We start from the raw sequence: 56,589 nt of genomic DNA on the forward strand, positions 1-56,589 counted from the left end.
CCTTCACCAGCGATCCCGTGCGCTACGCGCGCAACGCCGCAATCTTCGAGGAAGATCCGACGCTTGGCCTCGGCTCACCGACGGTAGCCTGGGCCGATACCGCGTTCCGGGCGATGAATACGTTTCGCGGCATGAACTACCCATCGGAAATCCGCCAGCCGATCCTGATGCTGGCCGCCAGCAACGACAGCATCGTGTCGACCGCCGCGATCGAGGAGTTCGCCTATCACCTGCGCGCCGGCTCGCACCTCGTCATCGCCGGCTCCAAGCATGAAATCCTGCAGGAGCAGGACCGCTACCGCAGCCAATTCTGGGCGGCGTTCGACGCCTTCGTGCCGGGCACGCCGCTGTTCAAGTGATGTTCTGGCATCCGTGTGCGTTCCCCGGATGCTGCGCAGCGCCATAAGCGCGTTCACGCGCGTCTTCGACGCGCTATGGTTGGCGGCGTGGTGCGCTGCTGATCCGGGGTCTATCCGCTGAGGCGTGGGTCCCGGCTCTGCGGAGCAGCGTTTCACACTGCACCGCGTCCCGGGACATGAGAGCTTATGTTTTAGGAGCCGCAGGCTTCGGCAACCTTGCCGTGATGCGCTCGGGCAGCCGCCGCTCGATGAACAGCATTCTGACTTCGGCGACGCTGAGATAGCGTGCCTCGCCTTCGCCCTTGCCGAGGATTTTCAGCAGCACCGGCCACTCGCCCTTCATCAGGATCGGGAAGTACCAGCGCGCCGCGTCGCCGTCGCGCTTGATATTGGCCGCCATGAAGGCCTCGATTTCCTTTGCTGTCAGGCCGGTCTCGATGCCGCCTGCAGGATCCTTGCAGTCCTTGCCGAAGCTGGCGAGCCGCTCGATCTGGTCTTCGTGAACCTTGGCCTCGGCGTCGAGAATGCGCGAGCCGCCACCATGCTTGTCGAGCGGGCCGTTGCGCAGTTCGTCGAGCAGGGCACCCGAGGTCGCGCTCTTGAACACGCTCACCGGGCCGAGGCCGTTGGCGATGCCGGCAACCATCCGCGTTTCGATGTGCACCTTGGTCAGGGCGGAGCCGGTCTCGCCGCTGGCACATCCGACCATCTCGGCAAGCTGCGACAGCGGCACGACGTGGCCGCCGACATAACCGCCCGCGACCAGCGCACGCAGGAACGGGCAAGGATTGTTAGTTGAGACCGGAAATTGCCCGGCGAGCGCGGTGCCAATCGCATGATCCGACATGGTTCAAAATCCTCAAAGGCGCCGAATATGAAAATGGCCCGTCCGCGGCGCGGAGCGAGTGACGGTTCTGAAAAAGGAAATTCGGCGAGGCGCTACTTCAGGGTGTAGGCAAGTCTTGGCGGAATTCGCCGCCGTGTCAACCGACCGCCTCACACGTGCTCAGGAATCCGCGGCAAGCTTCGGTGAGGACTCGACGAGCGCAAGCCTGCTGAAGGGGACGCCCGCCTTCACCAGGCCATCGCGATAATGTGCGACGTCGGCCGCCGACTTCCAGCGGAAGTTCCGCAGGTGCCGGTCGACGGTCAGGGTCGGATAGTTGCTCAAGAGCACCTCGGCCGCGCTCACCGCTTCGGCGGTGCGTCCCAATTGCGCGAACGCCGCCGCGCGTATCGCGAGCGCCTGAAGATGGTTGGGATTCATATAAAGCTGTTCACGTGCCCAGGACAGCGAGGCGTCATACTGTCCGAGCAGGTAATGCGCGAATGCATTGACGGCCGCCCATTGATAGCGGGGATCGTTGCTGCCGCTCTGTGCCGCCATCGTGAACAGCTCGATGGCGTTGCGGTGTTCACCGGAAACCAGATGACACACGCCGAGCACGCCGCGCGCGCCCATGTCGTAGGGATTGAGTGACACCGCCCGCTTTCCTGCGTCCATCGCCGCCTCGAAATTTCCTTCTGCGGCATGCACGTAGGCGAGAATCTGGAACGCAAAGGACGAACGGGGATCGAGCCGGACGCTGCTCTCCGCTAGGCTCATCGCGGCATCCCATACTTCGCGCGTACCTTTGATCCATCCAAGCTGCATGCCCTGGACAAGGACGGTGGCGAGATAGGCGCGCGCGATCGAGAGCGTCGGATCGAGCGCGATCGCTTCCTTGAACAGCCCGATCGAGGTTTCGACGTCGGCCTGGGTCTGCAGATAGTAGTAGGACAGCCCCTTGAGGAACCGATCCCAGGCGGTGATGTCGTTGGACGAGGAGCGCGGCGGTGCGGAGGCCTCCGCCCGATAGATCTCGGCTGCGATCGCCGCCGACAGGCTGGTGGTGAGCTCGTCCTGCATCGCAAAGAGGTCGCCGATATCGCGGTCGAACCGGCCGGTCCATAATTGCTCGCCGTTCTCGGGCGCGATCAACTCGGCGGTGACGCGGATCTTGTTGGGCGAGCGGCGCACGGACCCCTGAATCAGGTAGGTGGCGTCGATCTCGCGCGCGATCAGGCGCGTGCTCACGTTCTTGCCCTTGAACGAGAAGGTCGAGGGCCGGCTCAGCACCCGGTAGAACGATTGCAGCGAAAGCGCGTGGATCAGGTCCTCGGTCAGCCCATCGGCAAAATACTCGTCGGCGCTTTCGCTCAGATTGGCGAATGGGAGTACGCCCACGATCGCGGTGCGATACTGGGCGGGCAGGTTGGTGGCCGATGTCTCCTTGGGCGCTGGGGCGCCGGCATCGGCGCCGTCGGGCTGCCAGGTCCAGACATGGATCGGCTCCTCGATATTCTTGAACCGGTGGGGACCGGCATCGACGAAGGTGACGCTGAGACGCTTGCCGGCCTCGTGACAGGCCTTGCTGGAAACCGCCACGCCGCCGGGGGCGGCGACCGATTCGAGGCGGACGGCGATATTGACGTCGTCGCCGAACACCTCGTCCTCGTCGGCCATCACGTCGCCCATGTGGATGCCCATGCGGAACTGCATGATGCGATCGGACGGCAGATGCTCGTTCCGTTCCGCCATCACCATCTGCATGGCCACCGCAGCCTCGATCGCCCCGACGATGGAGGGAAATTCCAGAAGAAAGCCGTCGCCGGTGTTCTTCACCAGGCGGCCGCCGTGATTGAGGATGATCGGATAGATCGCGGTGCGATGGGCCTTGAACGTGGCGTGCGTTCCCGCCTCGTCGGCCCCCATCATGCGGGAATAGCCGGCGACGTCAGCGCAGACGATGGCTGCCAGGCGTCTTTCCATGTCCCCTTTATATCCCCAACTGCGCCGGAATGCGCAGCATAACCACTACGCGCTCAGTCGACCAATTCCAATGTTTATAAAATATGCGCATTCTGGTGGAAGGCCGATTTGCCATGATAGTACTGCAATCCTTCCAGATTGGCATGCGCGCCATTGGTCTCACACGAAAGGGAACCCGTTAACGATGGCGGAAGCGCTCGGCATTCACGAACTATGGCTGTTTGTCATCTCGGGGCTGCTGCTCAACATCACCCCGGGGCCGGATACGGCCTACATTATCGGCCGCAGCATCCAGTTCGGCTGGCGTGGCGGGGTGGCGGCGGCGACCGGGATCTGCGCCGGCTGTCTCGTGCACGTGTTTGGCGCGGCCATCGGCCTGTCGGCGCTGCTGATGGCCTCGTCCGCCGCCTTTACTGTCCTGAAATGGGTCGGCGCCGCCTACCTGTTGTTCACCGGCGTGCAGATGTTGCTGTCGCGATCGCGGCCGCTGGCGGAGGCTGCCTCAGCCGGCGGCGAAGCGTCGCTTGCCTGTGTGTTCTGGCAGGGCGCGCTGACCAACGTGCTCAATCCGAAGGTGGCGCTGTTCTTTCTGGCATTCCTGCCGCAGTTCGTGGCGGCGGAGTCTGCCCACAAGACGCTGGCCTTCCTGGCGCTCGGCCTGATCTTCATCACCAGCGGCACGTTGTGGTGCTTTTGCATCGCCGCCTTCGCGGCCCGCGCCGCCGGCCGCATCCGGGAGTCGGCCGGTGCGGTGGCCTGGGTCAACCGCGCGCTCGGCGGGCTGTTCGTCTATCTCGGCATCCGCGTGGCGATGCTGGAGGCGCGCTAGACACCGACCAACTTCGCGAGTGCATTGCCGGCAAGGTAGAGCCCCAGGGCAATCATGCCGATCTGAAACCAGCGCCGGAAAGTTTCCGGCTGCAATCGCGCGCGTGCCGCCTGCCCAATGAACATGCCGATGAACGAGCACGCCAGCGCGACTGCACCCGGCAGTGCGCTTGCCGCCGTCAGCAGGCCTTCACTGGTGAGGTTGAAGCCAAGCGCCAGCGTCGCAACGGTGAAGAACACGCCGAGCGCCTGGATCAGCTCGTCCTTCTCCATGCCGATCGCCTGCAGGAACGGCACCGAGGGAATCACCTGCACGCCGGTTGCCGCGGAAACCATGCCGGTGATGACGCCGACAACGCCGCCCACCCATTTTTCGTTGTGGCGCTCGATGCTGATATGCAGCTTGCAGAGACCGATGACGGCATTGAGCACCAGCAACAAGCCGAGTGCGATCGTGGTGTAGCGTGCGTAGGGACCGGTCAGCGATCCGGCGTTCAGCCAGATGCCCACGACGGTTCCGATCAGCAGCGGCCATAGCCGACGGAGGATGTCGCGAAGATAGGGGCCGCCGAATGTCTGCCAGATATTGGTGACGATCGCGGGAACAATCACGATGGCGATCGCCTGGCCCGGCGGCATCGATATCGCGAGCAGGCCCATTGCCACCGTGGGCAGGCCGAGCCCGAGAGCTCCCTTGACGAAGCCGGCCAGCAGCAGGGCGGCGGCGATGAAAGGCAGTGCGGAATCGAACATGCCGGCGACATTGACCGATCGCGATTATCGGCACAATCTGGAGATTACGGAGACAGCCTTCGGTAAAGTCGAAGTCAGGTGATGACGTCTTCGTCATTGCGAGGAGCGGAAGCGACGAGGCAATCCATTTATCCGTTGTGCCGCGCTGTGGATTGCTTCGCTTTCGCTCGCAATGACGGTCTTGATAGGGATTCCCGATGCGCTTCGATCTGGTCGACCTCCAGCTCTTCGTTGCGGTCGCCGAGATGCGCAGCATCACCAACGGCGCCACGAAGGTACATCTGGCGCTGGCCTCGGCGAGCGAGCGAATCAAGGGCCTGGAGGAGGCGCTCGGCGTGTCGCTGTTGACGCGGGGCCGCCGCGGCGTCGAGCTGACGCCGGCCGGCGAAACCCTGCTCGATCATGCCCGGGTCATACTGCACAATGTCGAGACGATGCGCGGCGATCTCATCGCCTTTGCCCGCGGCGCCAAGGCCACCGTCCGCTTCCTCGCCAACACATCGGGCCTTTCGGAATATCTGCCGAAGGCGCTTGCGGCGTTCCTTGCCGCCCATCCTCACATTTCGATCGATGTCGAGGAGCGCGAAAGCGCCGAAATCGCCCGCGCCATTCTGTCCGGTTCTGCCGATCTCGGGCTCGCGGCCGAACACGCGCTTGCGGACAATATCGAGCGAGTGCCGTTCAGCGAGGATCGCCTGGTGCTGGTCGCCGGGCGGGACGACGAGCTGGCGAACCGGCGGCAGGTCGATTTCAGCGAAGTGGTGCAGCGTGATTTCGTCGGCCTGATCAGTTCGATCGCGCTGCATACCCATATCAGCGGGCACGCGGCGCGCCTTGGCGCGCGCCTGCGTTTTCGCGCGCGGCTGAACAGTTTCGATGCGATTGGCCGGATGGTCGCCTCCGGCATCGGGATCGGCGTGATGCCCGAGGTTGCCGCAAAACGCTGCGCGCGCTCGATGAAGGTCAATGTGATCAGGATCAGGGATTCCTGGGCCAACCGGCGGCTGGTGATCTGCGCCCGCAGCTTCCGGTCATTGCCAAAACCGGCGCAGCAACTGGCGGAGCATCTGCGCAAGCATGCGCCGCGCTGATGTCTGGAGGCCGGGCGCGCTACTTGCCTGAGGCGAGACCGGCGGCGTTGATGACACGCGCCCACTTCTGCGTCTCGCCTGCGATATAGCTGCGGAAATGCGCCGCCGTGTTGCCGGCGACGGTCAGGCCCTGTTCTGCGAGCTTCTGCTTCACCTGCGGATCGTTCATCGCTTCGTTGGCAAGGCGGTTCAGGGCGGTGACGATCGGCTCGGGCGTACCGCCCGGCGCGAGCATGCCGTACCAGTTCTCGATCAAGAGGTCAGGCATGCCGACTTCGGCTGTTGTCGGCACGTCGGGTGAGGTCGGCGCGCGCTGCGGCGCGCCAAGCGCAATCGGGCGCAGCGTGCCCGCCTTGATGTGCGGCAGCAGCACCGGCAGATCGAGGAACGCCATCTGCACCTGCTGCCCCAGCAGGTCGTTGATGGCGGGCGCCGCGCCGCGATAGGGCACGTGGACGATGTCGATGCTAGCGGTCTGTTTGAGCAGTTCGCCGGCCAGATGCGGCATACCGCCGACGCCGGCAGATGCGAAATTGAGTTTGCCCGGCTGCGTCTTGGCGAGCGCGATCAGCTCCTTCATGTTGCCGGCGGGAACGTTGCCGGCGACGACGAGCATTTCCGGCACCGTCGTCACCAGCGTGACGGGCGCAAAGTCTTTCGCGACGTCATACGGCACCTTTTCCATCGTCGGGTTGATGACGAGCGCGCTCGCGCTGACGATGCCGATCGTGTAACCGTCCGGCGCGGCCTTGGCGATTGCGTCGGTGCCGAGCACGCCGGCCTGGCCGCCGCGATTGTCGATCACGACCGGCTGTTTGGCGATTTCCGACATGCGCTGGCCGACGAGGCGCGCAATGATGTCGTTGGGACCGCCGGGCGGGAACGGCACGATCAGCTTGATCGGCTTGCTCGAAAAATCCTGTGCGGTCGCTGCTGCGGGCAGCAGCGTGGACAATCCGATGAGAAGCACGCGAAGAGCCTTCATCAAAGCCTCCGGCCACTTGTCGTGCCGGAGCGGCGTGAAGCGCATTCGTCGCGCCAGACGTCCCGGCTATTTCACTTCTTCAGCGCAGCAACAAGCAAGGAGCGAACCGTCATGCTTACTTCGTCGTCGCGACCCCCGCGTCCTTGATCACTTTCGTCCACTTCTTGATTTCGCTGTCGATGAAGCCGCGGAAATGTTCCGGCGTATCGCCGACCAACGTGGCGCCCTGGGCGGCGAGCTTTTCCTTCACTGTCGGATCGGCCATCGCCTCGGTCGTGATCCTGTGCAGGCTGGCCAGGATCACCGGCGGGGTCGCAGCGGGCGCCACCATGCCGTACCAGTTCTCGATGATCATGCCGGGCATCCCGGCCTCGGCCGTGGTCGGCACCTCCATCGCGGTCGGCGCCCGCTCGGCCGCGCCGACAGCGATCGGCCGCAAGGCACCGGCCTTGATCTGCGGCAACAGCACAGGCAGGTCGAGGAACGTCATCTGCACCTGTTGCCCCAAGAGGTCGTTCACCGCCGGCGCCGCGCCGCGGTAGGGGACGTGCACGATGTCGATGCCGGCGGTCAGCTTGAACAGTTCACCGGCCAGATGCGGCAGGCTGCCGGGGCCGGACGAGGCGAAGTTCAGCTTCCCCGGCTGCGCCTTGGCGAGCGCGATCAGTTCTTTCATGTCCTTGGCGGGGACATTGGTTGCGACCACCAGCATCTCGGGCACGGTCGCGACCAGCGTCACCGGCGCAAGATCCCTGGGCGTGTCGTAGGCGACCTTCTCCATGCTGGGGCTGATGGCGAGCGCGCCGGCGCTTGAGATCGCGATGGTGTAGCCGTCAGGCGCGGCCTTCGCGACCGCGTCGGTGCCGAGCACGCCGCCCTGGCCGCCGCGGTTGTCGATCAAAACCGGCTGCTTTGATATTTCGGACATGCGCTGGCCAATCACCCGCGCGATGATGTCGTTGGGTCCGCCGGCCGGGAACGGCACGATGAGCTTGATCGGTTTGGCGGGGAAGTCCTGCGCCGAGGAGAGAGCCGGCAACAACAGTAGGGTCAGTCCAGCGAGAATCTTGCCCGGCAATCTCATCAAATGCTCCCCGATCCCGCATCTGTCGTGCGGTGTTGACGGGCATCGTACGCGATGAGCCGATCGACGCAAGGTCCTGCCGGTTGTGGCCGGAGCCGAACCGCCTCAAACCAGGAGTTCGTCCGTCCGCGCCAGCGTGACGGATCGTGGCGTGATCAGGTTACGCCAGACCCAATGATGGTGACGAATGACGCTCGCCGCGTCGAGGTGAGGGCGGTCGTTCAAGGTATGGGCGTCCGTTACCACGACGACATCGTAACGGTTTGAAACGGCGGACCGCACCGTGGCATCGACGCAGAAATCGGTCGCCCATCCGGCAATCAGGAGCCGGCTAGGATCGAGCGCCTGCAAGCGCGCGGACAGGTCGGTTTCCACGAACGGATCGTTCAAGGTCTTCCGGATCACGATATCGGCGGGCTCGCGGTGCAGTTCGGGAAGCAGCGCCCAGCCTGGCGTTTCCGGCTCGAAATCGTCGCTCTTGCCGCCGCAATGCTGAATGAAGATGACCGCTCCGGAGCGTGTGCGGACATTTGCGGCGAGGCGGTTGATGCGTGCGATGACGCCGCGCAAATCGTGCTTCGGCTCCCCGTTGAGGAGTCCGACCTGCATATCGACGACAATCAAAGCATCCATTGGGCGTTCGAGTCGAAAAACCGGTGCGCAGCGGTAATTGAAACGATTGTGAGCGGCTTAACAAGCCAACGTTCTGTTTCGCGTTATACAACCGAAGCGCTATTTTGCGCGACATGCACCCGCGAGGAAACACGCGCTGCTGCGGATCAGCTTGCTCGATCCGGCAGTCGCTGCGGCCATACTTTTTATGCTCATATTTCGGAGGAGATAATGTTGAAGCGATTACCGCTCGTTATTGCTGCCGTTCTCTGCCTGTCCTGGTGCGCCGTTCCGGCCAATGTGGCGTTCGCGGATCAGAGCCGTGAGGACAATATCGATCGGCCGGGTGGCGACTTCCGCAACTTCCCGGTCAATCCCCCGGGGCCCGGATCCTTCGGCACGGTCGCCGACATTTGCCGGATCAATTGCGAACAGAGCGGTAGTTGCAAGGCATGGACGCTGGTGAGGGCCGGCCTGCAGGGACCGCAAGCACGGTGCTGGCTCAAGAGCGTCGTTCCCGCAGCAAACTTCAACGGGTGCTGCACCAGCGGCGTGCCCATGAGGGTGATCGAGCCGCAGATCGACAGGCCGGGCGGCGACTTCAAGAACTTTGATCTGGCTGCGGCAGATCCTAACCTCTGCAAGTCCGCATGCGAACGGGAAGGAATGCTGTGCCACGCCTGGACCTTCGTCCGACCGGGCGTTCAGGGGCCGCGCGCAAGGTGCTGGCTCAAGTTCACCGTTCCGCCGGCCGTTACCAGCAACTGTTGTACTTCCGGTGTCCGCTTCGATCAGCCGAGGTGAACGCAAGCGATAACGCGTTCGCGCCAGGCGTTGTGTCGCTAGCTGTTCAAGAGCTTCATCGCCGCTTCGTGCACCCGCGGGTCGCCGGCGGCGATGATGCGGCCGCCGCTCTGGGCGGGCTTGCCTTCCCAATTGGTGACGACGCCGCCGGCGCCGGTGACGATCGGGATCAAGGCTGCGATGTCATAGGGCTTGAGCTCGGTCTCGACCACGAGGTCGAGATGGCCGGCCGCCAGCATGCAGTAGGAGTAGCAGTCGCCGCCATAGCGCGACAGCTTCACCGCACTCTCGACCCGGCCGAAGATCTCGCGGTCGGCGGCGTTCATCAAGAGCGGGCTCGTGGTGTAGGAAGTGGCGTCCTTCAGCGCGGCGCAGCGGCGGGCTGTCAGCCGTCGCTCGCCCGATGGACCCGAATAATGCGCCGAGCCGGAATCGCCGGAAAAACGCTCGCCGATATAGGGCTGGTGCATCATCCCGAACACCGGCACGCCCTTGTGCAGCAGCGCGATCAGCGTGCCCCAGATCGGAAAGCCCGCAATGAAGGATTTGGTGCCGTCGATCGGATCGAGCACCCAGACATATTCGGCGTCTTCGCGCTCGTTGCCGAATTCCTCGCCGACGATGCCGTGCTGGGGAAAGTTGGCCTTGATCAGGCGGCGCATCACCGCTTCGGCGGCGCGGTCGGCCTCGGTGACGGGATCGAAATCGCTGGCGCTCTTGTTGTCGATGGACAGGGAGGTCCGGAAGAACGGCAGGATGGTCTCGCCCGAAGCCGTCGCCAGCCGTCCGATAAACGCAGTGAAATCGATGACCGTCACGGCTGTCCCTTACCGCAATAAAAACGCCGCCACATGCCTAGCCCAAACCGGTGCGCTGCGCACCGCCGACGGCACGTTATTCCCATCCGCTTTGCGAGCCAGCTTTCGAATCGGGTTTCGGAATGGCTTCGTTTAGGCATGGATTTTTGGTTAGCGAAGCCATCACGATGTTGCGATTTTTGGCATACCAGCACTGCAGCGAGACGGGGGCTGCGGGTGTCATTGTTGTAAGTCGTTGATATTTTTGAGTTAAATAGCCATTCGCGGTGGTGTTGCCGATCCGCCAGCCTGTTCCACATTGGACCGGAACTAGCTCAAAAACCCTTGCGTTTTGTGCAGCGCGGTCGCATATTGTTGCGGTGCGGTAGGGCCTCGCCCTATCGCTGCCCTCCTTGGGCGTTTCCTCCCTAGACTTGGGCCGCTTGTTCATTCAGGCGGCCCTTTTTTCTTTTGTGCGTTTCTTCTGTGCGCTGTCATTCCGGGGCGCGAAGCGAACTATGGTGCGCAATTGCGCCCTGAGAATCTCGAGATTCCCCGATGCGCGATTGCGCATCTGAGATCACCGCTGCGCGGTGTCCGGAATGACGGAGCGAGAAATTCTATTCCGCCGCTGCCTGGAACGGGCCGAGATCGCCGAGCGGCACCTGCGACAGCGCTTCTGCCAGCCTGGTGAAGTCGGCCGCCACCTGCGCAAAGCGCGGACTGCGCTCGCGCCGCCGCTCGTCCATATAGATCGCGCGGTTGAGCTCGAGCTGCACGGTATGCAGCCCGCTGGCCGGGTTGCCATAATGCTCGGTGATGAAGCCGCCGGCATAGGGCTTGTTGCGCCCGATCGAATAGCCGAGCTTGCCCATGACCCCCTCGACGATTTCGGGCAACAGGTTCGCGCAGCTGGTGCCGTAACGGTCGCCAATCACGATATCGGGCCGCCGCGGCTCGTCCCTGGAGACGCCGACCGACGGCATCGAGTGGCAGTCGACCAGGATTACGGTGCCGAACGCCTGATGGGCCTTGTTGATCAGCCGCCGCAGCGCACGGTGATAGGGCTTGTAGAGCGCCTCGATGCGCCCCAGCGCCTCGTCGACCGAGAGCCGCTCGCGATAGATTTCCTGCCCGTCGCCGACCACGCGGGGGATCGTGCCGAGGCCACCGGCCACCCGCATCGAGCGGGTATTGGCAAAGCTGGGCAGGCGTCCGGTGAACATGCGCGGGTCGAGCTCATAGGGCTCGCGGTTCACGTCGACATAGGAGCGCGGAAAATTGACCCGGACCGTCGGAAAGCCCTGCGCGCTGAGATCGCCGATCAGCTCGTCCATGAACGAATCCTCGGAGCGGCGCAGCGCGGCGAGGTCGATCCGCGAGGCATTGAGGAATTCGGGCGGGTAGACCGAGCCGGAATGGGGCGAGTTGAAGATGATCGGCGCCCGCCAGTGCTCCGGCTCCACGATCTCGAACGGAGGCGACAGCTCGCCATCAAACTGGGTCATCGTCGGGCGCCGTCCCTTGAATGTCCGCATTCCCCTGTGCCGCGATTGACCCGGTGACCGGTTCTGCCGGCGAAGGGCAGGGTTTTGTAACGATGCATTGTCCGTAATCGTAATCAATCTGCCAAGCGAAAAAAGCCGCCGTTCGCCTGGAAGCTGTCGTAAACGCCCGAAAAGCGCCGCCTTGTTTACTCCAGATACGGGGCGCTACTAAAAATAGCGCTGACCGTTTCGCCAAGACGCAATTACCTTTCACCCGAAATTTACCCTCTATCGGGCTTAGTGGGTGGAATGATCCTCCAAGCCGGGCTTGACCGCTGACCGCCATGCATAAAATTCTACTCGCCGAAGACGACAACGACATGCGCCGCTTCCTCGTCAAGGCGCTGGAAAACGCCGGGTTTCAGGTCTCGCCCCACGACAACGGCTTGTCGGCCTATCAGCGGCTGCGCGAGGAGCCGTTCGAGATGCTGCTGACCGACATCGTGATGCCGGAAATGGACGGCATCGAGCTGGCGCGGCGCGCCTCGGAACTCGATCCCGACATCAAGATCATGTTCATCACCGGCTTTGCCGCCGTCGCCCTGAACTCCGATTCGGAGGCGCCCAAGAACGCCAAGGTGCTGGCCAAGCCGGTTCACCTGCGCGAACTGGTCAGCGAAGTGAACAAGATGCTGGCGGCCTGATTCGGCCTCCATTTCCGTCAAAATCGCTTCAGAAATTACGCCCAAGCATCCTTGCGGGGGCGCGTTGGAGCCGATATACGGACCCCACCCGAGTTGGACTGATAGGGCACGTAGCTCAGCGGGAGAGCACTACCTTGACATGGTAGGGGTCACAGGTTCGATCCCTGTCGTGCCCACCAGCCTTCGCTTGCTTCGCAAGCTACGGCTCGGCAAGCCACACTCTGCACTATCGTAGCGAAGCAAGCGAAGGCTGCCGCGCCGAAGCCGCCAGGCGAAGGCGGGCTTTGTGCCGCAAGCTACGGCGAGCCCCTCGGCGAATGCGGGCGTTGGCCGCGAACTGGAACTGGCAGGTTACATCCGTTCCACCGCAGCTTGAACCTCACACCGGCAAACCCGCCTTGAGCAACCCCGCCTCGTGACGCTCGCGGTCAACCGTCTGCTTGTAGTGCTGGGTCGCAAGATAGGTGGCCACCGAGAAGGTCGGTTCGAGCTTCATCACCTCGGCGGCATGGGCGGCGGCCGCAACGCTGTCGCCGATTTGCGCGAAGATGGCGGCAAGGAAGGCGTGATGGGTGTGGTCGGGCCGCGTGATCCGCGCAAAGGCTTCGGCGGCTTCCGCAAATCGCTCGGCGCAGTAGAGGGCGCGGCCGAGATGATTCCAGAAGCGCTCGGGGTGGTAGGGGTTGAGGCGCATTGCCTTCCTGATCCAGTCGATACCCTCTTCCGGCCGTCCCAGCCAAGTCAAAAACTCGCCCTGTTGCACCACGACCAGATCATAGTTCGGATTGAGCGCGATCGCCCGTTCCTGATGATAAGCCGCCTTGTCATGATCGTCGCGCGTCAGGTTCACCGCCGCCAGGATACGATGAACGTCGCTGTCGTTGTCATCCAGCGCCAGTGCAATCGCCAGCTCGTCGGCGACCTGCTGGAAGGTGGCGTCGCGATCCGCGCACCATCCGTAAACCCAGGTCTGGCCCAGGACGCACGCTTTCCAGGCGTGAGCGTGCGCGTAATTCGGATCGAGCGTGATGGCGCGATCAAGCAGAAGCTGCGCCTCTGCGTTGGCATCGCGCTGCGAGCGGTGATGCAGCACTTTGGCAGCAAGCACGCATTCATACGCTGCCATGTTGTCGGTCCGCTTCCGCTTGACGCGTTCCTGCGTGGCCGCCTCGACACGGCCGGGAAGCGTTGCAACGATCGCGCCGGTCACCTCATCCTGGATGGTGAAGATATCCTCCAGCTTGCGGTCATAGCGCTCGGCCCAGACGTGCCGATCGGTTTGTGCGTCGATCAATTGCACCGTGACGCGAACGCGGTCGCCGACCTTGCGCACGCTGCCCTCGAGCACGTACTCGACATCGAGCTCACGGGCGATTTCCTGCACCTTTACCGCCTTGCCCTTGTGCACGAAGGTCGAGTTGCGCGAGATGACGAGAAGGTCGCGGAAGCGCGACAGCTCGGTGATGATGTCCTCGGTGAGGCCATCTGCAAAGAATTCCTGCTCCGGATCGCCGCTCATATTGACCATCGGCAGTACAGCGATGGATGGCTTTCTGGTCGCCGGGATGGCCGAAGCCTCCTTGGCGCTTTCGAGCGCCGCGATCGTGGCCGCCTCGAGCCGGACCCGGAAGACATGGATCGGGCGGGTGATATTCTTGACGCTCTGCTCGCCGAGATCCTCGAATGCGATCTCGTCGAGCCGATCGCCGACTTGATCGCGCACCGCGCCCGAGATGCAGATGCCGCCAGGCTCGGCAAGCACCTGAAGGCGCGCCGCGACGTTGACGCCGTCGCCGAAGATGTCGTTCTCCTCGATGATCACGTCGCCCAGATTGATGCCGATGCGGAATTGGATCCAGCGCGCCGGCGACACGTCCGAGTTGCGCCGTGCCATCCGGCGCTGGACCTCTGCGGCGCACGATACCGCATCAACGACGCTGCGGAATTCCACCAGCAGGCCGTCGCCGGTTGTCTTGATGATGTGACCGCGATTCTTGGCGATGGCCGGATCAATGAGCTCGAGCCGGTGCGTTTTGAGGCGTGCGAGCGTTCCCGCCTCGTCGACCTCCATCAGCCGGCTGTAGCCGACCATGTCGGCGGCAAGGACTGCAGCGAGTCTTCGCTCCGGTCCAGGCGCTTGCATTTTCGCCTCTCAGGACAGCAGTTTAGCAGAATTGGCGATTTCGCCAAGATTGCATGCCGGGCGACGGTAGGCCCGCAGTGCAATCTCAAGCCGTGGGAACGTCGGTCTTGCAATCAGGCCGATCCGGCAGGGCGAACACGTTGGCGAGCACAGCAGGCGATTTGAGCACTGCCAATCTTTCTCGCGCGGTGAGAAAGCCTACGGCCTCTTCGAACGTTTGGGCATCCTCGATGCGGGCGCGCGCGATCGCCAAATGAGGATCGACATCGCCGCGTTTCCGCGGTTTTTGGCCAGAAAGGCTATTCAGGTGAGCTTCGCGCAAGCCGGTATCGCGACGCAGTTCGTGCAACGGGCAGGCCAACGGTTCATGCGGTGCGCTTGCCAGCTCATTGGCCCTGGCGAGCACCGGCGGCGGGGCGGCCTGCTCCGGCGTCTGGAATAGTTTGGAGCTGCGGTTCGCCGCCGACGACAGCATCGCCATCGGAATCGAAAGCAGCAGGCCGAGGATCACCGGCGTCATCCAGAGCAGCAACGGCACAGAGACTGCATAGGCCGCCACCGCCATGGCGACCCCGACCATTGTCGGCACCGAATAGGTGCGGGCCAAGTCACGGCGCGAGATCGCGCCATCGTCGCGGCGCTGAACCTGCCATCCGGCGTCGCGCCCGAACAGGATTTCGCCAACGGCGGACGACTGGAAGATCATCATGACAGGTGCGGTCAGGCCGGAAAGGATCGTCTCGGTGATGATGCCGGCAAGCACGAGCAAGCCGCCGCCGAATTTCTTCCGCGCGTCGCGATCGGTGAGAAGTACGACGAAGGACAGCAGCTTCGGAACGATCAGCATCCCCATCGTGCCGGCGAACACCCAAGCCGCGAGCACCGGGTCCTGCGCCGGCCATTGCGGAAACAGGGAATATCCCTTCGGAAAATATTCGGGCCGAACGAACTGCGCCTGCAACGATACGAGAATGCCGACCACCAGAAACATCAGCCAGAGCGGCGAGGTGAGATACGATCCGATTCCCGTCAGCAGATGCAGCCGCGAGACCCAGTGGAAGCCGCGCGTCGGCAGCAGCGCCAGATGCTGCAGATTGCCTTGGCACCAGCGCCGGTCACGGGCGGCGAAATCTGAAAGCGTTGGCGGCGATTCCTCGTAGGAGCCGCGAAGCGTCGGCGCCATGTGGATGGCCCAGCCGCCGCGGCGCATCAATGCCGCCTCGATGAAATCGTGGCTCATGATATGCCCGCCGAACGGCTTGCGTCCGCGCAGTTCGGGAAGCCCCGCATATTGCGCAAAGGCGCGGATGCGAATGATGGCGTTGTGGCCCCAATAATTGCCTTCGGAGCCGTGCCACCAGGCGATGCCCGCTGCCAGCATCGGTCCGTATAATCGCCCGGCGAATTGCTGCCAGCGCGCGAACAGCGATCTTGCATTGACGATGATCGGCAGTGTCTGGATCAGCGCTGCCTTCGGATGCGCCTCCATGCCGGCAACGAGCCGCACGATGCAGTCGCCCGTCATCAGGCTGTCGGCATCCAGAATAAGCATGCACTCGTAATTGGCGCCGAACCGCCGGACCCATTCCTCGATGTTGCCGGACTTGCGCGCGATATTTTCGGGGCGGTGGCGATAGAACAGCGCGGCCGAATTGCCGATGTCCTGTCGCAGCCTGAGGAAGCATTTTTCCTCCGTGATCCAGATCGCAGGATCGGTCGTGTCGCTCAGCACGAACCAGTCAAATTGCGCGCCGCGTCCGGTCGCTTCGACCGATTCATGGATCGCGCGCAATCGCGCCAGGACGCGATGCGGATCCTCATTATAGGTCGGCAGCAGCATCGCGGTGCGGCTTTTGATCGCGGGCAGGGGCGCGCCGGCGTCGATGCCGAGTTCGTCCTTCTTGCCGGTCAGCAGCACGAAGAAGCCGGCAAGCGCCGACATGAAGGAGAACGCGATCCATGCAAACAACAGCACGAACAGCATAAGGATGATCGATTCCAGGACGGTGATGCCGCCGACCTGAAGAACCCTGTACATCTCGTAACAGCCGGCTGCGGTCAGGATCGCGGTGCCGGTCAGCACGAAGATCCGCCGCAACCACATCGGCGCAAATTTAGGGGACGGCGGCGGCTCAAATTGCCGCAACGCCTGCGCCGTCATATCCGTTGGCGATTCCGGAGGGAGGAACGCGTTCAGCGGGATGTCGCCCGTCCCGGTGGTGCCGCGGCCCTTCGTTATGGTGTCCATCGATAGACCCAGACCTCCGATACCGGCTCATTGTCCTGCATGAGCGATGCGCGGATTTCGACGGGGTTTTTTTCCCTGGACAGTTCGAAGCTCAAACGCCAGCCGCCGGTCGCCGGATTGGGCTGGGTGACGATGTTCTGGATTTTCGCCTTCTCGGCTGACACGACACCGCGCAGGACTTTCGGATCGACTGATTTGAGCCGCTCGCCGATCACGTCGAGCACGAAGATCATGGCATTGTCGCCGCGTGCGCCGATGCCGGTTCGGGAAAAGCGCGCGAGCGAAGCCGGCTTTGGCGCATCCGGTCCCCAGTGCAGGCGATAGGTGTAGGTGTGCTCGCCCTTGGCGGCCAAGGGAGCCTTGGGAAGCCAGAACGCGGCGATGTTGTCGTGAATCTCTTCCTTGGTCGGGATCTCGATCAGCTTCACCGCGCCTTCGCCCCAATCGCCGATCGGCTCCGCCCACAGGCTCGGCCGGCGCTCGAAATTCGATTCGAGGTCCTGATAGGCGGCAAAATCCTTCTGACGCTGCATCAGGCCGAAGCCACGCGGATTGAGATCGCCAAACGAGGAGACTTGCAGATCCCGCGGATTATGCAGCGGTCGCCAGAGCTCTTCGCCCCGGCCGTTGAATATCGCAAGCCCGTCCGAATCGTGGACCGCGGGGCGGAAGTCCTCGACGTCCTTGCGGTCGTTCGGTCCGAAGAAGAACATGCTGGTCATTGGGGCGAGGCCGGCATGATCCAGATCGACGCGCGGATAGATCGCCATTTCAACATCGAACACGGTGCTCTCGCCCGGGCGGATGGTGAAACGATAGGCGGCTGCCGCGCTCTCGCTGTCGAGCAGTGCATGCACGACAATGGAATTGGCGCCCGCCGCCGGCTTCTCGATCCAGAACGTCTTGAAGAAAGGGAATTCTTCGCCCTTGGCTTCGCCGGTGTTGATCGAGAGGCCGCGCGCCGAAAGGCCGTAGAGCTGGCCCTTGGCTACTGCGCGAAAATAGCTCGCGCCGAGAAAGACGCAGACCTCGTCATAATAATCGGGCTTGTTGATCGGCGCATGAAGCCGGAAGCCGGCGAAGCCGAGATCTACCCCCGAGCCGGGCGACGCCAGATCGCCGAACGAAAAAAGATCGGGCTGGTAGGGGATAATCGAGGCCTGGCCGTTCTTCACTTCGAAGATGTCGACACGGTTCTTATAGAAAAATCCGCGATGGAAGAACTGCGCCTCGAAGGGGAGTTTTTCGCCGCGCCATAGCGCGCGCTCCGGCAGGAAACGGATCGCCCGATAGCGATCGTAGTCGATATTGGCGAGATTGTCGGGCAGCTTCTCACTCGGCGCCTTGTAGGGCTTGCTTGCGAGCTCGCGCGCTATTTGCCGAACAACGGATCGGTCGAATGGCGCCGGCTGGGCATGGGCGGTAGACAGAAGACCCGGCGCAACGCCGCTTACCAACGGCAACGCCGAAGCAGCGAGGAAATCCCTGCGATTCACGAAACAACCTCGCGGTTACCAAACGAACTCATCGGCAACGCAGTGCACGGCGGACGGTTCCTGGTTTCGGAACCGAAATGCCGTCTTTCCCTGTTCTGCCTAAAATTCAGTCGGAGATCTGTTAGCCGCGCAGCGTGCGGCTGATCCGCGTCACTACCTCGTCCCACTGGCGCTTTTCCGCGGCGGGATAGTTGATCAGCACGCAGTTCATGCTGCCTTGGCCGCGGTTGCAGCGGTTGTACCAGATGCGGTCGTCCCGAATGCTCGACACCACGAAGAAGCCGGGCGTGACGCGCTTGTAGATAATGCCGGCGGGCGGCCGCATCTTGGCGAGGAAGGTGGCGGGCGAGTCGTTTCCGGGATTGGGAAGCGATTGCACGGTCAGGTCGGCGCGGCGGTCTTGGGTGAAAAATCGCCGCCCGGTTCCGTTCTCAGGGGCTCCGGCATCGCTGGTGAAGATCGAGACCGGCATGTCGACACTCGTGCCAGTGCTCGGGACGCTATATCGCCGCCATTCGGTATCGGCGGCGAAGGCGAGCGTCGGAACGACGGCGAGAATGAAGACGGTGAACAGCCGCGGCGCGTGCATGGAACGATCTCCAGGTTCAACCGAAACACAATTGAATCGGTTGACGTTCGTTCCAGCCTGCGCGGGCGTTACGGCGAATTTTCGCCCGCGAGATGTTTGCCAGCGATATAGCCGAAGGTCAGCGCCGGCCCCAGCGTGATGCCGGCGCCGGGATAGTTGCCACCCATGATGCTCGCCATGTCGTTGCCGGCGGCATAGAGGCCGGGGATCGGCTGCCCGTGTTCGTCGAGCGCGCGGGCATGCGCGTCGGTCTTGATGCCGGCATAGGTGCCGAGATCGCCGACCACCAGCTTGATCGCATAAAACGGTCCGTCCTTGATCGGCGCGACGCAGGGGTTCGGGCCGTGCAGCGCATCGCCCTGGTAGCGATTATAGGCGCGCGATCCCTTGCCGAACAAAGGATCGCGACCTTCAGCAGCCGAGACGTTGAACGCGGCAATCGTCGCAGCTAACCCTTGCGGATCGATGCCGGTCTTGTCGGCGAGTTCGGCGAGCGTCGTGCCGCGCTTGAGATAGCCGGTCGCGAAGTGATGGCGCAGCGGCATCGGAAACGGCGGCACGCAGCCGAGGCCGTACTTTCTCAGCGCGCGATGATCGCAGACGAGGAACGCCGTGACCTCTTCACCGGGCTTTGCGGCCTTCACCATGGCCTGCACGAAGTCGTGGTAGGAATTGCCTTCATTGCCAAAGCGCTGGCCGTCGCGCATCACCGCGATGACACCGGGTTTGGCGCGATCGATGAAATGCGGCATCACGCCCTTGGAGCCGTCCTTGCGCTCGGTGATCGAGACGGGCACCCAGGCCGCCGCGTGCGGCAGCGCATCCTCGACGCGGCCGCCCGCGGTTTCCGCCAGGCGCAGGCCATCGCCGGTATTGCCGACCGGGCCCGGCGAGAAATGCTCCGTGCCATCAGGCGCATGCGGAAACATCGCCTTGCGCCGCGCGACGTCATGCGGGAAGCCGCCGCAGGCCAGCACGACGCCGCGCCTGGCGTTGACGCGGATCAGCTTGCCCTGGCGTTCGACGACCGCGCCGCGCACCGCGCCGTTCTCGACGACCAGCTCGAGCACCGGTGACGACAGCCACATCGGAATGTTCAGGTCGAACGCGGATTTCGCCAGGCGGCCGGCCAGCGCATTGCCGTTGGTCAGCGTCATGCCGCGGCCATGGCGCAGCACGTCCATCGCATGCTTCGACAGGCGTTTGGCAACATAGATCGCCGAGGTCAGCGACTTCGTCGCGCGCATGAAATGAACGATGTCCTTGCCCGAGCCCAGCATCATGCCGAACACGGTGAGCTCGGGCAGGGGGCTGCCGATATCCTTGACGTGCGCGCCGAGTTCGCGGCCGTCGAACGGCCGCGTCACCATCGAGCGGCCACCCTGCGCGCCGCCCGGCGCTTCCGCGTGATAATCCGGAAAGGTCAGCGGCATATCGAACTGCACCGCCGTCTTGCTGGTGAAGAAATCGACCGCCTTCGGCCCTTCGCTCAGGAAGGCATCGACGCGCGCGGCATCGAAATTGTTGCCGGCTTCGTGCCGCAGATAGGTCTTGGCCTGTTCGGGGCTCTCTTCGATGCCCCATGCTTTCGCCAGCGAGGTGCCGGGAATCCACAGCCATCCGCCGGAGCGCGCGGTGGTGCCGCCAAAGCGCGGCTCCTTCTCGACGACAAGCACATTGAGGCCGTGATGCCCCGCGGTGACCGCCGCCGACAAGCCGCCGCACCCGGAGCCGACCACCAGCACGTCGCATTCGTAGGTTTCCTGTTCGTTGCCGGCCACGCGATACGCCTCGCTCTCATTTCAAGGGCGGACATTTGGGTGGGGATCGATTGACCTGTCAATCGCGCGGCCTCTTCCCTTCTCCCTTTGTGGGAGAAGGTGGATCGCTGACGCGTAGCGGCAGCAAGACGGATGAGGAGTCTGTCTCCGCGGAAAGAATCCCTCATCCGGCACTCCGCGCCACCTTCTCCCACAAGGGGAGAAGGGAGAGCCGCCGTGCATCCGGAGCAGGGCGACCCTTCAGTAAAGCGCTTGCGCCGCCATGGCATCGGCGGCACAGTTGCGGGCGCGGCAGCAAGACCGCCAAAGCAACAGCAGTCCGAGGAACTCCATGGCGGCCACGCGGATCGACTGCGACATTCATCCCGCCGTGGGCGGCACCCGCACCACGCTGTTGCCCTATCTCAGCGATCACTGGAAGGAGCAGGTCGTCAGCCGCGCGATCGACGGCCTCGACCTCAACTCCTATCCGCCGAACATGCCCTTTACTGGCCGCGCCGACTGGCGGCCGACGAGCGGCAAGCCCGGCAGCGATCTCAAGATGGTGCAGCGCGGCGCATTCGACCAACTCGGCTCGAGCCACGCGATCTGCAACGTCATCTACGGCGCGCAGGCGGTGTTCGATTCCTATATGGCAGCGGATTTTTGCAAGGCGATCAACGACTGGATCGCGGCCGAATGGCTGGCAAAAGATTCGCGGCTGAGTGCCTCGATCGTCGTGCCGATGCAGGCGCCCGATCTCGCCGTGGAGGAAATCGAGCGGCGCGCCGCCGACAACCGCTTTGTCTCCGTGCTGGTGCTGGCGCAGGGTGAGATGCTGTTCGGACGGCGGCATTTCTGGCCGGTGTGGCAGGCCGCCGCAAAGCACAAGCTGCCGGTCGCGATCCATGCCGGCAGCGCCTATCGTACCGCGCCGAGCTCGATCGGCTGGCCATCCTACCGCTACGAATATTATCTCGCCGAAGCGCAGGCGTTTCAGGCCCAGCTCCTGAGCCTGATCTATGAGGGCGTGTTCGGCAAATTTCCCGATCTCAAGGTCGTGCTGATGGAGTCGGGCGTGAGCTGGCTGCCGGCCTTCATGTGGCGCGCCAACAAGACCTGGCGCGGCGTGCGCGTCGAGGTGCCCTGGGTCGAACGCGAGCCGGCCTCGATCATCCGCGACCATGTCCGCGTCACCATGCAGCCGTTCGATGGCCCTCCGGATGCCGCAGGGGTCGCCGACGTCATCGAGCAGATCGGTTCCGACAAGATGTTCCTGTTCGCATCGGATTATCCGCATTGGCAGTTCGACGGCGATGATCCGATGCCGGCCCATCTGCCGGCCAGCATTGTCTCGCGCATGTGTGAAGACAATCCGCTCGAAACCTTTCCGCGGCTCAAGCTCGCGGCGTGAACTTGAATACGCAAGGAGGATCGCATGAGTGACGTCATCGACCGCCCCATCCTCGCCGAGGAAGAAGCCGCCAGGAGCCGGCTGCGCATCATCGATTGCGACGTGCATCCAAGCATCCACGCCCATGCCGATATCGAGCAGTTTTTACCAAAACGCTGGCAGCAGCATTTGCGCACCTATGGCAGCCATCTGCGCACGCCCTATATCGGCACCACGCCGTACCCGCGCTCCTCGCCGCTGATCGCGCGCCGCGACGCCTGGCCGCCGACCGGCGGGCCTCCCGGCTCCGATCTCGATTTCATGCGCAAGCAGCATCTCGATCCGCTCGACATCGAGTACGGCATTTTGCAGGTGCTCGATCTCTTCATCTTCTCGCAGCAGAACCTCGAATTCGGCGCCGCGATCCAGCGCGCCATCAACGACTGGCAGCTTGCCTTCTGGTCCGACCGCGATCCGCGGCTGAAGGCTTCGATCCTCGCCGGCCAGGACGACACCGAGTTCGCAATCGCCGAGATCGAGCGCTGCGCCAAGATCGGCCGCTATGTGCAGATCAATGTCTGCCCGCGCGCCAACGAGCCGCTCGGCCGCCGCCGCTACTGGCCGATCTATGCCCGCGCGCAGGAATTGGGGCTGCCGCTCGGCATCCATGTCGGCGGCTATGGCGGGCATGCGCCGACCGGCGGCGGCTGGCCGTCTTATTATGTCGAGGAACACCAGTCGAACGCGCACACCATGGCGGCGCAGCTCACCAGCCTTGTGCTCGAAGGCGTACCCGAGCGTTTCCCGAACTTGAAGATCGTGTTCATCGAGGGCGGCTTCGGCTGGATCCCCTCGGCCACCTGGCGGATGGAACGCCACTTCGAGGCGTTCCGCGACGAGGTGCCGCATCTGAAGCGCCGCCCGTCAGAATATGTGAAAGAGCATTTCTGGTTCACGACGCAGCCGATCGACGAGCCCGATGAGGGAAGACATCTGCGCTCATTGATCGAATGGGTCGGCGCCGATCGCCTGCTGTTCTCGTCGGACTATCCGCATTGGGATTTCGACGACCCGCGCTACGCCTTCAAGACGCCGCTGACGGAGGCCGAGCGCCGCAAGATATTCAACGGCAATGCGCGTGCGGTCTACAAGTTCTGACAAGGACACCATGGCCCGTCATATCGTCGCCCGTACGTCAGACATCCCGCCCGGCGGCAACAAGGTTTTTGGCGTCGAAGGCCGCGACATCGTCGTGTTCCACGTCAACGGCGAATTCTTCGCGCTGCTCAATCGCTGCCCGCATGAAGGCGCGCCACTGGTAAAGGCCGCCTGCGTCGCGCGGCTGACCTCGCCGGAGCCCGGCGTCTACCAGCGCTCGCGCGTCGGCGAACTGCTGCGCTGCCCCTGGCACGGCTGGGAGTTCGACATGCGCAACGGCCAATCCTGGTTCGATCCGCAGCGGGTGAAGGTGCGCTCCTATCCGGTCGCGGTCGAAAGCGGCGAGGAGCTGCAGAAGGGGCCTTACGTCGCCGAGACGTTTCCGGTCCGTGTCGAGGACAATTACGTCATTGTGGAGGTGTAGGCGATTGCGCCGCCGCGGCGCGACATGCCGGCCCACACCTTTGGCTGAACTCCTTTTCGAGGGAGGTGGATGTGACTCATCACATGCTGTGTCGGCTGCCCTTGAAGATTCTCGCATGGCTTGCCGGATTGGTCTGCCTGACGACGGGGGCCGACGTCGCGCATGCCTGCGCGTGCGACACAATTTCGCCCGCCCAGGGCTTTGCACGCACTCAATACGTCTTCGTCGGCAAGGTGGTGGAAGCGAAAGGCCATACCTGGACCGTCGACGTCGACCGGGTCTGGAAGGGGGCTGACAGACTGGCCGCCCGTGTCAGGCTACTGGATGTCTACAAGGACATGGATTGCGAGTTCTACTTCGAGCCAGGCCGCGCCTATCTCTTCTTCGCGATCGTGGCCAAGAGCAGCCGCTATGTGTTCTATCAGCCCGAGGTGTGCAACTGGACCAGTGCGTTGCGCTCGAAGCGCGTCACCAGCCCGCACGGCGAAATCTGGCTTGAAGATCTGATCGTGGAAAATTATGGCCCCGGCGAGCCGCCGAAAGCCGAGGATCCATGGAAACGTCTGCCAGAGCACGAACGCGACGAGCGGGATTGAGCGCTGGCGTTTCTTGAACCGAAACCTCTACGGAGCCTTGACCGTCAACCCATCCACCATCGCGCCGACGATGACTGCGATCTCCGCGCGCAGCGCCTCGACCGGCACCGCGATCAGCTTCTGCTCGAGCCCGAGCAGCACCATGCCGTGCACCGCTGAAAAAAGACTGCGCGCCGTCACGCCGAGTTCATCCGGCGTGCGCTTCGGAAACAGTTCGGCGAGCGGCTGGTAGATATGGCGGAACAGATTCATCTGCTCGCTGATTGCCCATTCCGGCACCGGCTTGCCCGGCGCCATCCGGTGCTCGAACAGCGCGCGCCACAGTTCGAGATTTTCAGCCGCGAAATCGCAATAGGCGACTGCGATGCGCACCAGCCTCTCGCGAGGCGAGGCGGGTCCATCGGCTTCGGCTGACGTCAGCGCAGCATCCAGCCGCGCCAGCGTGCGCGATCCGACCCGCAGGATCAGCTCGTCGACGTCGTCGACGAGATTGTAGACCGCGCCATTGGCGACGCCGATGTCGCTCGCGAGATCGCGGGTTTTCAGCCCGGCCAGCCCCCCTGCGGCAATCCGTCGCTCCCCCGCTTCAATCAGCGATTCCCGGTTTTTCGCCCGTCTTTCCAATGCCTTGGACATGAATCTCCGATCTTGAACGATGCTCAAAATAATTCTTGAGCAACGCTCACGATGCTGCTACAAATCGCTCATGAGCAGTGCTCATAACACAGGGAGCTGACAATGTTCAAAACTGTTTTGACGCTTTTCCGGGGCAGCGTGGCTGTCGCGGGTGAAGAACTGGAAGACCGCGCGGCGCTGCTCATTCTCGACCAGCAGATGCGCGATGCCGCCGCGGCGGTGGAGCGGTCCAAGCGCTCGCTGGCGCTGGCGATCGCCGGCGATCAGCAGGAAGGCCGCCGTCTCGAAGCCACCAATGCCCGCATTGCCGACCTCGAAATCCGCGCCACCGCGGCGCTCGATGGCGGCCGGGAAGATCTCGCCCGTGAGGCGGCGCAGGCGATTGCCAATCTCGAGGCCGACCGCGACGCGGCGATGACTGCGCGCACGCTGTTTGCGACCGAGATCACCCGGATGAAGCGCCAGGTCGCCAGCGCCGAGGCGCGGATCACCGAGCTCGAACGCGGCCGCAGAATCGCCCGCGCCTCCGAAGCGGTTCGCGCGCTGCGCCGCGGCGGCATCGAGGCGGCGCGTCCCTACGAATCCACGCTGCCGGAAGCGGAGAACACGCTGAAGCGGCTGCGTGAGCGGCAGGTCGAGGCGCAGGCCGCGGCCGATGCCCTGGTCGAGCTCGATGCCGCGACCGGACCGCAAGCGACCGCCGAGAAGCTCGCCGAACAGGGCTTTGGCCCACGCATGAAATCAACCGCGGACGACGTGCTCGCGCGGCTGAACGCCAAACGCACGCAGGCTGCCTGAACTTGATTCAATCGATCAAACCCAATTCGACAGGAGATTATCATGAACCAGAACGTCCAACCCCACAGCGGTGGCTGGGTTACCTTCACCTACGCCTCGTTTTCAGCATCGGCCTTCCTGGTCGCCGTCGGCGTCTACTTTCTGCCGGTCGACCTCTGGATCAAGGGCTATCTCGCCATGGGCATCGTGATGCTCATTCAGTCCTGCGTCACCCTGACCAAGACCGTCCGCGACATGCACGAGAGCGGCAAGCTGGTGAACCGCATCGAGGACGCCAAGGCCGAGCGGTTGCTGATGGAAGTCTCGAAGGCCGCGTAGCCTGAGCCGGTTGATCGCAAGGGCCGCGTATCCTGTGGCGTGGTGCTGGCGAGGGCGGGCGGCGAGTGTCTCAGCATCCGCCGTCCGCTCGCCGGAGAAGAATTCACAGGGCTGACAGGGCAGAGGATGACTGCAATGAAGAGAGCGTTCGTATTCCTGGTGCTGGCGCCGGTGACGGTGTTCTTCGCGGCCTTGCTGATGTGGATCGCCGCCACCGGCACGCAATCTCTCGATTTCGGATGTCTCGTGGCCGGGGTTTTGTTCCTCTTCGCCCTGCCGATGTCGGCGATCTCTTGGACGGCAGATGAATTTCTCGCTCGCGATTTTCCGATTGCCCTGCGGGCCTCCCTGACCGCGATCGTTGCAGCGACCGTCGTCTCGGCCGAGATTCTCTCTGTGTTCAGCAGCCTGTTTCCCTCATCAATCGTGACGGCGTTGGCCGTCGGAGGCGCCATTGTCATGGCCACGTGCTCGTTGTTATCGAACGACTATAGCGGCCAGCGACAGGGACGCCTCGAACCGGTCAGCGCGTGAAGAAGGCTTATCCGGCCGGAGCCTGCCGTTCCTGTCATGAATCATTTGATGTCTGCGTTCAATGTATCGTTTACCCTGCTACAACCTGTAGGTGATCCAGTCATCGCCCATTAACTGGCGCGGGCGCAGGAATCCGCGACGGATGCGGTCGCGGAATCCGGAGCGAACGCCAACCTGTCCGAACGGTTTTAGTCAAAATTTCATCACCAGCAGGGATACGCCATGAACCAGAATATCCAGCATCACAGCGGCGCCTGGGTCACCTTCACCTACGCCTCGTTCGCCGCCTCGGCCTTGCTTGTGGCCATCGGCGTCTACTTTCTGCCGGTCGATCTCTGGATCAAGGGCTATCTCGCGATGGGCATCGTGATGCTGATCCAGTCCTGCGTCACCCTGACCAAGACGGTGCGCGACGTGCACGAGAGCAGCCGCCTGGTGAACCGCATCGAGGACGCCAAGGCCGAGCGGCTGCTGATGGAAGTTTCCAAGACCGCCGCCTAGCTCAAGGCTGCATGATTTCCAAGGTCTCTTGATTTCCAAGGCCGCGTAACCTGTGGCGCGGTGCTGGCGAAGGCGGGCGGCGGATGTTTCGGCATTCGCCGTTTGCCTGTTTTGTGCCATGTTTGACCTCGCCAACACATCGTTTACCCTGCAGCTAATCCCAACATGTCGCGCTCATCGCCCGTTAACAGGGCGGGGCGCACCAATCCCGTCCTGTTACGGGCAGGTGGCATGGCGTCCTTGAACGGCAATTCGGCGATCCGTCATGGCCTGCGGCAGATCCGCTCTGCGGCCACCCGTCTCGCCAGTTATGCCGCCTTCTGGCTGAAGGCCTTTCACCAGCCGGCCATCGATCTCACCCTGCGCACCCACACGGGACTGATCACGCGGATCGTCGAGAGCCCGGGGCTGTCGCTTTCGCAGGACGAGCTCGACGAACTGGTCGCCAAATTGCGCACCGTCGCCGGCAAGACCCTGCCGGACGGCGACCTCACCTATGGCATCTTCTCCGGCGAGCGCGAGCGGCTGTCGCGTGCCATCGTGACGCTGATCTCGGAAGAGGCGACGGGGCGGCCGATCGCCTTCAATGCGCTGTCGGTGATGCAGGTCGAGCTTGATGGCGAAGTGGAGGAGGTCACCCATCTCGGCCTCGTGATGGTCGACCCTGACGTGCAGGGGCAGGGACTGTCCTGGGTGCTGTACGGCCTGACCACGCTGGTGCTGTTTGCGCGCGACGGTTTGCGTCCGAAGTGGATTTCCAACGTCACGCAGGTGCCATCCGTGTTCGGCATGGTCTGCGACACCTTCTCGGACGTGTTTCCGTCGCCGGACGCCGCAGCACGCCGCAGCTTTGCGCATCTGCAACTGGCGCGCGGCATCATGCGCGAACATCGCGCCGTGTTCGGCGTCGGCAATGAGGCCGGGTTCGACGAAGCACGTTTCGTCATCACCAACGCCTATACCGGCGGGTCGGACGCGCTGAAGAAATCCTTCGAGGTCGCGCCAAAACATCGCGAGAAGCAATACAACGCCTGGTGCGCGCGCGAGCTCGATTACGTCAGGGGCGACGATGTCCTTCAGCTCGGCCGGGTCGATCTGGCCGGCGCCCGCCGCTATATCCAGCGAGACGTGCCGGCCGGCTCGCTGCCGGCGCTGTTCGCCGCCTCCGCCGTGCTGGCCTTGCAGCGGCTGATCCTGCCCGTGATCCACTGGTTCGACGATACGCGCCCGTTCGGCAGCTTGCGGCCGCGGATATCAGGCAACGGGAGCGGTAAATGACGCCCGGCATGATCGCCGATTCCATCGTCAATCTCTGCGGGGCGATCGGTGTCACGGTTGCCATGCTCACGCTGCACCGGCGCGATCCCAAGGGCCCACTGACCCGGCGGCTCCTGATCGCGCTTGGCATCATTGCCGTGCTGTTCCTGGTGCGGGGCACGGCGTGGTGGAGCGGCAATGAGCTCCTCAACAACCTGTCGGCGATCCCGGCCGCGCTGGTCCCGCTCGGCGCCCTGATCGTTACCGAAGGTATCCTGCGGCGTCATGCCCCTCGGCTTGCGAAAATTGTCATCTTGACCGGCGGCATCGTGATCGGCCTCGCCGGCGCGGTCGGATTTGAGCCGCTGGTGACGCCCGCCGCCATCCTGCTGGCGCTGTTCCAGCTTGGCGGCTTTGCGATCTGCGCCTGGCTGTTGGCAACGCGCGACCCGGCGACGCTGATGGCTTCGGAAAACCGCAGTATCGCCCGCCTCGCCGTCGGCGCCGTCCTCGTCATTCCCTTTATTCTCACCGATTTCAGGGCGCTGATCCCGGATATCCCGGTCAGGCTTGGGGCGCTCGGGGCGCTGCTCGTCGTCACCGCGATCCTGATCGCGGAACGCGGCGCCGAGACCCAGCGTCAGGCGCTGCTGCTCACGGGGCTGCGCCTGGCAAGCTCCGCGCTGCTCGGCATCGCGGCGGCGTTCGTCGCGCCTGACGTCGATGCGGCGCAGATCATGCGCTTCTGCGCCATTGCGATCGCGGGCGTCCTCACCATCGGGCTGATGGTGGATGCGCTCCGCGCCCATTTCGAAGCGCAGGTGCCCGGCGTGCTCAATTCCGTCGCGGCGTCGCCGGCGCAGACCCGCGATGCGCTGATCGCGGAACTGGCGCGGCATCCCGTCTTCGAGAGCGCCCGGCGCTACCGCGAAGGCGAGCTTGCCGCCTATGATCCGGCGCTGCTGCGCGATTTCCTGTCGCACCGGCGGGTGTTGCGCCGTCCTGACGCGCCCTGGGGGCTCGTCGTAACGGATCCCGCCGTCGAGCGCGTCATGTCGCTGATGAAGGCGAACAGCGCCACCCACCTCATCGTGCTGTCGCACGATCCGCTCGACGTCATCGCGCTGGCGGTTCCCGTCATCTCGGCCGATCCGGCCATCGAAACCGCGCTCGCTCTGGTGCGGCGCCTGCTGTCGCTGACGCCGGAAACCGTCTGACGTTCGGTCACGTCATATCTGTTCTTACGATTTTTCTCGTCCGATCTACGAAATCGGTTTTGACTGTGATAAGACCGCGCCCCGTGGCGGTTCATGACAGGGCAGGGCGATGTCGAAGCAAGCGATGCGTGAAGAGGCAGAGCGGCTGATCCGCGAGACGATGGCCAAGAAGGCCCTCGTCATCAAGCAGGGCAACACCAGGATCGAGGCCGTCTGCGGCAAATGCGGCGCGCCAAACCGCGTCCAGGCCGAAAAGGGCGCAACCCGCGTCAAATACGTCTGCAAGCAATGCGGCGACAAGCAGGTGACGCTGTAGGTATTCGTGCGCGCGTCCCGCCCGCGCTTTCTTCATGTGCTCCATACTCTGTGAGCGTCGGCCGGGCTGGCGCTGCGTCCGAGACATGTGGATCGAGAGGCGGTGTCTTCGTCCGCGTTCTCGCGCGAGAGTGCGGCGAGGGCATCATACGACTTCAGGCGCGGCTCTGGGTCAAATGTACGGCGATGATGCCTAATGCCTGCTCAAACCCTATGAGGCGCTGCGCTGTGAGGAAGCGAAGTCACATTCTCGTTGCGCGACCTCCGTCTTTTCCACGAGAACAGACGTTGCCATCGTGCTCGTCATCTCTGAGATAGGCCAGAGCCGCAGTTGCGCAATTCCGGGAATCTTGTTTTCCCAGACCGCTTCTCGACAGCGACTTGCCCTGCGCGCCGTGGCGTCGTTCCCTGGAAACAGCAGCGCGTGACCGATTGCGCCCAATGCCCTCGCCGGCCGCATCGATATCCGAACGCACGCCTTTGCAACGCAGCTACGGAACAGAACTGCACCTCAGAAATTCGCGGAACGAAACGGCTCGTCAGTCTTTCTCGACCTTTGGGGAGGTGCCCATGACTTCTCAGACGATAGAAGGTGCGTGTGCGTTCGCTTGGCGGAACTACTTGCTGCTATGCAGCAGTATTAGCGAGAATGATAGCAGGCGCTCAGCCCTCTATTGCTACGTCACCGATCTTCGTGACACCGGCGAATATGATTTCGATCTCTTGCAAATAGCGGCAGTCGCCTACCTGAAAAAACTGGACGAGTTGTATGACGACCGCGGAGCGAGACTCGCGGCAGATCAAAAGTTGGCCGAATGTTTAGAATCACGCAGGGCACAACCTGACACTCGGCCTCGGGTCAGAAAACCAGAGCGAAGGATTGAACAGCAAGGCAGACAAGACCACTAACGCCAACCATTTCGCGCGCGACCCGCGACAAGCAATCGGCATGAATGCCTTAAAGCCAGTTGTGCATTTTCAGGTCTCAATGCTTAGGATGTGGGCCGACAGCATTGAGAGGCTCGCGGGCAACTACGAAAAGGCGCTGGATGAAACTGCGACCCTGGTCGAGGAACAGCCAAATAAGGAACGCGCCGCGTAAATCAGTCTGCACGGACGGGCTTCTTGGCGTTTTGGTAGGCCGTTTAGGCGCGATGTTCGTATCCCATGCGGCGCGCATGCCTATGCCGCTTTACCTTCGTCAATCGCTTCGCTGCGCACCCCGTCAGCGGTAAACTAGGAAGGCGCACAACAATAGCTCGGTGTTGCGTTTCGGTAACCCATGCTCTGCTCACAAGTGATAAGGTCAGTTGCTTTTGACAGGCAGGCATATGGACGTGTATTTGAGCATCAGACGTGATCTGCTCGTTGTGAAGAAGGGATGCCCGATCCCTCCTGTGGCGGCGCTGGGAAGTTGGCGCAAGAGCAAGAAAAGAATTTTCAAAGTCAGCGAGGAGATTAGGTCGGCGCTTCAGACGCAGGGTTACTACATGCGCAAGCTGAGAGACTTGCATACCGATCGAGACTGATGGGAAATCTCTACCGCGGCAGCGCTCCATAAATTTGCAATCTCTACAGCATTACCACAAAGCAAGAGGTCATCCGCCCGCTATTGCGTGTGATGAGCCGCTATGTCGGCACTTTGCCGCAATGCCGGGCGCGCTCCCCGAAATCGGAAAGGCAGAGTTCAGGCGCGCTAGAATTCTGAACATCTATTAATGGAACCCGGAACGAGAATTCTCGCCGAGGATTAGTATGGCGAGGCCGTCGCCCGCCGTTAACGAAACGGCGCATGTCGCGGATAGCCAAAGGTTCCTTCGGACCCGCTGTTCAAACAAGCGCTCGCGCACGATAGCCAAAGGCGACGGTCTCCGCCACCGCGTTAGCACGCCGGAGAACACAGTGCGAAACTCCGTTGACATCGACTCCTCGCATAGCCGCGCGATTGTTCGAGAGATTGGCGAGAGACTACGGGCTTCCTTCAAGGAGGACCGCGAGATACCGGCGCAGTTCAGAGCGCAAATCGAACGACTCCGCCAATCAGAACGCGAGGCGGTAGAGGCGCCCGACCCTAATTAATTACCGCGGAAGCTTCGATGCGATCGACATTCAAGCTTACAGGTCGGGAAAGGTGTATCTCAGATCAGACCTATGAGAACAAACGCACCTATCTCGATCAGCGCTGCGGTTCCCAAGGTGGCGACGGCAAGAAAGATGTCGGCTGGCGACAAGGAACGCATTGTTGCCTCACAATTCGCGAAGCCACGAAGCCCAATTGTAAATTCGCATGCGCATGAAATGTTTCGGTCCGAATGCGCGACGCGCGGAGCGGAACGAACGGAGCTGGCTGCGGCCAAATGCAAGGTGGCGCAGATGTAGTCCGCGCCGGATGAGGGTTCTCTCCACAAAGGAGACTCTCAGTGCCCTTTCACAAACCGCGCAAACGCCTCGGCATAATCCGGGTGCCAACGTGACAGGGCGGGACGGTTCTCCACGACGTCGCCGATCGCCCACAGCATGCGCCGCTCGTCGAGCTGGCGCGGCACGTCGTTGTCGGGGCAGAGGATGTAGAAATCGCCGGCCTCGATCCGCGCGATCATGAAATCGACGGTCTGTTCCGGTGTCCAGGCGCCGGGCGGCTTCTCGGTGCGGCCGCGCGCGGTCAGCGGCGTGAAGACGTGGCCGGGGATCATCAGATGCGCGCTGATCCGGCAGCCCGGCAGGTTCCGCAGCTCGTGCTGCAGCGCCTCGGTCTGCGCTTTCACGCCGGCCTTCGAGACGTTGTAGGCAGGGTTGCCGGGTGGCGTCGTGATGCCCTGCTTGGAGCCGGTGTTGATCACGAGGCCGGGACGGCCGCGCTCGACCATGGTGGGCACGAACGCCTGCGTGCCGTGAATGACGCCCCATAGGTTGACCGCGAGAATGCGCTGCCAGTTCTCCAGCGGGCCAAAGCTGTTGCTGTCAGGACCGATGCCGGCATTGTTCATCAGGATGTCGGTACCGCCGAACCGCTTTTGCACGGCGGTTTCCAGGCCTGCGACGTCGTCGAAGCGGCTGACGTCGACGGCAGCGGTCATGATATCGGCCGCGCCGCCCTTGGCGACGGATGCCAGTTTCGCGGCAGCATCAGTGAGCCGCTCGGCGCCGAGATCGGCGATGCAGACCTTCATGCCGAGGCTGGCGAAATGCATCGCCGCGGCGAGACCGATGCCGGAGGCGCCTCCGGTGATCACGGCAACATGATTGGGCGACATCGCGGGATGGGGCATCGTCATTCTCCGGACAGATATGAGGTATGTATTCGCAAGCCTACACCTCCTAGACTACCATGATCGAATGGACATGGGAGATCTTCGCGCCGGCCGCTTTTCCCGGGCGCTTCGGCGCGCTACGATTCCAGGTCAACGTTATAGATGGACAAATATAACGTTCAAAAGAATTCCAGCTAACTTCAAGGGAGTGCAAACATGGCGGTCACCCAGGCGATTCCGATCACGCGTCATCCCTATGCGGATGGCTCCTACAAGAAGATGCTGATCGACGGCCAATGGATCGACGCCGCCTCCGGCAAGCGGTTCGAGACGCATAACCCGGCGACCGGCGAGCTGCTCGCGACCGTTGCGGAAGGCGATGCTGAAGATATCAACAGCGCCGTGGCGGCGGCCCGCCGCGCCTTCGAAGGTCCCTGGAGCAAGGTCAAGCCGTATGAGCGGCAGGGCTTGTTGTTGAAGCTCGCCGACCTCGTCGAGAAGAATTTTGAGGAGCTGTCGCAGCTCGACACGCTCGACATGGGCGCGCCGATCAGCCGCACCCGCGGCAACAAGCTGCGCGTGCTCGGCATGCTCCGCTACTACGCCGGACAGGCGACCGCGCTGCACGGCGAGACCATCGAGAACTCGCTGCCCGGCGAAATCTTCTCCTACACGCTGAAGGAGCCGGTCGGCGTGGTCGGCGCGATCATTCCCTGGAACGGGCCGCTCGCCGCCACGGTCTGGAAGATCGGGCCGGCTATCGCCACCGGCTGCACCGTGGTGCTGAAGCCCGCCGAGGAAGCGCCGCTGACCTCGCTCCGGCTTGCCGAGCTCTGCATCGAAGCCGGCGTTCCGCCCGGCGTCGTCAATGTCGTGCCCGGCTATGGCGAGACCGCAGGCGCGGCGCTCGCCTCGCACCCTGACGTCGACAAGGTCGCCTTCACCGGCTCGCATGTCACGGGTCAGTCGATCATCCGCGCCTCCGCCGGCAACCTCAAGCGCGTTTCGCTCGAGCTCGGCGGCAAGTCGCCGGACATCGTCTTCGCCGACGCCGATCTCGACGCCGCCGTGCCGGGCGCCGCGATGGCGGTGTTCGCCAATTCCGGGCAGATCTGCAGCGCCGGCACGCGGCTGTTTGTCGAGCAGAAGGTCTATGATGAGTTCGTCGGCCGCGTCGCCGAGTTCGGCAAGAAGCTGCAGGTTGGCCCCGGCATCGATCCGAATACGCAGATCGGGCCGCTGGTGTCGAAGGATCAGCTCGAGCGCGTCACCGGCTATCTCGACATCGGGCAGAAGGAAGGCGCCAAGGCGATGGTCGGCGGCGGCCGCCTGACCGAAGGCGCGTTGTCGAAGGGCTATTTCGTGCAGCCGACGGTGTTCGCCAATGTGCAGGACAACATGCGGATCGCGCAGGAGGAAATCTTCGGCCCGGTGATTTCGGCGATTTCCTTCAAGGACACCGACGAGCTGGTCAAGCGCGCCAATGCCACCACGTTCGGGCTGGGCTCAGGCGTCTGGACCACCAATGTCAGCAAGGCGCACCAGGTCGCCAAGGCGCTGCGCGCCGGCTCGGTCTGGGTGAACTGCTACCAGGCGATGGACCCGGCGGTGCCGTTCGGCGGCTACAAGATGAGCGGCTATGGCCGCGAGTCCGGCAAGCAGCACGTCGAGGAATATCTCAACGTCAAGGCGGTCTGGATCAAGACGGCCTAGCGCCGCGCAGAGACTGCGCTCCCTCTCCCGCTTGCGGGGGAGGGTCGGGGTGGGGGCTCTCTCCGCGAGTCATTCGGTGGAGAGAGCCCCCACCCGGCGCTTCGCGCCGACCTCCCCGCAAGCGGGAGAGGTAAAGAGAGTTCGCTGCGGCTTCGAGCACTTTCCTTTTACCGACCAGCGGCCTTCTTCGGCCGGCCGATCTCGTTGTGGAGCGCTTGCAGCTCCTTGCGCGCGGCGGTTGCAGCGTTGCGTTCGATCTTGCGATAGCGCGCAACGAGGGAAAGGCCGAACGGCGTCAGCACGGCGCCGCCGCCATTCTTGCCACCGGTCTGCCGTTCCACCGCGGGCTGGCGGCAGACACGGTTGATCTCGTCGACCAGGTCCCATGCCCGCTTGTACGACATGTCCATGGCACGCCCGGCCGCGGAGATCGAGCCGCTTTGGTGGATCGTCTCCAGCAACTGGATCTTGCCGGGGCCAATGCGTCCCGCGGCGTCGATGTCGATGCGCAGGCTGAGCGAGGGAAGCGACCTGCCGTTCGGTTTTTGCATGGAAGATGTGCTCTCGCGCGTCGACGCCACACATTGCGCCCCATACCTTTTACGAACAAGCTGAAGCGGTTACATATCCGTATCAACACGGGGTTTCGGAAAAGAGATATGAATTATCCATCACTGTTTTCGTCGCTCAAGGTCGGCCCCTACCAGCTCAAGCATCGTCTCGTGCTGGCGCCGCTGACGCGGATGCGGGCGGAAAAGCCCTCGCTGGCGCCGCGGCCGCTGAATGCGGAATATTATGCACAGCGCGCGACGCCGGGCGGGCTGCTGATCGCCGAGGCCTCGCCGGTGACGGATACCGCGTTCGGCAGCCCGGGCGTGCCCGGCATCTATACCGATGCGCAGATCGCAGGCTGGCGCAAGGTGGTCGATACCGTCCACGCCAAGGGCGGCATCATCTTTCTGCAGCTTTGGCATGTCGGGCGCGTCTCGCATTCCTCGTTTCAGCCGGGCGGCGCATTGCCGGTCGCGCCATCGGCGGTGCCAATCGCGGATTTGAAAACCGGGACGGCGGACGGCAAGGCGGTCCCCTACGAGACGCCGCGTGCGCTCGAAACATCGGAAATCCCAGGCATCGTCGATGCCTACCGGCAGGCCGCGAAGAATGCGCTCGCCGCCGGCTTCGACGGCGTCGAGGTGCATGGCGCCAATGGTTATCTGATCGAGCAATTCCTGCAGTCGCACACCAATCTGCGCACCGACCAGTATGGCGGCTCGATCCCGAACCGCGTGCGGTTTCTGATGGAAGTGACGAAGGCCGTGGTCGAGGTGTGGGGCGCAGATCGTGTCGGTGTGCGCCTGTCGCCCTATGGCGTCGCCAATGGCAGCGGCGAGGGCGACCCGATGCCGCTTTACACCTACGCGGTCGAACAGCTCAACCCGCTCGGGCTCGCATATTTGCACTTCATCGAGCCGCGCTCCTCCGGCGCCGGCCGCGCCGAGGTCAACCATCAGAACGTGCCGTCGGCAATGGTGCTGTTCCGCCCGATCTGGAAGGGCGTCCTGATCACGGCCGGCGGGTTCACTGGTGAGACGGCGGAAGCCGCGATCCGGGACGGGCATGCCGATGCCGTCGCGTTCGGCCGCATCTTCATCTCCAACCCGGACCTGCCGCGCCGGTTACAGTGCGGCTTCCCGCTAACGCCATACAACCGCGCCACCTTCTACGGCGGTGAGGAGGCGGGATATACGGATTATCCGGAGCACAATGAGCTGGAGCAGGCGTAGGTCCCTGCCGTCATTGCGAGGGAAGCGAAATGGCGGCCCGTCATCCGGGGCGCGAAGCGAACCCGGAATCTCGAGATTCCCCGATGCGCAATTGCGCATCTGAGGTCCGGTCCTTCGGACCATCCCGGAATGACGGCGTCTTTGTCATGCTACGCTCGTCGCAATGACGGAAGCGTAGACAGGACTCAAACATGTTTCCCGATCCAGAACTGGAAGAGCAAAAGAAAACCAAGGCCGTCTCATCAGGCAAGCCCGCCGCCGGCCAATGCCTGTGCGGCAAGGTCGCCTTCGAGATCGACGTGCCGGCGCGCTGGGCCTGGCACGATCACTCGCCATCCAGCCGCCGCGCGCATGGCGCGGCCTATGCGACCTATGTCGGAAGCTGGAAAAAGCGTTTTCGCATCACCAAAGGCAAGACCAGCCTGACGCGGTACGAGGACGCGGCCACCAAGACCGTGCGCAGTTTCTGCTCGCATTGCGGCACGCCTGTCATCTACGAGCGCCCGCGCTCGCCGCACATGGTCAACATCCCCCGCGCGCTGTTTTCCGGCCGCACCGGGCGGCAGCCGCTCTATCATATCGCGATCGAGGAATTGCAGGAATGGGCCTACACCGGCGAGCCGCTGGTGCCGCTGAAGGGCTATCCCGGCGTGGTCTGGCAGCGCTCGAAAAAGAAGAAGCGCACGGAGCGTGAAGGGATGGTGTAGCAGAACTCTCTCGTGCCCCGGACGCCGTGCGGCGCGAAGTGCCGCACTGCAGAGCCGGGGCCCAGCTTCACAAAAGCAGCGTGGGTCCCGGCTCAGCGGCGCACCGCTGCGCACCTCGTCCGGGGCACGGAAATCGTGAGCCGGGCAGCAATAAGCACAACCCCTTCTACTGTGCATGGGGTTGTTTTCGACATTTTATGTTTCATGCGCCTGCAGGGCAGCCATAACCCGCCCTCCATTGCTTACACGCATCAAGTTTGGTCATCTGTTTCCACCCGCACATCTTCAAAGCGGCGGGCGGGAGGGAAGATGAAAAACAAGATCACCGGTCGCTCCGCCTTCCTGGCCCTGCTGAAGGACGAGGGCGTCACGCATCTGTTCGGCAATCCCGGCACCACCGAACTGCCGATCATGCATGCGCTGAAGGACCACCCGGATCTCACCTATGTGATGGCGATGCAGGAAAGCCTTGTCGTCGCCATGGCCGATGGTTTCAGCCGTGCCTCCGGAAAGCTCGTTGCCTGCAACGTCCATGTCGCGCCCGGCCTCGGCAACGCGATGGGCTCGCTCTACAACGCCAGCTTCACCGGCACGCCGCTGATACTGACTGCCGGCCAGCAGGAGCAGGGCCATGGCCTAACCGAGCCGGTGCTCTATGGCCCGCTGGTGCAGATGGCCGAGCCGCTGGTGAAATGGGCGGTCGAGGTGACACGGCTGGAAGACTTGCCGCGGATCGTGCGCCGTGCCGCCAAGATCGCGACCACGCCGCCGACCGGGCCGGTGTTCATCTCGTTGCCGGGCGACATCCTCAATTCGGAGGCCGGCATCGATCTCGGCCGCTCGACCCGGATTGACACCCGCGTCAAGCCGTCGGAGGAGGCACTGCAGGCGCTGACCGCGCGCATCCTGAAGGCGGAGCGGCCGGTGATCATCGTCGGCGACGAGATCGTCAAGAGCGACGCGTTGCAGGAAGCGGCGCAGCTTGCGGAAACGCTGGGCTGCCCGGCCTATCAGTCGCCGACGCCCTATGGCGCACATTTCCTGTCTGAGAGCCCTTGCTTCATGGGTGCTTTGGCACGCATCCAGAAGATCGCGCGCGATGCGCTCGCGCCTTACGACCTCATCATCGCGCTCGGCGGCGATCCCCTGCGGATGTCGGTCTACAGCGAAATCGACCCGCTGCCGGACGGACTTTCGATCGTCCAGGTCGGCCTCGCCGATTGGGAGATCGCCAAGAATTATGGCGCCGAGATCGCACTGAAGGCCGATGTGCGGGAAACTCTGCGCGTGCTGGTCCCCGCGCTGAAGGCGGCCGGCGGCCGCGCCCTGGAGGCGCGCGCAAGAGAGGGCTTGGCTGCGCTGGCAACGAAGAACTGGACGGCGCGGCGGAGGCCCTTGATTGAGCAGATTTCGAAACATGCCACGACCACGCCGATCGATCCGGACTGGCTGGCGCTGCAGGTGGTGGAGGCGATGCCTGATAACGCCATCCTGGTCGACGAGGGCTTGACGTCGTCGCGGCAGATGATCGCGCTGCGTCCGCACCGCGATCGCTACGGCTATCACGCGCTCGCCTCCGGCGGCATCGGCTGGGGCCTGCCGGCTTCCGTCGGCGTTAGCCTCGCCAATCCGCAGCGGCCGGTCGTGTGCTATTCCGGCGACGGCAGCTCGATGTATTCGATCCAGTCGCTGTGGACCGCCGCGAACCACAAGCTGCCGCTGACTTTTGTGATCGTCAACAATGGTGGCTACCGCATCATCAAGCAGCGGCTGCTCGCCTTCCATGGCGACGACAATTACGTCGGCATGGATTTCATCGATCCGCCGGTGGATTTTACCGGTGTCGCGAAATCGCTCGGGCTGGAAGCGACGAAAGTCACTGATCCCTCGCAGTTGAAGTCGGTATTGTCGTCGGCCTTCAGTCGGCCGGGAGCAAAGCTGATCGAGGTCGTGGTGAGTAACGCGGTGAATTGAGCGGTCATTTGCGAAATCGTAGGATGGGCAAAGCGAAGCGTGCCCACCATTCGGATGCGCGATGCGGATAGGTGGTGGGCACGGCGCATGCGCGCCTTTGCCCACCCTACGAACTTACTCCGCTGCCGCAGCGCGAGGCTTCACGCGATATCTTGAAGCCGGATGCGGCTCCGTCAGCCGCGCGCGTCCCGCGCCGAACAGTTTTTCCCGCAGCGTTCCCTTGACGTATTCGCTCTTATATCGCCCGCGCCTTGTCAGCTCCGGCACCAGCATATCCGCGATGTCTTCGAAATCGCCGGGCGAGGTCGCAAACGCCACATTGAGCCCGTCGACATCGGTCTGCTCGAACCAGGCCTCGATGTCGTCGGCGACCTTTTCGGGCGTGCCGACCACGACAGGCCCGGCGCCGCCGATGCCGACATGCTCGACGACCTCGCGTACGGTCCAAACGCGATCTGGGTCTGTACGCGTGACGTTGTCGAGCGCGGAGCGGCCGGCATCGTTCTGCACGTGGCGCACTTCCCGCTCGAGATCGTAGCCGGAGAAGTCGATGCCCATCCAGCCCGACATCAGCGCGAGCGCGCCCTCGGGCGCGATGTGCCGGCGATAGTCGGCATATTTCGCCTTTGCCTCGGTCTCGGTGCGGCCGAGAATGATCGTCATCATCGAGAACATCAGGATCTCGGCCGGGTTGCGGCCGATCTCTTTCGCCAGCGTGCGGATCGCCGCCACGCGCGGCCCGATGATCTTGGCCGACGGGCCTGACATGAACACGCACTCGGCGTGCTGGGCCGCGAACTGCCGGCCGCGCGGCGAAGTCCCGGCCTGGTACAGCACGGGCGTGCGCTGCGGCGACGGTTCGCTGAGGTGAATCGCGTTAAGCCGATAATGCGTGCCCTCATGCGCGATCGGGTGCACCTTCGACGGATCAGCAAAAATGCCGCGCGCGCGGTCACGCCGCACGGCGTCGTCCTCCCAGCTTCCTTCCCAGAGCTTGTAGACCAGCTCCATATATTCGTCCGCCATCTCGTAGCGGTCGTCATGCGCGGTCTGCTTGTCCTTGCCGGCGCCGCGGGCCGCGCTGTCGAGATAGCCGGTCACGACGTTCCAGCCGATGCGGCCTTCGGTCAGGTGATCGAGCGTCGACATCCTTCGGGCAAAAGGATAGGGCGGCTCGAAGGAGAGATTGCTGGTGACGCCAAAGCCGAGATTTTGCGTCACCGCCGCCATCGCCGGGATCAGCATCAACGGCTCGTTGGCCGGCGTCTGCGCGGCATTGCGCAGCGCCGCGTCCGGGCTGTTGCCGTAGACGTCGTAGACACCGAGCACGTCGGCGAGAAACAGCCCGTCGAACCGGCCACGCTCCAGCACTCTTGCGAGGTCAAGCCAATAGGGCAGGCGGTTGTAGTCGAGGGTGCGGTCGCGTGGATGGGTCCAGAGGCCCGGCGATTGATGCGCCACGCAGTTCATGGCGAAGGCGTTGAGCCGGATCTGCTTTGTCATGAACCACCTCGAACCGGCGCGGAGTTCCTCCGCGCATTCGCCCGGTTCAAATGCCGGGCTGTTGCTCGAAATTGTTGCATCCCCGGGGCGTTTGGCAAGGCCTATTCAGCGTCCGGCGCACTTCCAGCCGCCGCTTTATCCCGATAGGTTGCGGCTCCTACGAGTGCAAACAAAGGATGAGAAAATATGGCCGATCGAGCCGACGCGATTGCGCGGGTACGTGAGCATCTGAATTCCGGCGCGTTTATCGCCGAGCTCGGCCGCAGGGTCGGTTACCCCACGGAAAGCCAGAACCCCGGCCGCGGCGAGGCGCTTCGCGCCTATCTCGTCGAGGACTTGCAGCCGGCGTTTGCCGCGCTCGATTTTTCCACCCGCCTGATCGAATCGCCGACCGGCAAGGGCCCGTATCTGCTGGCGGATTATCGCGAGGATGCCGCGTTACCGACCGTTCTCACCTATGGCCATGGCGACGTCGTCGACGGGATGGAAGGCGAGTGGCGCGACAATCTCGATCCCTGGAAGACCACGATCAAGGGCGATCGGGTCTATGGCCGCGGCACCGCCGATAACAAGGGCCAGCACAGCATCAATCTGGCGGCCTTGCGCGCGGTGCGCGAAACGCGCGGCGGCAAGCTCGGTTTCAACGCCAAATTCATCATCGAGACCGGCGAAGAAATCGGCTCGCCCGATCTGCGGCAGGTGTGCGAGGCCCATCGCGAGGCGCTGAAGGCCGACCTGTTCCTGGCCTCCGACGGACCGCGGCTGTCGGCGCAGCGGCCGACGATTTTCTTGGGTTGTCGCGGCGGCAACCGCATCCATCTCGACGTCAATTTGCGCGAGGGCGGCAACCATTCGGGTAATTGGGGCGGCGTGCTCGCCAATCCCGCGACGATCCTCTGCAACGCCATCGCGAGCCTGGTCGACGGCAAGGGGCGGATGAAGCTCGAAGCGCTGAAGCCGCCGCGGATTTCAAACGCCGTCCGCACGGCGCTGGCGGATGTGAAGATCGAGCCGACCGCGGACGAGCCGGCGCTGGCGCCCGACTGGGGCGAGGAGGGGCTGACGCCGGCCGAGCGGCTGTTCGCCTGGAATACGCTGGAAGTGCTGGCGATGTCGTCGGGCAATATCGAGAAGCCGGCGAACGCGATTCCCGGGCACGCCAATGCCGTGCTGCAGCTCCGCTTCGTGGTCGGCACGAAGTATGAGGAAGTCGTCGATGCCGTGCGCGCGCATTTGCATGCCAACGGTTTTACGATGGTGGAAGTCAGCGGCACGCAGCGCTTCGCCGCCTCGCGCACCGATGTCGACAGCCCCTGGGTGAACTGGACCGCGAACTCGATCCTGAAGACCACCGGCAAGGCGCCGGCGATCCTGCCGAATTTCGGCGGCTCGCTGCCTAATGATGTTTTCGCGGAAGGGCTGGGCCTGCCGACGATCTGGGTGCCGCATTCCTATCCCGGCTGCTCGCAGCACGCGCCGGATGAGCATATTCTGCTGCCGGTGACAGAAGAGGCGCTCGCCATCATGGCGGGGTTGTTCTGGGACCTCGGCGAGATGAAGAAGCCGCTGTAGGTGCTTCGCGTGAGTTGACGACTGGCTCGACTTCACCTCGCCGCAGCTTGTGGGGATTTCGGGTGAGGGGGAGCCACCGCGAGTCCATCTGCTACCGTCTTCCCGGATAGAGCCCTCACCCCAACCCTCTCCCCGCGAAGAGCGGGGAGAGGGAGGCGATCTCACGCCCCCTCATCCAGTGCGACCAGTTCGCGCTTCCTGCGCAGCGCCGGCAACAGCGGGCCGATCAGCAGCACGACCGCCAATGCGAGGCAGGCGGCGGAGATCGGCCGCTCGATGAAGGTCATCAGATTGCCCTGCGAGAGGATCAGCGATTTGCGCAAATTGTTCTCCAGCATCGGCCCCAGCACAAAGGCTAGCACCAGCGGCGCCGGCTCGTAGCCGAGCTTGCGCATGAAATAGCCGATGATGCCGAACGCGATCATCACATAGACGTCGAACACGTTGTTGCTACTGCAATAGACGCCGATGATGGTGAACAGGATGATCAGGGGGAACAGGATGTTGTAGGGCAGCTTGAGCAGCTGCACCCACATGCCGATCATCGGCAGGTTGAGCACCAGCAGCATCAGGTTGCCGATATACATAGAGGCGACGATGCCCCAGAACAGGCCAGGGTTCTGCGTGATCATCAGCGGTCCCGGCTGCAGCCCGTGAATGACGAAGGCGCCGAGCAACAGCGCCATCACCACGTTCGGCGGAATGCCGAGCGTCATCAGGGGAATGAAGGCGCCGCCGGCCGCGGCGTTGTTGGCAGCTTCAGGCCCCGCCACGCCCTCGATCGCACCGTTGCCGAAGCGCTCCGGCGTTTTCGACAGCCGTTTCTCCAGCGCGTACGAGCCAAAAGAGGCGACCACGGCACCGCCGCCCGGCAGGATACCGAGCAGGAAACCCAAGAGCGTGCCGCGCGACATCGGGCCGACACTGGCCTTCCAGTCTTCCCGGCTGGGCAGCAGATGAGAGATCCTGGTGTTGATGATGTCGCGCTTGATGACTTGCTCGGTGTTCAGCAGCACTTCGGCCACGCCGAACAGGCCCATCACGACCGGCACGAGGCCGATGCCGTCGATCAGCTCGACCCGGCCGAAGGTCAGGCGCGGCTGCGCGTTGATGCTGTCGAGCCCGATCAGCCCGAGCACGACGCCGATGCAGGCCATCAACAGCGCCTTCGCCATCGAGCCCTGGGTCAGGAAGGTCAGCACCACGAGGCCGAGCACCATCAGGCTGAAATATTCGGCCGGGCCGAACGCGATCGCGACGCTGGCGAGCTTGGGCGCCACCAGCATCAGCGCGATCAGCGCGAATGTGCCGGCGAAGAACGAGCCGAACGCGGCAATGCCGAGCGCCGGGCCCGCGCGGCCCTGCTTCGCCATCTGGTGGCCGTCGATGCAGGTGACGACGGAGGCGGCCTCGCCAGGAATGTTGACCAGGATCGAGGTGGTCGAGCCGCCATACATCGAGCCGTAATAGATGCCGGCCATCATGATGATGCCGGATTCCGGGGTGCCCGACAGCGTGATCGGCAAGAGCAACGACATCGCCGAAATCGGCCCGATGCCGGGCAGCACGCCGACCAGCGTGCCGATGAAAACGCCGATGAAGCAGTAGAGCAGGTTGATCGGCAGCAGCGCGACGCCAAATCCGTGCGCGACATTGATGAGCGTATCCATGGCGCGGTCAACCGATTTCGAACATGCCGGAGGGTAACTGGATCAGGAGCAGACGCTTGAGGATCCACCACATGCCGAGCGGCACCAATAACGCGATCGGAATGGCGAGCGGCCAGCGCACCGGGTCGATCAACCGCAATAACAGCAGCATCAGCGGGATCGACGATAGCAGGAAGCCGAGTGGGTTGAGCGCAAAGGCGAATGCGGCGAGGCAAGCGATCACGATGATGGGTTTGGTCCAGCGTGTGTTCCGCCAGCGCTCGCCGAAGGTCGGGCCGCCCTCGGTGATAGAAGAGATGATGATCGTAGCTGATAACAAGCACATCAGGATGCCCGTATAGAACAGGACGTAACCCGAGCCCGGGTCGTTGATGGTGCCGAGCTTGAGCTTGAGCCCGGACCAGATCACGAAGCCGCCGAGTGCAAGGCCGATCAGACCGCCCCACAGTTCGGAGTTATTGAGGCGAAATTTGACGTTGGATTGATCGCTCATTGGGTACTCTCTCAGCCGTTCCCCGGACGCTGCGCAGCACGCAAGTGATGCGCTGCAGAGCCGGGGCCCATGTGTTTGCGGGCATATCCGGGAGCGCAGTGGGTCCCGGCTCTGCGGAGCAGCGCTCGCGCGCTGCACCGCGTCCGGGACACGGCCGAAACTAGTTCGTCTTCTTTCCCAGTCCGAGCCTCTCGACCACCTTGCGCTCTGACTCGGTCACCTCGACGACGAACTTCTTGTAGTCCTCGGTGCTCTTGTAGTTCGGCACCATGTCGAACTTGGCGAGCGTTGCGATCACGGCCGGATCGTCCAGCGCCTTCTTGAAGGCGTCATGCAGCTTGGCGACGATCTTCGGGTCCATTCCCTTCGGTCCAGCGATGCCAAACGGGGAATCATAGACCATGGGATAGCCGAGCTCCTTCAGTGTCGGCACGTTTGGAAAGTTCGGCGAGCGCTCCGAGGTCCACACCATCAACAGCCGGAGCTTGCCGGCATCGACCAGTGGCCGCCAGCCGGTCGAATCCGCTTGCAGCATGGTGTGCTGGCCCAGCACAGCGGCGTTGGTCTCCGCACCGCCCTTGAACGGCACCTGCGTCAGCTTGATGCCGGCCATGCCGGCGATCTGCTCCATGCCGATATGCAGCGACGTGCCGGCGCCCGGCGTTGCGTAGGTCACCTTGCCAGGGTTCTGCTTGGCGTAGTCGATCACGTCCTGCCAGGTCTTGAATGGCGACTCGGCGCTGGTGGTGACGCCGAACGTATAGCCGGTGAGGTGGACGATGTAGGTGAAATCCTTCTCCGGATTCCACGAGACTTCCTGCATCAAGGGCAGGCGGAACACGGTGATCGGAATCTGCGCGATGGTGTAGCCGTCGGGCTTCGCAGCGGCCGCCATGGTGGCCGGGCCGACCGTGCCGCCGCCACCGGCCTTGTTGTCGATTGCGATCGGTTGCCCCAGGATCTTGGAGGCGCTTTCGGCAATCGCCCGCATCGAGATGTCGGTCGAGCCGCCCGCCGGCCATGGCACGATCAGCGTAATCGGTTTGGTCGGATATTCCTGCGCGCCGGCGGCTGCCGAGATCAGCCAGCCGATGGCGGCGACAGCGATCGTTAAATGACTGCGTCGCAACATGATGCACTACTCCCCGTCGGCCTCTTTTTAGCTAGGCGCGTTTGTTTTCCTTCCCGTCAGCAATCTTCCCCGAAATCGGCGTAGAAGAAAAGCTTATTGACCAGCGGCGTTATGCGCTGTCGGCGCGGTAATCGGCTGTAGAGGCAGGTGCGACAATTGGCCTGACGCGGCCATCCCGAGCTACGGAATTTGCCGTGCGCTCGGGCATGTCGGGCACATTCCAGGGACCGGCTGGGGAGCGGTTCCGTCCCTTCGCAAATGTCAGCTTCGGCTAGGCAGCGCGCCGCAGCGCGAATGGGCTCGTTTCGGTGGCCGGGCGCTTGCGCTCGATCATGTCGGCTGTCAGCCGAGCGCTGCCGCAGGCCAGTGTCCAGCCGAGCATGCCATGCCCTGAGTTGATGAAGAGCCCCTCGAGCGGCGACCAGCCGATGATCGGCCGACTGTCGGGCGTGGCGGGACGAAGCCCGCACCATGGCGCGATGTCCCCGGCCGCTTCGATCCCGAGCAGTTCGGCCGCGGCGCGGCGCAGGATGTCGATGCGTCCGCCATCGAGGGTCATGTCATTGCTTTCGAGATCGGCGATGCCGGCAATCCTGACCGCGGATCGTCCATCGCGCGCGAGCGGCGCGAACACCAGCTTGCGCGCCATGTCGGTGATGCTGTGCCGAAGAACGCGCGCCTGCGGCGGCGGCGCAAGCGTGATGCTGTAGCCCTTGAGTGGGTAGATCGGCAGATAGAAACCGCAGGCGCGGGCGAATGCGCCGGATGCTGCGCCCATGCACAGGACGAAATGGTCCGCCGCTATCTGCCCCTTGCCGGTATCGACGGCAACCAGTCGGCCGCCGGCGCGAACCGGCCCGATGATGGGCGTATCAAGCAACCACTCGACATTGCGTCGTTGCCTCAACCGAACTGTCAGGGCGGCGCAGAACGCCGCGCAATCGCCGACCTGCTCCGAGGCGGTAAAGATGCCGCCTGCGAGTTGGTCAGCATCGAGTTGCAGCGCCGGCTCCAGTGCGAGGCATTCAGCCGCGGACAGGATCTGCTGGCCATGCTCCTCGCCGGCCGCGACGACGCTGCGGCATGCCGTTTTGAATTCGCGCGCTGAGCGATGGATCACCAGCTTGCCGGCGGTGCGCAGGCCGAACGACAGGCGCAGGTTTTGCGTCAATCGCGTCAATTCGCTCCGGCTCAGGGCGGCGAGCGCGAGCTGCGCCGCCACGGTCTCGCGCACGGCTCCCGGCCGGCAGGCGAGGAGGAATCGCGCGGCCCAGGAAATCAGCGCGGGATCGAGGCCGGCGCGGATGCGCATCGGCGAATTCCGCGACAGCAATAGCGACGGTAGTTTTTTCAGCGTTGCCGGCGAGGCCAGCGGCGCCACGAAGGCGTAAGAGAGTTGGGCGCCGTTGGCGGCGCTGGCGTCTTTCGCAGTCGAAGCATGCCGATCGACGATGACGACGTCGTATCCGGCCTCAGCAAGACACCATGCCGTCGTCAACCCGATGACGCCGGCGCCCAGTATGCAGATTTTCATGTCGAGCTCACATCCAGGTAATCGCCCCCTTGAAGAGGAGATCGGGCAAGGGTTGTCGCCGGCCAGATTAAGGCCCCTGGAGGCCGCCATTGATGCCAAATCTGCATGATGCAAAATTTGCATAACCTGCCCGGGGCATGGCAGGTTAGCGCAAGCGCGGGTGCGATAGAGCCGACATGACAACGCGGGAATCAGCGGGAAATACTACGGTGGAGGTGGCAAAGCGGGGCGATGCAAAGGTTGCATTGGCCATCGTGCAGGCCGCTCCGCTAGGTTCGCCGGCATGGGGCTTCACGTTTCATACCGAGAACCCGCGCCGGTTGGCGTCTACGGCCCGGGGCTGTTTCAAGGGCAACTCCAGGATGGCGGTGGCGCGACGATCGCCGGCAATGCGGGGAGCATGATGGAGCTGCGCTGGCTTCAGGATTTTCTGATGGTGGCCGAGACCGGCAATTTCACGCGTGCGGCGGAGAAGCGGAATACGTCGCAGGCGGCGTTCAGCCGCCGCATCAAGTCGTTGGAGGCGTGGCTTGGCTTCGACCTGATCGACCGCAGCGTCTATCCGACGCAGCTCACGCCGCAAGGCGAGCGCTTTCGCGAGCACGCCGGCGAGCTGTTGCGGCAGATGCTCGACAGCCGCGACGAACTCGGCGGCGGCAAGCCGCTCCATCGCAACGAGCACATCCGCATCGCGCTGCCGTTCGCGATGGCGACCGCGCGGCTGCCGCAATGGTGGCAGGCCTGGTCACAGGAGCAGCGGCTGAGCTGTTCGGTCGTGGTCGGCAACATTCACGATCTCGTCACGTCGCTGGTGTCGGACAACGCCGATATTCTGATCTGCTATCACCACGCCCAGCAGCCGATCCATCTCGACCCCGATCGTTACGAACGTGTGACGCTAGGCACTGAATTCCTGCGGCCGTATGCCAGCGAAGCGCTGGTTGCAAAAGGCGGCGCGTCGCTACCCGGCCGGGCGTCACATCCGCTGCCACTCCTCATGTATTCGCCCGGTGTCTATTTCGCCCGCTTGGTCGATCTCATCTTGGAGGGCAACCCCATTTCCGGCGTCCGGGTCATCGAAAGTGACATGTCCGACGTCCTCTGCGGCATGGCGCTGGCTGGCCGCGGCGTGGCTTGGTTAACGGAAGGCACCGCAGCGGCCTTGGGCCGGAAGCGGCTGGTCCCGATCGGTGGCGACAAATGGGCGTTGCCTTTGTCTTTAGTCGCATTCAGGGGTCGAATGCATGATGGCCAACGGGCACTAAATCTGTTTTGGTCCGAATTGTGCAGGCATAGTGCCGCGCATGCCGGGGGCGGTCTTGCCAGGACTGGTTCGAGACTGGTTCGAGGCCGCCGGCCAAACGGCCCGGCAAGTTGCTGAGTTAGGGTGGATGAGCGATCATCCGAAACCTTTTGAGGGAGAAGTTACGTGAAACATCGTCAGATTATCGGCTGTCTGCTCGCGGGTGCGTTGTGCACCACCCCGGCAATGGCCCAGGGACTCACCGGGACGTTGAAGAACGTCAAGGAGACCGGGGCCATCACGCTCGGATACCGCGACTCCTCGATTCCATTCTCCTATCTCGACGACAACCAGAAGCCGATCGGCTACGCCATGGACATCTGCTACAAGATCGTCGATGCCGTGAAGAAGGAGCTCAAGCTCGACAAGCTCGAGGTCAAGCTCAACCCGGTGACGTCGTCGACGCGCATTCCGTTGCTTGCCAACGGCACCATCGATCTTGAATGCGGTTCGACCACCAACAATACCGAGCGCCAGAAGCAGATTGCCTACACCAACACGCACTTCCTGACCGCAAGCCGCTACGTCACCAAGAAGGCGAGCAAGATCAATTCGATCGATGATCTCAAGGGCAAGTCGGTGGTTTCCACCGCCGGCACCACCAACATCAAGCAGCTCACCGAAGCCAACGCGGCGCGCAGCCTCAACATCAACATCATCCCGGCCAAGGATCATGCCGAGGCGTTCCTGATGGTGGAAACCGACCGCGCGGTGGCGTTCGTGATGGACGACATCCTGCTCGCGAGCCTGGTCGCCGGCTCGAAGGCGCCGGGTGATTACGTGATCTCCAAGGACGCATTCTCCAAGCCCGAGCCTTACGGCATCATGCTGCGCAAGGACGATCCGGCCTTCAAGAAGGTGGTCGATGCGGCAACGGCTGCGCTCTACACCGGCGGCGAGGGCCAGAAGATCTATGACAAGTGGTTCACGCAGAAGATTCCGCCCAAGGGGCTGAACCTCAACGTGCCGATCAGCTCCGAGCTGAAGAACGAGTTTGCGAAGCCGTCCGATTCGCCGGATCCGGATTCGTATAAGTAAGGAAATAGTGATCCTCATGGTGAGCAGGCGCGTGAGCGCCGTCTCCGGACGATGCTTTGCATCGCCGGGCGAATCCATGAGGCCACAGTCGGGCCTTCATCCTTCGAGACGCGGCGAAGACGCCGCTCCTCAGGATGAGGGTCTCCAGTCCGCAACAGTCCGGCCATTTTGAAGTTCAGAATGGCCGGACTTTTGCATATGCGGTAGTAATAGGCGTTGGTAATAAGTGTTGTGATGCATAGGCGTCGGTGACCGGGGGGTACCGGCGTTTCGGGCGGGGGACTTCGTGAACTATAACTGGAACTGGCACATATTCTTTGAGCCGAATCCGACCGGGGCGGGCACCTATCTCGACCTGCTGGTGTCAGGACTATGGCTGACCGTCAAGACGGCGCTGCTGGCCTGGATCATCGCGCTGATCTTCGGCACGATCATCGGCATCCTGCGCTCGCTGCCGTCGAAGACGGCGTCGTGGATCGGCTTTTGCTATGTCGAATTTTTCCGCAACATGCCGCTGCTGGTGCAGCTGTTTCTCTGGTTCTTCGTGCTGCCCGAGCTGTTGCCGCGCGCCGCCGGGCTCTGGCTGAAGCAGCTTCCGAACGCGCCGTTCTGGACGGCTGCGATCGGTGTCGGGCTGTTCATGTCGGCGCGCGTCGCCGTGCAGCTCGCCGCGGGCATCGCTTCGCTGCCGCGCGGCCAGAAGCAGGCCGCGACCGCGCTCGGGCTGACCCTGACGCAAGGCTACCGCTACGTGCTGCTGCCGATGGCGTTTCGCATCATCATGCCGCCGCTGACGTCCGAATTCCTCAACACGGTCAAGAACACTTCCGTCGCGATCACCATCGGCCTGATCGAGCTCACCGGCCAGGCACGCGCGATGCAGGAGTTTTCGTTCCAGGTGTTCGAGGCCTTCACCGCCGCGACCATCATGTATCTCGCGATCAACATCATCGTCGTCACCGGCATGCGCTTCCTCGAACGCAGCCTGGCGATCCCCGGCTATATCACGGGGAAATGACGATGTTCGGTAATCTCGATTTCGACGTCATCCGCCGCTCGCTGCCGTACCTGTTCCTTGACGGCATGAGTTTTACGCTGATGCTGACCGGGCTGTCGGCGCTGGGCGGGCTGGTGTTCGGCACGCTGATCGCGCTGATGCGGCTCTCCAGCTACAGACTGCTCGGCCGCATCGCCGGGCTCTATGTCGACTTCATGCGCTCGCTGCCGCTGGTGCTCGTGATCTTCTGGTTCTATTTCCTGGTGCCCTATATCGGGCAGTGGCTGACCGGTGCGTCACGGCCGATTCGCGTCGGCGCGTTCACGTCCTCGCTCGTCACCTTCATCATGTTCGAGGCGGCCTATTTCTCCGAGATCATGCGCGCCGGCATCCAGTCGATTTCCAGGGGCCAGCCCGCGGCGGCGAGCGCGCTTGGGCTCACCTACAGCCAGAGCATGCGCTACGTCGTGCTGCCACAGGCGTTCCGCAACATGCTGCCGGTGCTGCTGACGCAGACCATCGTGCTGTTCCAGGACACCTCACTCGTCTACGTGCTGTCGATCCCGGATTTCCTCGGCGCCGCCAGCAAGGTGGCGCAGCGCGACGGACGGCTGGTCGAGATGTACCTGTTCGCCGCCGCGGTCTATTTTGCAATCTCCTGTGTCGCGTCCTGGGGCGTCCGGCGCCTGCAGGCACGCATTGCCATTGTTCGGTGATATCCAATGATTGAAATCAGCCACATCAATAAATGGTACGGGCCGACCTTCCAGGTGCTGAAGGACTGCACCACCAGCGTCGCCAAGGGTGAGGTGGTGGTGGTCTGCGGCCCGTCGGGTTCCGGAAAGTCGACGCTGATCAAATGCGTCAACGCGCTGGAGCCGTTCCAGGAGGGCCAGATCATCCTCGACGGCATCAAGGTCAACGATCCCAAGACCGACCTGCCAAAACTGCGCGCCCGTGTCGGCATGGTGTTCCAGCATTTCGAGCTGTTCCCGCATCTGCGCATCATCGACAATCTCTGCCTCGCGCAGGAGAAGGTGCTGGGCCGTTCGCACGACGAAGCCGTCGCCAAGGGCAACAAGCTGCTCGAGCGGGTCGGCTTGACGGTGCACGCGAACAAGTATCCGGCCGAACTGTCCGGCGGCCAGCAGCAGCGCGTCGCGATCGCGCGGGCGCTCGCGATGGACCCGATCGCGATGCTGTTCGACGAGCCGACCTCGGCGCTCGACCCCGAGATGATCAGCGAGGTGCTCGACGTGATGGTCGATCTCGCCCATGAGGGCATGACCATGATGGTCGTCACCCACGAAATGGGCTTTGCCAGCAAGGTCGCGCATCGCGTGATCTTCATGGACAAGGGCGAGATCGTTGAGGACGCGCAGAAGACCGATTTCTTCGGCAGCCCACGCAGCGAGCGTGCGCAAAAGTTTTTGTCGAAGATTCTGTCGCATTAAGGAGCAACGACCATCCGCGTCATTGCGAGGAGCGAAGCGACGAAGCAATCCATTCTTTCGTCGCCGCTGGCATGGATTGCTTCGCTTCGCTCGCAATGACGGCAGCCACAACGTCCGCCGCGGCGGCATCGCTATCTTTTAGGAGACTCTACCTTGGAACAGATCGCTTACGTCAACGGCTCGTTCGTCCCGCTCTCGGAGGCGAAGGTCTCGATCCTCGATCGCGGCTTCCTGTTTGCCGACGGCATCTATGAAGTCGCCGCCGTGCTCGACGGCAAGCTGATCGACAATGCCTCGCATCTGGCGCGGCTGGAGCGTTCGGTCGGCGAGATCGAGCTGGCGCTGCCGGAAACGACTGCGCGCATCCAGGAGATCCAGAAGGAGTTGATCGCCCGCAACAAGCTCGAAAATGGCATGGTCTATCTGGAAGTGACGCGCGGCGCCGACACCGGGCGCGACTTTGCTTTCCCCAAGGGCGTCAAGCCGACGCTGATCATGTTCACGTCCACCAAGGACATCATCAACGCGCCTTCGGCCAAGACCGGCATCAAGGTGATCACGGTGCCCGACCTGCGTTGGGCCCGCCGCGACATCAAGAGCGTCGCGCTATTGGCGCAGGTGCTGGCCAAGCAGGCAGCGGCCGTCGCCGGCGCCGGCGAGGCCTGGATGATCGAGGACGGCAAGGTGACCGAGGGCGGCTCGTCCTCGTGCTTCATTCTCACCCAGGACGATGTGATCGTGACGCGGCAGAACGGCAGCGAGATCCTACCCGGCTGCACCCGCAAGGCGGTGGTTGCGCTCGCCGAAGAGCGCCAGCTCCGCGTCGAGGAGCGGGCATTCACGATCGAGGAGGCGCTGGCCGCCAAGGAGGCCTTCGTCACCAGCGCCAGCGTGTTCGTGCAGGCCGTGGTATCGATCGACGGCAAGCAGGTCGCCGACGGCAAGCCCGGCCGGATGACCCAGAGGCTGCGCGAGATCTATGTCGATTTCGCCAAGGCGACGGCGGTGTAGCTGAGCAGTTTTCTGCTCGAGGCGTCATCGCCCGCCTTGTGCGCAATTGCGCGCTGGAGCGGGCGATCCAGTAATCCAGAGACGTCAGCGTTTGACTGGAGAAGCCGCGGCGTACTGGATGCCCCGCCTGCGCGGGGCATGACAGTCGAATGCGGGGTAATAAATAGAGCGCTTACGCCACCGCAGCCTTCGCCTTCACCGGGTGAACGGCGCGGAACGAGATCGCGATCCTGTTCCAGGCATTGATGGCGCCGATCAGCATGGTCAGATTGACAGCCTCGGTTTCCGAGAAGTGAGCCCGCATGTTTTCATAGACGTCGTCGGGGGCATGCGTTTCCGCGATCAGCGTCACCGCGTCGGTCCACGCCAGCGCCGCGCGCTCGCGGTCGGTATAGAGCGGCGACTCGTGCCAGGCGCTCAATAGATACAGGCGCTGTTCGGTCTCGCCGAGCTTGCGGGCGTCCTGGGTGTGCATGTTGATGCAATAGGCGCAACCGTTGATCTGCGACGCCCGCGTCTTCACCAGTTCGATCAGCGATTTTTCCAGACCCGAGACGGCGATCTGGGCCTCCACCGCGACGAGCGCTTTGATGGTGTCGGGCGCGGCCTGATAGTAATTCATCCGGGGCTTCATGCTCGTTCTCCTCTCTGGACGCGTTCAATTAGAACGATTGCCGAAGTCTATTCCGATCCGGGCGATAGTCACGGTCTGGATCGATGCCGTCGGATACAATAAAGTGATCTGAAGAAAAGCTAAGGAGGCGACGGATGTTTGCGCGCGAGCGGGTGTCGGCGGGAAGCCGTGCGATACCACTGATTGCGGCCGGTCGATGCCGCATCGCCTTTCTGTTCGTGCTTGCCGCGGCATTGTCGTTCCTGCTCGGAGGCCATCAGTCGCTCGCCGCCTATCCGGAGCGCGTCATCAAGATCATCGTGCCGTTTGCGCCGGGCGGCGGCACGGACGCCATCGCGCGCGTGCTGGCGCAGGAGATGGCAAAGGATCTCGGCGCCAGCATCATCATCGAGAACAAGCCGGGGGCGGGCACCATCATCGGCGCGCAGGCGGTCGCTTCCGCCGAAGGCGACGGCTACACGCTGCTGATGGGATCGTTTGCTCATGCGGTCAACCCGAGCCTGTACGCCAAACTGCCCTTCGATCCGAACAAGGATTTTGCGCCGGTCGCATTCGTCGCGCGTTCTCCCAACATCGTTGTCGTCAATCCGAAATCGTCATTTCGTTCCATCGCCGATCTGATCGCGGCGGCGAAGGCCGAGCCTGACAAGATCTCCTACGGCACGTTCGGGACCGGTACTTCGGCGCACCTCGCCGGCGAAATGTTCAAGCGCATGGCCGGCATCAACATGGTGATGGTGCCTTACAAGGGCTCCGCGCCGGCGATCACCGATCTGATCGGCGGGCAGACCCAGGTGATCTTCACGACGGTGGCAAGCGCCGCATCCCTGATCGGAGGCGGCCAGTTGCGCGCGCTGGCGGTGACATCGGCGCAGCGCTCGCCCGCCTTTCCGCAATTGCCGACGGTTGCGGAAACCGGTCTTTCCGGCTTTGAAGCCGAAACCTGGTACGGCCTGTTTGCGCCGGCAAAAACGCCGCCCGAGGTCATCGAGCGCCTGAACAAGTCGGCGGCAAAAGCGGTGCAGGCCGACGCCTTCAAGAAACTCAGCGTCAACGAGGGCCTTGTTCTGATCGCGGCGCCGCCGGAGGAGTTCGGCCGCTATTACCGTAGCGAGGTGGAGCGCTGGCGCAAGGTGATCGAGGAAGCCGGCATCAAGGCCGAGTAGGGTGGCAAGGCGGCACCAAGCCGGTTTCCCCCGTCGCGGATCCCCGCTAGGATGGCCCGCATGTATGTGAGCGCTTCCGAGAGCCGGGTGCTGGCGCGCATCTTCGGGCTGTTGTCTGAGGACCTCAGCGAGCACGACGTGCGCGAGGCGGTCGGCCATCATTTGCTCGAACTGCTGGAAGCCGATCACTACGCCTCCTTCGTCTGGCAGGATGTGACTGGCCGTTTCGAGAAGGCCGTATATCTGAACATGGACCCGGCCAATATCGCGGCCTACGACCGCTATTATCAACAGTGCGACCCGATCACCCTGAAACTTCAGGCCCGCCGCGACGCGACGCTGGTGACGCAGGTGATGCCGCAGCGCGAGCTGATGCGGACCGAATTCTTCAACGATTTTCTCGCCCGCGACGGACTGCATTGGGGTGTCAATGCCTATAGCTTCGTCGGCAACCGCAATATCGGCGATGTCAGGATCTGGCGCGGTCGGCGGCGCGAGAATTTTGACAGCCATACGCTGGAGCTGTTGCGGTTGATCGAGCCGGCCTTTACGGGTGCGCTGGTGCGTGCGGCCGGTGGCGCCGCGGCCAGCTTGGCTGATGGCTCGCCGGTCCTAAAGCTCTCGGTGCGCGAGTTCGAGATCGCGCGGATGATCGCCGACGATCTCAGCGACAAGGAGATCGCGCACCGGCTGCAGGTGGGGGTGTCGACCGTCCGCACCCATATCGAGCGTATCTTCGCCAAGCTCGGCGTCCGCCGCCGCAGCGGCGTCGCCAGCCTGTTTGCGCGGCATTAGCCGCAGTCAGCGCGTCGGCGGCGGCAGGCGGCCGAACAGCTTCTCCATCGCCATGCCGACCGCCAGCAGCTTGCGGTCGCTTCCCGCCGGACCATCGAGCTCGAGGCCGACTGGCAGCTTGCTCGACGCGCCCAGCGCAATCGGAAGCTGGATGCCAGGGACGCCCGCATTGCTGCCGGGATCGGTGTTCTGGATGAACAGCAGAAAATTGGCGAGGCTCGACGAGTCCGGATTGGATGCGATCGCGACCTTCGGCACCGTCGGGAAGGCGATGGCATCGAGCTTGTTCTTGGCAAAAGTGTCGCGATAGAGCGCCAGCAACGCGGGGCGGGCGGTCTTCATGGCGGCGTCATAGGCCGGCTTCGCGTCCACTACAGTATTGTTTGGTCCCGGCAGCTTGCGCGGAATCACCAGCCCATCATAGGTCCCCTTCACGTCGGGGCTTGCGATCTCCTTGGCGAGGTTCTCGATGCTGACACCGGAGCCGCTGTTCTTGAGATAGGCGACCATGTCATCATAGGCTTCATAGAGCGCAAGCGGAAAGCCGACCTTGCCGTTGAGTTCGGCAAGTTCTGGCATCTCGATATCGATGACCGTCACGCCGCTTGCCTTGAGCTTGTCCAGCGCGGCCTTGAAAGCGGCGTCGGTATCGCCGTCGAGATTGGCCAGCATGGATTTGTCGATGCCGATGCGGACCTTCTTCAGATCGGCAGGCGCAATCGTGCCGCCGCCGGCGATGATCCGGTCGAGCGCCGCGACGTCGGCCATGGTGGATGCCATCGGACCAGCCGTATCGCGGGTATGGGAGATCGGCGCGATTCCTGCTTGCGGATAGCGGCCGGCGGTCGGGCGCAGCGCGGCGCAGCCGTTCAGCGCGCAGGGCACCCGCACGGACCCGCCGGTGTCGGTGCCGAGGCCGGCGGTGACGATCCGCGCGCCGACCGCCGCGCCAGTTCCGGATGACGAGCCGCCGGCGATTTTCGTCGCATCATAGGCGTTACGCACGCCGTGCTCTGCGCCGGTCTTGAATCCGGCATTGAAGCCGGAGATGCCGAAGGCAAGCTCATGCATGTTGGTCTTGCCGATGATGATGGCACCCGCCGCGCGCAGTTTTGCGGCGACCGGCGCGTCCTTCTTCGGCACGAAATTCTTCAGCGCC

At 63.3% G+C, this 56,589-nt stretch carries 53 protein-coding genes and 1 tRNA gene (2 of these 54 running past the window's edge); 31 read left to right on the plus strand and 23 right to left on the minus strand.

The annotated features are described in order from the left end of the window. Positions 1–359: the end of an alpha/beta hydrolase gene (locus QA643_RS05360; RefSeq protein ID WP_283032159.1), read on the plus strand. Its footprint begins 589 nt before the window's first position; the window shows 359 of its 948 coding nt (coding positions 590–948); its start codon lies off the left edge, out of view; its stop codon occupies positions 357–359. A gap of 184 nt (positions 360–543) precedes the next feature. Here QA643_RS05360 and QA643_RS05365 read toward each other — a convergent pair whose 3' ends face one another. Then, positions 544–1,206, minus strand: coding sequence for a hypothetical protein (locus QA643_RS05365; RefSeq protein ID WP_283032160.1), 663 nt, complete (start codon positions 1,204–1,206; stop codon positions 544–546). A gap of 159 nt (positions 1,207–1,365) precedes the next feature. Continuing rightward, positions 1,366–3,171 carry an adenylate/guanylate cyclase domain-containing protein gene (locus QA643_RS05370; RefSeq protein WP_283032161.1) on the minus strand — a complete coding sequence of 602 codons (1,806 nt, stop codon included), beginning with the start codon at positions 3,169–3,171 and terminating at the stop codon, positions 1,366–1,368. 184 nt (positions 3,172–3,355) lie between these two features. Between QA643_RS05370 and QA643_RS05375 the strand changes: the two genes are divergently transcribed. Beyond that, positions 3,356–4,000, plus strand: coding sequence for a LysE family translocator (locus QA643_RS05375; RefSeq protein ID WP_283032162.1), 645 nt, complete (start codon positions 3,356–3,358; stop codon positions 3,998–4,000). Here the strand turns inward: QA643_RS05375 and QA643_RS05380 are convergent. Beyond that, the gene (locus QA643_RS05380) at positions 3,997–4,752 is read right to left on the minus strand and encodes a sulfite exporter TauE/SafE family protein (RefSeq protein ID WP_283032163.1); all 756 of its coding nucleotides are present in this window, start codon (positions 4,750–4,752) and stop codon (positions 3,997–3,999) included. The genes QA643_RS05375 and QA643_RS05380 overlap by 4 nt on opposite strands. A 197-nt stretch (positions 4,753–4,949) precedes the next feature. On the opposite strand from QA643_RS05380, the gene QA643_RS05385 reads away from it, so the two are divergent. Continuing rightward, entirely contained in the window at positions 4,950–5,843 is an 894-nt protein-coding gene (locus QA643_RS05385) for a LysR substrate-binding domain-containing protein (RefSeq protein ID WP_283032164.1), read from the plus strand. A gap of 19 nt (positions 5,844–5,862) precedes the next feature. On the opposite strand, the gene QA643_RS05390 is transcribed toward QA643_RS05385, so the two are convergent. From QA643_RS05390 to QA643_RS05400, 3 genes are all read right to left on the minus strand, one after another. Continuing rightward, entirely contained in the window at positions 5,863–6,828 is a 966-nt protein-coding gene (locus QA643_RS05390) for a tripartite tricarboxylate transporter substrate binding protein (RefSeq protein ID WP_283032165.1), read from the minus strand. A 115-nt stretch (positions 6,829–6,943) separates the two neighbouring features. After that, a complete protein-coding gene (locus tag QA643_RS05395) occupies positions 6,944–7,912 on the minus strand; it encodes a tripartite tricarboxylate transporter substrate binding protein (RefSeq protein WP_283032166.1) in 969 nt (322 codons plus the stop codon). 105 nt (positions 7,913–8,017) lie between these two features. Next, positions 8,018–8,545, minus strand: a complete 528-nt coding sequence (locus QA643_RS05400) for a cysteine hydrolase family protein (protein WP_283032167.1) — start codon at positions 8,543–8,545, stop codon at positions 8,018–8,020. A 48-nt stretch (positions 8,546–8,593) separates the two neighbouring features. Between QA643_RS05400 and QA643_RS05405 the strand changes: the two genes are divergently transcribed. Further along, positions 8,594–9,328, plus strand: coding sequence for a PAN domain-containing protein (locus QA643_RS05405; protein ID WP_283032168.1), 735 nt, complete (start codon positions 8,594–8,596; stop codon positions 9,326–9,328). Positions 9,329–9,366: 38 nt separating this feature from the next. On the opposite strand, the gene hisN is transcribed toward QA643_RS05405, so the two are convergent. Beyond that, complete coding sequence (hisN, locus tag QA643_RS05410; RefSeq protein ID WP_283032169.1) at positions 9,367–10,146, minus strand: histidinol-phosphatase; 780 nt, start codon at positions 10,144–10,146, stop codon at positions 9,367–9,369. A 599-nt stretch (positions 10,147–10,745) separates the two neighbouring features. Further along, positions 10,746–11,633 carry an N-formylglutamate amidohydrolase gene (locus QA643_RS05415; RefSeq protein ID WP_283032170.1) on the minus strand — a complete coding sequence of 296 codons (888 nt, stop codon included), beginning with the start codon at positions 11,631–11,633 and terminating at the stop codon, positions 10,746–10,748. Positions 11,634–11,956: 323 nt separating this feature from the next. On the opposite strand from QA643_RS05415, the gene QA643_RS05420 reads away from it, so the two are divergent. Then, positions 11,957–12,316, plus strand: a complete 360-nt coding sequence (locus tag QA643_RS05420) for a cell cycle two-component system response regulator CpdR (RefSeq protein ID WP_074823489.1) — start codon at positions 11,957–11,959, stop codon at positions 12,314–12,316. Between the two features lie 104 nt (positions 12,317–12,420). Beyond that, positions 12,421–12,495: transfer RNA gene (locus QA643_RS05425), tRNA-Val, on the plus strand. 200 nt (positions 12,496–12,695) lie between these two features. Here QA643_RS05425 and QA643_RS05430 read toward each other — a convergent pair. The 5 genes from QA643_RS05430 to QA643_RS05450 form a co-directional block, all read right to left on the minus strand. Next, positions 12,696–14,459: an adenylate/guanylate cyclase domain-containing protein gene (locus QA643_RS05430; protein ID WP_283032171.1), complete on the minus strand. Its 1,764-nt coding sequence runs from the start codon at positions 14,457–14,459 to the stop codon at positions 12,696–12,698. Positions 14,460–14,544: 85 nt separating this feature from the next. Further along, a complete protein-coding gene (gene mdoH / locus QA643_RS05435) occupies positions 14,545–16,707 on the minus strand; it encodes a glucans biosynthesis glucosyltransferase MdoH (protein ID WP_283032172.1) in 2,163 nt (720 codons plus the stop codon). Then, entirely contained in the window at positions 16,695–18,203 is a 1,509-nt protein-coding gene (locus QA643_RS05440; protein WP_283032173.1) for a glucan biosynthesis protein G, read from the minus strand. The genes mdoH and QA643_RS05440 overlap by 13 nt, the downstream gene beginning before the upstream one ends. A gap of 121 nt (positions 18,204–18,324) precedes the next feature. Then, positions 18,325–18,792, minus strand: a complete 468-nt coding sequence (locus tag QA643_RS05445) for a hypothetical protein (protein WP_283032174.1) — start codon at positions 18,790–18,792, stop codon at positions 18,325–18,327. A gap of 68 nt (positions 18,793–18,860) precedes the next feature. Next, the gene (locus QA643_RS05450; protein WP_283032175.1) at positions 18,861–20,573 is read right to left on the minus strand and encodes an FAD-dependent oxidoreductase; all 1,713 of its coding nucleotides are present in this window, start codon (positions 20,571–20,573) and stop codon (positions 18,861–18,863) included. Positions 20,574–20,904: 331 nt separating this feature from the next. On the opposite strand from QA643_RS05450, the gene QA643_RS05455 reads away from it, so the two are divergent. The 4 genes from QA643_RS05455 (at position 20,905) to QA643_RS05470 (ending at position 24,123) form a co-directional block, all read left to right on the plus strand. Beyond that, positions 20,905–21,966, plus strand: coding sequence for an amidohydrolase family protein (locus QA643_RS05455; protein WP_283032176.1), 1,062 nt, complete (start codon positions 20,905–20,907; stop codon positions 21,964–21,966). Between the two features lie 24 nt (positions 21,967–21,990). Continuing rightward, entirely contained in the window at positions 21,991–23,103 is a 1,113-nt protein-coding gene (locus tag QA643_RS05460; RefSeq protein ID WP_283032177.1) for an amidohydrolase family protein, read from the plus strand. A gap of 10 nt (positions 23,104–23,113) precedes the next feature. Next, positions 23,114–23,527, plus strand: a complete 414-nt coding sequence (locus QA643_RS05465) for a Rieske (2Fe-2S) protein (RefSeq protein ID WP_283032178.1) — start codon at positions 23,114–23,116, stop codon at positions 23,525–23,527. 71 nt (positions 23,528–23,598) lie between these two features. Then, a complete protein-coding gene (locus QA643_RS05470) occupies positions 23,599–24,123 on the plus strand; it encodes a hypothetical protein (RefSeq protein ID WP_283032179.1) in 525 nt (174 codons plus the stop codon). Positions 24,124–24,150: 27 nt separating this feature from the next. Here QA643_RS05470 and QA643_RS05475 read toward each other — a convergent pair whose 3' ends face one another. Further along, positions 24,151–24,759 carry a TetR-like C-terminal domain-containing protein gene (locus QA643_RS05475; protein ID WP_283032180.1) on the minus strand — a complete coding sequence of 203 codons (609 nt, stop codon included), beginning with the start codon at positions 24,757–24,759 and terminating at the stop codon, positions 24,151–24,153. A 102-nt stretch (positions 24,760–24,861) separates the two neighbouring features. Here QA643_RS05475 and QA643_RS05480 point away from each other — a divergent pair, with 102 nt between their 5' ends. The 8 genes from QA643_RS05480 (at position 24,862) to QA643_RS05515 (ending at position 30,801) form a co-directional block, all read left to right on the plus strand. Then, complete coding sequence (locus tag QA643_RS05480; RefSeq protein WP_283032181.1) at positions 24,862–25,557, plus strand: PspA/IM30 family protein; 696 nt, start codon at positions 24,862–24,864, stop codon at positions 25,555–25,557. Between the two features lie 42 nt (positions 25,558–25,599). Then, a complete protein-coding gene (locus tag QA643_RS05485) occupies positions 25,600–25,875 on the plus strand; it encodes a YiaA/YiaB family inner membrane protein (RefSeq protein WP_283032182.1) in 276 nt (91 codons plus the stop codon). Positions 25,876–26,001: 126 nt separating this feature from the next. Beyond that, a complete protein-coding gene (locus QA643_RS05490; protein ID WP_283032183.1) occupies positions 26,002–26,409 on the plus strand; it encodes a hypothetical protein in 408 nt (135 codons plus the stop codon). A gap of 222 nt (positions 26,410–26,631) precedes the next feature. After that, on the plus strand, positions 26,632–26,910 hold the full coding sequence (locus QA643_RS05495; protein WP_283032184.1) for a YiaA/YiaB family inner membrane protein: 279 nt from the start codon (positions 26,632–26,634) through the stop codon (positions 26,908–26,910). Between the two features lie 231 nt (positions 26,911–27,141). Then, the gene (locus QA643_RS05500) at positions 27,142–28,188 is read left to right on the plus strand and encodes a hypothetical protein (RefSeq protein WP_283032185.1); all 1,047 of its coding nucleotides are present in this window, start codon (positions 27,142–27,144) and stop codon (positions 28,186–28,188) included. Further along, positions 28,185–29,384, plus strand: a complete 1,200-nt coding sequence (locus QA643_RS05505; protein ID WP_283032186.1) for a hypothetical protein — start codon at positions 28,185–28,187, stop codon at positions 29,382–29,384. Before QA643_RS05500 ends, QA643_RS05505 begins: the two co-directional genes overlap by 4 nt. A 109-nt stretch (positions 29,385–29,493) precedes the next feature. Then, entirely contained in the window at positions 29,494–29,700 is a 207-nt protein-coding gene (locus QA643_RS05510) for a hypothetical protein (protein ID WP_283032187.1), read from the plus strand. Positions 29,701–30,579: 879 nt separating this feature from the next. Beyond that, positions 30,580–30,801: a hypothetical protein gene (locus QA643_RS05515; protein ID WP_283032188.1), complete on the plus strand. Its 222-nt coding sequence runs from the start codon at positions 30,580–30,582 to the stop codon at positions 30,799–30,801. Between the two features lie 1,315 nt (positions 30,802–32,116). Here QA643_RS05515 and QA643_RS05525 read toward each other — a convergent pair. Further along, on the minus strand, positions 32,117–32,968 hold the full coding sequence (locus tag QA643_RS05525) for an SDR family NAD(P)-dependent oxidoreductase (RefSeq protein ID WP_283032190.1): 852 nt from the start codon (positions 32,966–32,968) through the stop codon (positions 32,117–32,119). Between the two features lie 198 nt (positions 32,969–33,166). Between QA643_RS05525 and QA643_RS05530 the strand changes: the two genes are divergently transcribed. Beyond that, positions 33,167–34,663, plus strand: a complete 1,497-nt coding sequence (locus QA643_RS05530) for an aldehyde dehydrogenase family protein (RefSeq protein ID WP_283032191.1) — start codon at positions 33,167–33,169, stop codon at positions 34,661–34,663. Positions 34,664–34,830: 167 nt separating this feature from the next. Here the strand turns inward: QA643_RS05530 and QA643_RS05535 are convergent, their stop codons facing one another. Continuing rightward, entirely contained in the window at positions 34,831–35,214 is a 384-nt protein-coding gene (locus tag QA643_RS05535) for a winged helix-turn-helix domain-containing protein (RefSeq protein WP_283032192.1), read from the minus strand. Between the two features lie 108 nt (positions 35,215–35,322). Here QA643_RS05535 and QA643_RS05540 point away from each other — a divergent pair, with 108 nt between their 5' ends. From QA643_RS05540 to QA643_RS05550, 3 genes are all read left to right on the plus strand, one after another. Continuing rightward, on the plus strand, positions 35,323–36,447 hold the full coding sequence (locus QA643_RS05540) for an alkene reductase (RefSeq protein ID WP_283032193.1): 1,125 nt from the start codon (positions 35,323–35,325) through the stop codon (positions 36,445–36,447). 191 nt (positions 36,448–36,638) lie between these two features. Beyond that, entirely contained in the window at positions 36,639–37,154 is a 516-nt protein-coding gene (locus tag QA643_RS05545; RefSeq protein ID WP_283032194.1) for a GFA family protein, read from the plus strand. A gap of 309 nt (positions 37,155–37,463) precedes the next feature. Further along, positions 37,464–39,128 (plus strand): thiamine pyrophosphate-binding protein, encoded by a 1,665-nt coding sequence (locus tag QA643_RS05550; RefSeq protein WP_283032195.1) that lies wholly within the window; start codon positions 37,464–37,466, stop codon positions 39,126–39,128. A gap of 114 nt (positions 39,129–39,242) precedes the next feature. Here QA643_RS05550 and QA643_RS05555 read toward each other — a convergent pair whose 3' ends face one another. Next, entirely contained in the window at positions 39,243–40,631 is a 1,389-nt protein-coding gene (locus tag QA643_RS05555; protein WP_283032196.1) for an LLM class flavin-dependent oxidoreductase, read from the minus strand. Between the two features lie 186 nt (positions 40,632–40,817). Here QA643_RS05555 and QA643_RS05560 point away from each other — a divergent pair, with 186 nt between their 5' ends. Continuing rightward, a complete protein-coding gene (locus tag QA643_RS05560; protein ID WP_283032197.1) occupies positions 40,818–42,203 on the plus strand; it encodes a M20 family metallopeptidase in 1,386 nt (461 codons plus the stop codon). 161 nt (positions 42,204–42,364) lie between these two features. On the opposite strand, the gene QA643_RS05565 is transcribed toward QA643_RS05560, so the two are convergent. From QA643_RS05565 to QA643_RS05580, 4 genes are all read right to left on the minus strand, one after another. After that, positions 42,365–43,873, minus strand: a complete 1,509-nt coding sequence (locus QA643_RS05565; protein ID WP_283032198.1) for a tripartite tricarboxylate transporter permease — start codon at positions 43,871–43,873, stop codon at positions 42,365–42,367. Positions 43,874–43,880: 7 nt separating this feature from the next. Beyond that, a complete protein-coding gene (locus QA643_RS05570; protein WP_283032199.1) occupies positions 43,881–44,366 on the minus strand; it encodes a tripartite tricarboxylate transporter TctB family protein in 486 nt (161 codons plus the stop codon). 160 nt (positions 44,367–44,526) lie between these two features. Next, positions 44,527–45,498 carry a tripartite tricarboxylate transporter substrate binding protein gene (locus QA643_RS05575; RefSeq protein WP_283032200.1) on the minus strand — a complete coding sequence of 324 codons (972 nt, stop codon included), beginning with the start codon at positions 45,496–45,498 and terminating at the stop codon, positions 44,527–44,529. 271 nt (positions 45,499–45,769) lie between these two features. Beyond that, on the minus strand, positions 45,770–47,032 hold the full coding sequence (locus QA643_RS05580) for an FAD-dependent oxidoreductase (protein ID WP_283032201.1): 1,263 nt from the start codon (positions 47,030–47,032) through the stop codon (positions 45,770–45,772). Between the two features lie 283 nt (positions 47,033–47,315). Here QA643_RS05580 and QA643_RS05585 point away from each other — a divergent pair, with 283 nt between their 5' ends. The 6 genes from QA643_RS05585 (at position 47,316) to QA643_RS05610 (ending at position 52,835) form a co-directional block, all read left to right on the plus strand. Then, positions 47,316–48,413 (plus strand): LysR family transcriptional regulator, encoded by a 1,098-nt coding sequence (locus QA643_RS05585; protein WP_283032202.1) that lies wholly within the window; start codon positions 47,316–47,318, stop codon positions 48,411–48,413. Positions 48,414–48,461: 48 nt separating this feature from the next. Next, a complete protein-coding gene (locus QA643_RS05590) occupies positions 48,462–49,373 on the plus strand; it encodes an amino acid ABC transporter substrate-binding protein (RefSeq protein WP_283032203.1) in 912 nt (303 codons plus the stop codon). 286 nt (positions 49,374–49,659) lie between these two features. Then, positions 49,660–50,391, plus strand: a complete 732-nt coding sequence (locus QA643_RS05595; RefSeq protein ID WP_283032204.1) for an amino acid ABC transporter permease — start codon at positions 49,660–49,662, stop codon at positions 50,389–50,391. 2 nt (positions 50,392–50,393) lie between these two features. Next, positions 50,394–51,086: an ABC transporter permease subunit gene (locus QA643_RS05600; RefSeq protein ID WP_283032205.1), complete on the plus strand. Its 693-nt coding sequence runs from the start codon at positions 50,394–50,396 to the stop codon at positions 51,084–51,086. 6 nt (positions 51,087–51,092) lie between these two features. Next, on the plus strand, positions 51,093–51,824 hold the full coding sequence (locus tag QA643_RS05605; RefSeq protein ID WP_283032206.1) for an amino acid ABC transporter ATP-binding protein: 732 nt from the start codon (positions 51,093–51,095) through the stop codon (positions 51,822–51,824). Between the two features lie 153 nt (positions 51,825–51,977). Further along, positions 51,978–52,835, plus strand: a complete 858-nt coding sequence (locus tag QA643_RS05610) for a D-amino-acid transaminase (protein WP_283032207.1) — start codon at positions 51,978–51,980, stop codon at positions 52,833–52,835. A 172-nt stretch (positions 52,836–53,007) separates the two neighbouring features. Here the strand turns inward: QA643_RS05610 and QA643_RS05615 are convergent, their stop codons facing one another. Next, positions 53,008–53,469 carry a carboxymuconolactone decarboxylase family protein gene (locus QA643_RS05615; RefSeq protein WP_283032208.1) on the minus strand — a complete coding sequence of 154 codons (462 nt, stop codon included), beginning with the start codon at positions 53,467–53,469 and terminating at the stop codon, positions 53,008–53,010. Positions 53,470–53,603: 134 nt separating this feature from the next. On the opposite strand from QA643_RS05615, the gene QA643_RS05620 reads away from it, so the two are divergent. Further along, the gene (locus QA643_RS05620; protein ID WP_283032209.1) at positions 53,604–54,635 is read left to right on the plus strand and encodes a tripartite tricarboxylate transporter substrate binding protein; all 1,032 of its coding nucleotides are present in this window, start codon (positions 53,604–53,606) and stop codon (positions 54,633–54,635) included. A gap of 60 nt (positions 54,636–54,695) precedes the next feature. Further along, complete coding sequence (locus QA643_RS05625; RefSeq protein WP_283032210.1) at positions 54,696–55,430, plus strand: LuxR C-terminal-related transcriptional regulator; 735 nt, start codon at positions 54,696–54,698, stop codon at positions 55,428–55,430. 6 nt (positions 55,431–55,436) lie between these two features. Here QA643_RS05625 and iaaH read toward each other — a convergent pair whose 3' ends face one another. Continuing rightward, on the minus strand, positions 55,437–56,589 hold the 3' portion of the coding sequence (iaaH, locus tag QA643_RS05630; RefSeq protein ID WP_283034720.1) for an indoleacetamide hydrolase. The gene runs 275 nt beyond the window's last position; 1,153 of the gene's 1,428 nt are visible here — the last part of the coding sequence; its start codon lies off the right edge, out of view; the stop codon is at positions 55,437–55,439.

Origin of the sequence: Bradyrhizobium sp. CB3481 (assembly GCF_029714305.1) — a bacterium.
Taxonomy (GTDB): Bacteria; Pseudomonadota; Alphaproteobacteria; order Rhizobiales; family Xanthobacteraceae; genus Bradyrhizobium.

Coding starts and splice junctions, on each gene's coding strand:
- QA643_RS05575 (WP_283032200.1), bottom strand. CDS start 45,498: ATGTTGCGACGCAGTCATTTAACGATCGCTGTCGCCGCCATCGGCTGG.
- QA643_RS05585 (WP_283032202.1), top strand. CDS start 47,316: ATGGGGCTTCACGTTTCATACCGAGAACCCGCGCCGGTTGGCGTCTAC.
- QA643_RS05415 (WP_283032170.1), bottom strand. CDS start 11,633: ATGACCCAGTTTGATGGCGAGCTGTCGCCTCCGTTCGAGATCGTGGAG.
- QA643_RS05565 (WP_283032198.1), bottom strand. CDS start 43,873: ATGGATACGCTCATCAATGTCGCGCACGGATTTGGCGTCGCGCTGCTG.
- QA643_RS05420 (WP_074823489.1), top strand. CDS start 11,957: ATGCATAAAATTCTACTCGCCGAAGACGACAACGACATGCGCCGCTTC.
- QA643_RS05445 (WP_283032174.1), bottom strand. CDS start 18,792: ATGCACGCGCCGCGGCTGTTCACCGTCTTCATTCTCGCCGTCGTTCCG.
- QA643_RS05540 (WP_283032193.1), top strand. CDS start 35,323: ATGAATTATCCATCACTGTTTTCGTCGCTCAAGGTCGGCCCCTACCAG.
- QA643_RS05615 (WP_283032208.1), bottom strand. CDS start 53,469: ATGAAGCCCCGGATGAATTACTATCAGGCCGCGCCCGACACCATCAAA.
- QA643_RS05560 (WP_283032197.1), top strand. CDS start 40,818: ATGGCCGATCGAGCCGACGCGATTGCGCGGGTACGTGAGCATCTGAAT.
- QA643_RS05580 (WP_283032201.1), bottom strand. CDS start 47,032: ATGAAAATCTGCATACTGGGCGCCGGCGTCATCGGGTTGACGACGGCA.
- QA643_RS05620 (WP_283032209.1), top strand. CDS start 53,604: ATGTTTGCGCGCGAGCGGGTGTCGGCGGGAAGCCGTGCGATACCACTG.
- QA643_RS05380 (WP_283032163.1), bottom strand. CDS start 4,752: ATGTTCGATTCCGCACTGCCTTTCATCGCCGCCGCCCTGCTGCTGGCC.
- QA643_RS05455 (WP_283032176.1), top strand. CDS start 20,905: ATGGCGGCCACGCGGATCGACTGCGACATTCATCCCGCCGTGGGCGGC.
- QA643_RS05375 (WP_283032162.1), top strand. CDS start 3,356: ATGGCGGAAGCGCTCGGCATTCACGAACTATGGCTGTTTGTCATCTCG.
- QA643_RS05600 (WP_283032205.1), top strand. CDS start 50,394: ATGTTCGGTAATCTCGATTTCGACGTCATCCGCCGCTCGCTGCCGTAC.
- QA643_RS05490 (WP_283032183.1), top strand. CDS start 26,002: ATGACTGCAATGAAGAGAGCGTTCGTATTCCTGGTGCTGGCGCCGGTG.
- QA643_RS05625 (WP_283032210.1), top strand. CDS start 54,696: ATGTATGTGAGCGCTTCCGAGAGCCGGGTGCTGGCGCGCATCTTCGGG.
- QA643_RS05430 (WP_283032171.1), bottom strand. CDS start 14,459: ATGCAAGCGCCTGGACCGGAGCGAAGACTCGCTGCAGTCCTTGCCGCC.
- QA643_RS05525 (WP_283032190.1), bottom strand. CDS start 32,968: ATGCCCCATCCCGCGATGTCGCCCAATCATGTTGCCGTGATCACCGGA.
- QA643_RS05510 (WP_283032187.1), top strand. CDS start 29,494: ATGTCGAAGCAAGCGATGCGTGAAGAGGCAGAGCGGCTGATCCGCGAG.
- QA643_RS05535 (WP_283032192.1), bottom strand. CDS start 35,214: ATGCAAAAACCGAACGGCAGGTCGCTTCCCTCGCTCAGCCTGCGCATC.
- QA643_RS05530 (WP_283032191.1), top strand. CDS start 33,167: ATGGCGGTCACCCAGGCGATTCCGATCACGCGTCATCCCTATGCGGAT.
- QA643_RS05550 (WP_283032195.1), top strand. CDS start 37,464: ATGAAAAACAAGATCACCGGTCGCTCCGCCTTCCTGGCCCTGCTGAAG.
- QA643_RS05480 (WP_283032181.1), top strand. CDS start 24,862: ATGTTCAAAACTGTTTTGACGCTTTTCCGGGGCAGCGTGGCTGTCGCG.
- QA643_RS05460 (WP_283032177.1), top strand. CDS start 21,991: ATGAGTGACGTCATCGACCGCCCCATCCTCGCCGAGGAAGAAGCCGCC.
- QA643_RS05505 (WP_283032186.1), top strand. CDS start 28,185: ATGACGCCCGGCATGATCGCCGATTCCATCGTCAATCTCTGCGGGGCG.
- QA643_RS05555 (WP_283032196.1), bottom strand. CDS start 40,631: ATGACAAAGCAGATCCGGCTCAACGCCTTCGCCATGAACTGCGTGGCG.
- QA643_RS05495 (WP_283032184.1), top strand. CDS start 26,632: ATGAACCAGAATATCCAGCATCACAGCGGCGCCTGGGTCACCTTCACC.
- QA643_RS05390 (WP_283032165.1), bottom strand. CDS start 6,828: ATGAAGGCTCTTCGCGTGCTTCTCATCGGATTGTCCACGCTGCTGCCC.
- QA643_RS05605 (WP_283032206.1), top strand. CDS start 51,093: ATGATTGAAATCAGCCACATCAATAAATGGTACGGGCCGACCTTCCAG.
- QA643_RS05370 (WP_283032161.1), bottom strand. CDS start 3,171: ATGGAAAGACGCCTGGCAGCCATCGTCTGCGCTGACGTCGCCGGCTAT.
- QA643_RS05400 (WP_283032167.1), bottom strand. CDS start 8,545: ATGGATGCTTTGATTGTCGTCGATATGCAGGTCGGACTCCTCAACGGG.
- mdoH (WP_283032172.1), bottom strand. CDS start 16,707: ATGGACACCATAACGAAGGGCCGCGGCACCACCGGGACGGGCGACATC.
- QA643_RS05395 (WP_283032166.1), bottom strand. CDS start 7,912: ATGAGATTGCCGGGCAAGATTCTCGCTGGACTGACCCTACTGTTGTTG.
- QA643_RS05570 (WP_283032199.1), bottom strand. CDS start 44,366: ATGAGCGATCAATCCAACGTCAAATTTCGCCTCAATAACTCCGAACTG.
- QA643_RS05385 (WP_283032164.1), top strand. CDS start 4,950: ATGCGCTTCGATCTGGTCGACCTCCAGCTCTTCGTTGCGGTCGCCGAG.
- QA643_RS05545 (WP_283032194.1), top strand. CDS start 36,639: ATGTTTCCCGATCCAGAACTGGAAGAGCAAAAGAAAACCAAGGCCGTC.
- QA643_RS05465 (WP_283032178.1), top strand. CDS start 23,114: ATGGCCCGTCATATCGTCGCCCGTACGTCAGACATCCCGCCCGGCGGC.
- QA643_RS05365 (WP_283032160.1), bottom strand. CDS start 1,206: ATGTCGGATCATGCGATTGGCACCGCGCTCGCCGGGCAATTTCCGGTC.
- QA643_RS05475 (WP_283032180.1), bottom strand. CDS start 24,759: ATGTCCAAGGCATTGGAAAGACGGGCGAAAAACCGGGAATCGCTGATT.
- QA643_RS05500 (WP_283032185.1), top strand. CDS start 27,142: ATGGCGTCCTTGAACGGCAATTCGGCGATCCGTCATGGCCTGCGGCAG.
- QA643_RS05485 (WP_283032182.1), top strand. CDS start 25,600: ATGAACCAGAACGTCCAACCCCACAGCGGTGGCTGGGTTACCTTCACC.